The sequence below is a fragment of the Leptotrichia massiliensis genome (assembly GCF_900104625.1).
Lineage (GTDB): Bacteria > Fusobacteriota > Fusobacteriia > Fusobacteriales > Leptotrichiaceae > Leptotrichia > Leptotrichia massiliensis.
The window spans coordinates 519,045-576,715 of record NZ_FNVZ01000004.1 but is presented as its reverse complement, the minus strand read 5'-3'; the positions used below and the strand labels follow the sequence as shown (position 1 = coordinate 576,715).

Sequence of the window (57,671 nt, the reverse complement as noted above, 5' to 3'; positions counted from 1 at the left end):
TGCTACCAAATTTTTACTTACAATTTTTCCTTCCTGATAATCAACAACTTCAGCAAGATTAAAAGCACTTGCACTTTCCAGCATTTTTAATGTCTTATTTTCCATATTTCCTTCTCCTATCTTTTCTCCAATTTCAATTAACTTCAATTTATCCCTTGCTTCAATAGAGTAATTATGATTTGCTGTGATTTCAAGAAAATCTCCATTGGAAATTGTTTTTTTATTATTTTCAATAAAAATTTCTCCATTACCATTAAAGCAGTAATAATAACGGTTTCCAAGCATAGCTTCTGCGGTTATTTCCTCATCTTTTGCTAAAGAGAATAAAGAAATATAGCTATTTGGCTGATTTAAGATTCTCATGCTTACAACTTCGGCTTCCTTAGATGTGATAAGCTCATTAAAATTTATCGGTTTTGCAACTTCTATTTTAACCATAAATCTCTCCTTAATTTATAATATTTTTTCCAGCTTTTTCATAAACATTTCTTGAATAAACTGATATTCTCCCATTCCTACTAATTCTGTTTCCACAATATATCCATTTTTTTCAAAAATTGTTTTCCATGAATTTTCAGTATCTGACATAATGTCTTTTTTTGCATGTTTTCCAGCAACTATTAAAAAAGGTTTTATTAGTATTTTTTTATAATCTGTATTTTGTAATTTCTCTAAAATATCTGAAATTTGAATCTTTCCTTCAATTGTTCCAATAAAAATATTGTTTTTTCCAGCTTTTTCATATTTTTTCTGTAACTTTTCATAACTTTTATCCGAAATATCTTCTGAACCGTGTCCTACAAAAATAATTGCATAATTGTCTTTTGTATCATTAAATTCCTCATTTTCAACAATTTTTTCATAATCTTCTTCCGCAAACAATAACGGTTCTGAAATTTTTCCATATTTATTATTCAATTTTTTGTACTCAACTCCATCCAAAATATGAAGTGACATTGTTACAATATTATTAAAACCTTTATTTTTTAAAGCATTTAGAGCTTCTTCATGATTAAAGACTAAATAATTTTTTTCAGTTTTCAGTTTATGGCATACTCTTTTAGATGTAAATGCACGTTCAAAATTCTTTTCTCCATATTTTTTCTTTACGTTATTTTCTATAACTTCAATTGTTTTTTTTAATGTCTCAGTATGTACAGTTCCATAACTTGCAACAACAATCCCTTTTTCCATAAACTATATTTCCTTTCAGTTTTATAAAGTATGTTTGAACCTCTGTAAATAGCTAAAAATTCAAGAATTAAACAAAATAATCCTAACCTTTGAGTTTGGTTTTAAAATAATTTTATTGTAGTATAACACATATTTAAAAAAAATAGAAATTTAAAAATAAATTTATTAATTTTTTATAATACAAATAATACAAAAAAGAAAACCGACTATTTCTAGCCGATTTTCAAAGTTAATTTTTAAGATTTCTGTTTAAAATCAATTATTTAGCAATTTTGCTTGCGAAGTATCCTAAAGTTCTGATTAATTGAGCTGTATAAGACATTTCGTTGTCATACCAAGATACTGTTTTAACTAATTGAGTATCTCCGTTTTGAACGATTTTTGTTTGTGTTGCATCAAATAATGATCCGAAGTGAATTCCAACGATGTCAGAAGATACTAATTCTTCTTCAGTATATCCGAATGATTCGTTAGCTGCCGCTTTCATAGCTGCATTTACTTCTTCTACAGTTACTTTTTTCTCTAAGATAGATACTAATTCAGTTAATGAACCAGTTGGAACAGGTACTCTTTGAGCAGCTCCATCTAATTTTCCGTTTAATTCAGGTACTACTAATCCGATTGCTTTTGCAGCTCCTGTTGAGTTAGGAACAATGTTTACAGCTGCAGCTCTTGCTCTTCTTAAGTCACCTTTTCTGTGAGGTGCATCTAAAGTATTTTGGTCTCCAGTGTAAGCGTGGATAGTTGTCATTGTACCAGTTACAACACCAAAGTTATCGTTTAATGCTTTAGCCATTGGTGCTAAACAGTTAGTTGTACAAGAAGCTCCTGAAATAACTGTTTCAGATCCATCTAAAATTTCGTGGTTTACATTGTAAACAACTGTTTTAACATCGTTTCCACCAGGTGCAGTAATAACTACTTTTTTAGCTCCTGCTTTAACGTGTAATTCTGCTTTATCTTTTGTAGCAAAGAATCCTGTAGCTTCCAATACTACGTCAACACCTAATTCTCCCCAAGGTAATTCTTCAGGGTTAGCTTTTGCGAAAGTTTTGATTTCTTTACCGTTTACTACGAAAGCTCCTTCTTTAACTTCGATAGTTCCATTGAATCTTCCTTGAGATGAATCATATTTGAATAAGTGCGCTAACATTTTAGCGTCTGTCAAATCATTAATTGCCACCACTTCAAATTTGTCTGTTTGTTCAGCTAATAATCTTAATGCTAATCTTCCGATTCTTCCAAATCCATTAATTGCTACTTTAACTGCCATTTTAATAATACCTCCTAAAAATTTTAATATATTAAAAAATATATTATTCTATACAATTTGAGTATACCATATTTTTGTTTAATTTTCAACAGTCAGAAATTAATAAAATTTTATACTAGAATTACTAAAAATTATATAATTTTTTCGCTTTTTTATAATAAAAAAAACCACTATAAAAATTAGTAGTTATACATCACATATTTTATAATTAAAATGGCTGGGCTGAATGGATTCGAACCATTGCATGCTGGAGTCAAAGTCCAGTGCCTTACCGCTTGGCGACAGCCCAACAATTATTTCCTAAGACAAGAACCATTATACAAAAAAATTTCGATTTTGTCAACACTTTATTTTATAATTTTAAAAATTATTTTTTAAATTATATAAAGAATTGTTTAATAAAGTAATCTTTGGTTTATTGTATTTAGTTTAACTTTTTTTATTATTTTAGAAAAAAACTACACTTGCCATCTTGTTTGCAAAATTTTAAGTGTAGTTCATATTTCTTTATTTAGCACCTTTCAATTTTTTTTCTAAACTTTCAACTTGCCATTTTCCATTTATTTTTTTCAATGTTGCTGGTGCATTTTCAACTAAAATTTCTTCTTCAGTTATTTTTTTTACTTCTGCTTCAAACATTTTTATTCTTTTAGTTATTGCAATACTGTAGTAATTTCGTTTTATTGGCTCATTTCCCTTATTTTTCATAATTTGTTCCAATTCACTTACACTACTAATTTTAGCTTTTTCCATAATTTGTCTTTCTGTTTCTTCATCCAAATCCAACATATCCGAAACATTTTTCAAATTTTTAGATTTTATATCATAAACTACTTCCACTTCATCATCTGAAAGATATTCTATTTGTTTTATGTCAAATCTTAATGGGGTTTCTCTCGCTGTAATTCTTGAAATTGTTCTTATATATTTGTCTACAATTTCATATTTTAATGTATTACTTATGATATAGTCTTTTTTAAATAATCTATTATAAGCTTCTTTTTCGAGTCTTTTCTCATTATCTTGTATTCCAGCATTTACAATTGTGAAAAAAAACGATTGTAATCTACTTGAAAGTACTCTTTTTATTTCCATATCTTCATTTTCTACTGTTTTTACTGGTACATTTTGTTGCACTTGATTATTTTCTGCAAAAGTGTTTCCCATAACTATTAACATAATCAAAAATAATATTTTTTTCATCTTTACTCTCCTTATTTTTTAATTTATTTTTATTAAACTTATTTCTAATTATTTGTATCTTGAACTTGCCATTTCCCATTTATTTTTTTAACCGTAACTGACATATCGTCTATCCAGATTTCTTCCTCTTTTGTCTTTTTTATTTCTTCATTAACAAAATTTACCATTTCATCTAGCATTACATAATAATATTTTTTCTTTAATTCATCATTTCCTTTATTTTTCATAATTTTTTCTGCTTCGTCTATACTTTTGACTCCTATTTTTGTTAAAAATTGTTTTTCCATTTGTTCATCAAAATCTAGTAAATCCCAAACTTTATCTAAATTTTTGACTTTCATCTCATAATTTACTTGAACTTCATTTTGAGAAACATAGTTAATCTTTTTTACAGCAATTTTTGGTTTCATACCATTTATTACAACTTTTATTATTTCATCTGTATATTTTTTCCCAATTTCCTTTTTCAAAGCACTACTCATGACATAATCTTTTGGAAATAAACTGTCTATTGGAATTTTTGAAGACTGTTTATTAATTTCAGTCTCTACAGTATTTTTAACTATATTTATAAACGGCTGCATTGCCATTTCGACAGTATTTTCAATTTCTTTTCTATCATTTTCTGATATTCTGCTTGTTGTTATTCTAGTATTTTTAGTTTTTTGTGATTTTGGTGCTGTGAACGTATTTCCTATTACTGTTAACATTAACACAAATAATATTTTTTTCATAAACTCTCCTCGTTTTAACTTTTATCTTTCTTATAAAAGTATAACATATTTTTTAAAAATATTAAAATTAAAAATTATTTTAAAACACAAAAACTTACGAAAAAATAATTTATGTGATACAATACAAAGAACTTATAATACAGAAAGAGTAATATTAATACATAATAAAAAACATGATTATCAAACTATTGTCAGTTTCTTTAATCATGTTATTTTTTTACTATTTTACATATTTTTTAACTCTTATTTTTCAAATCACACTTTTTCCCAAATTCATCATATTCTTCTCTTGTTACAATCTTATTATTTTTATCAAAAAAAATCCAGTTATAAAACTTTCTCCCATCTCGTATAACACCTTTTATAACTGCCTTTTCTCTCAAATTATTATCTTTTCCCTTACTAAACCATTTATTAAAATAACGAAGAAAATTATTTTTTATTTCCACAAAATCTGTAACTTCTATTTTTGCATTTATTTTTCTCCCGTTTAATCTATAAATCGGAACATCTTTTTCAAAATCTTTTTCTTCAATTTCAATAATATTATTTTCTACTTCCAATTTTTTCCATTTCTTGAGATTATTCCATTCTTCCAAAGTCATTTCTATCATATCAAAATCTTTAATCGGCTTAAAATCACGAAATTCTACAATTGTGTATTCTTTAATATATTTTCTTATTTCTTCCTTTTCTAAAAACTCGCCATTCTCAAAGATAACCCTGTTCAGATTATTTTCTTCAATAAATTTCATTATCTTCTCAAAACCAATTTCCCGTGTTACAACATCATCAAAAATTTCTGTTTTTTCTTTCCAAATTGATTTATACAGCCCAACTTTTTTCAGTTCTATCCGAAATTCCTTCTTGTTTATTTTTTCTCCCGCTTTTATTTTCTCAAGAAGTTCAATTAATTTTTTTGAAAAATCAACCTTATTTTTATGAATTATTTCTTTCAAATATCTAATTGTGCTGTTTCTCAAAATATCATAATTTCCTAAAATTTCATTTTTCAATTTTTCATCATTCGTAACTTCATTTTCATAACATTTCCACGAATAATCCTGCCCATCAAAACAATGAAATATTTTATCTCCCTTTTCTTTCTCAAAATCATAATAAGAACAGCTATACAGCGGATCATCTTCCCTTCTCAAATCAAATGCCACATAATTTTTATCTTCTTTTGCTTCCCCAATATGCAAATAACATTCCGCCTCAAAAAAAGAATCATTTTTCTGATTTTCAACTTTTATAATTTCCATATTTTTTAAATCCCTAGGTAATAAATAGTATTTTATCACTTCATTTTTTTTAACATTTCTTCAAATTTTTCCGCATCCTTAAATTTCCATTCATTCCCGATTTTATTTAATTCATCCGTTACTTTATCTGTCACATAATTCTTAGGATTTCGCATTCCTTCTCTTAACATTTCATTCATTATATCTTTCCATTTTTTTACTTCTGAAAGACTAAAAAAATCTTCATCGTCTTTTATTTCATATCCATATTTTTTAAAAAATCTTTTTTTAATTTCTTTTTCATCTAAAATTTTATCCAAATCAAGAATAACTACTTCATAAGTAACAGAAACCTTTGTATTTGATAAATATTTTACAGTTTTTATATTAAAGTTAAATATTTCAGAAAAAAAACCAAAAAATTCTTTTGATAGCAATTGCATACTCTCTTTTTCTTCTTTGCTCATTTCATTATTTACTTTACTTGCTACAGAAAAATAATATGAAATCATTTCTTTTAACACTTTCTTAGGATATTTACTCACTGTTTCTTCAATTTTCTTATTCTCCAAATCAATCTGCTCTTTTGACAAAGTAACATTTTTTTGCTTTATTACTTGATACTGCCCTGCAAAAATTTGCATGGAAAATATAAATAGAATTATTGTTATCAGTTTTTTCATTATTCTTCAATTCCTTTTCTAAACTCATGCGTAAATGCCTTGTCGTAAAGTTTAGACTTAGAATATTCATTTCCCATAAAGTTTCCTACAAGAATTTGTGCCGTTTTTGTAATTTTTTCCTTTTTCACAAGTTCAGCAATTGTTTCTAATGTTCCCATAACAATTTTCTGATCTTCCCAAGTTGCTCTTTGAACAATTGCAATTGGTGTTGTTTTATCGTAATGTTTTAATAATCTTTTTACAACTTCATCAATCATTTGTACAGATAGGAATATTGCCATCGAACATTTATGTGAAGCAAGGCTTTCAAGACTTTCTGCTTCAGGAACAGGCGTTCTTCCTTCCAGTCTTGTACAAATTATTGTCTGACTTACATCAGGCAGGGTAAATTCTTTTTTTATTGCAGCAGCAGCAGCTACAAATGAACTTACCCCTGGAATTACTTCGTATTCAATCCCATATTCATCCAGAATATCCATTTGTTCCCTTATCGCACCATAAATGCTCGGATCCCCAGTATGCACCCTTGCTACCAGTTTTCCTTTTTTCTGTGCCTTTATCGTAACTTCCATCACTTCATCCAAATTCATTGAAGCGGAATTATAAATTTCAGCTCCATCCTTATGGCAATCAATAACCTCTTTTGGAACCAATGACCCCGCATAAATTATTACATCTGCTTCCTTTACGATTCTTTGCCCTTTTACTGTAATCAATTCAGGATCTCCCGGTCCTGCTCCTATGAAGTATACTTTTTTCATAAAATTACCTCTTTCTTTTTTAATTTTTTTATTTTTATAATATTTCATTTATTTCAAAACTTACTGATATTTCTGTATTCAAATATATTTTTTTATCTTTCTTAAAAAATGCTTCCCAGACTTTCCCATTTTCAAGATAAATGGATATTTTATCAAGTTTTTCAACTTCTTCAATATTTATTTTTTCTATTTTTTGTTTTTCATCAAATTATAAATTATTATTTTTTAACTATTTTTACTTTTCAAATATCAAATATTTACTTCCTACATATTTCATAAGATACAACATTGTTATTTGATAAATAAAATTTAATATAACATTTTCCCCTTCTTAAAGTTACCATCTTGTTACCTTGTAATAAAATTGTGCCTTCTTTACAATTTTTCTATTTTAAATTATAATTAACACAGTTAGCTAACTCGAAATAAATTATATTTGGAGGAAATTGAGATGATTGATTATAATAAAATATTAAAAGAAAACTCTTACGGGATTTTAGCTACACTCGATGATAGCAAACCTAAAACAAGAATTTTTCAGTATCTGTTTTCTGAGAAAAACAAAGTATATCTTGCAACTACAAATAATAAAAACGTTTATAAACAGTTAAAAAAATGTCCTTACGTTTCTTTTCTCTCTCATTCAAAAGATTATTTATCATTTATATCCGTAAATGGAAATATTCATTTTACTGATGATATTGATCTTAAAACAAGAGTTTTAAATGAATATCCAGCAATAAAAGAACTTTTTAAAACTCCTGACAATCCTATTTTTGAACTTTTTTATATTAATGTAGAAGAAATCAGGACTTTTGATTTAAAAACTTATACCAATGAAAATTTTAAAATCGAAAAACCATAATTAATTTGCTACAATCTTAGTTATTCATATTTTGTTTTTTCTCGGTAATTTACACCCCATTTGTCCATACTTTCCAGTATTGGTTTTAAGCTGTACCCTGTTTCAGTAAGAGAATATTCAACTTTTGGAGGAACTTCAGGATAAATTTTTCTTATAAGAAGATTGTCCTCCTCCATTTCTCTCAAATTATATGTCAAAACTTTATTAGAAATTCCATTTATAGATTTTCTCAATTCTCCAAACCTTTTTGTTCCATCAAGTAAATCCCTTATTATAAGTATTTTCCATTTATTAGAAATTAAAGAAAGTGTTATTTCAACAGAACACTTCGGTAATTCTTTTTTATTCATAATTATCATTCTCTATTCTTTTTAATTTTATTTTCTTATTATACTCCCTCAAAACTTTTTCCACTTCATTTTCAAGCACTTTCTTATTAGGAATATACAATGTGTATTTTGAAGCAAAAATCTGATTAGAAAGTCCACCTAGTCAATTCTCTCTCATAAAATGCTCTTTCTTTATCATCAGATATACTCAGAATCTCACAATAATGGGATTAGCTCAATTTTCCAGACAGTGTCTGGCAAATTGGATACTTCAAATAAAATTGCCTCATATTTTGTAAATTAGATCTCGAAAAGCCTTTTTCATACTCTTTTGTCAATTTTTTTGACAATCCTTTTAAAAATTTTTTTCCATATTACTCTCAATTCCTTTTTCAATTTTATTCATTTATTCCCACTGTTTGTATAAAATTTCAAAAATAACTTATCAAATTTTTTTTACTAATAACTAATTTTTTGTTCAACATTAGGATTTTGAACGGCTTTCTTATACAGTTCCTTTAACTCTTCAAAATGATTTCCATTTTTTTCTCTATATTCTTTTTCCTTTTCTGTCAATTCCCTATTATACGGATTATCTCCCAAACTGCTGTGAAGAGCAATTCCAAATTGTGTTATAATATCAAATCTAATGATTTCCTGTGACAAACTTTTATCTGTATAAAATTTATAACCATCGTAATTTGAACCTCTTCCCGCATCATAGTAAATATCGTTATTATATTTTACTTTTACAATATTTTTTATTTCTTTTTTTGTTTTTCTTTCATAAATAACTGCCCTGTTGTTTTCCACTAATTCAGCAATATAATTACGAACATAATCCAATTTTTTATCCTTATCAGAAATATTATCTTTTATATTATTTTCTTTTTTCTCCCTTTTTCTGTTGTATAATTCCAATAAATCACTTTTTCTCACTAAAATATCATAATTTTCAGTTTTATACGTTACTGTACCTTTTTTATCATTTGGCAATACATAACTCAAATTTATTTCCTTTTCAAAAGTTTGACTCAATTCCGTGTATCTTTTTTTCTTTGTATCATAAGTTCCTTTTACAATTGTTTCTGCTAGTCCTTGAATTGCTACTCCAAGTAACAAAATAAATAATATTTTTTTCATAATAATTCCTTCTTTCTTTTAGTTCTTAAATTTTAACTACTTCTTATTAAATATCCCCATCAATCTTGTTTTCAACACAATTTTTCCTTTTATTTTTATTATTTATTTTCAAAGTTCCCAAATAAAATCCCATATTAACAATCATCGCATAAACAAAGTATCTCGACTCTAACGTCTTTATAATCCCAACTTTTTCAATACTAATCTGAGCTTCTTCTAAATACATCAATACTTTATACGGAAAAGTATAAATTATTGCGTGATAGTCTTCTTTATACCAATTAAAGCCCATAAAAATAAATATTCCCATAATTACTAGACAACCTGCTATTGTCAGTATTCTTACAACTTCAATTTCTTCTTTATCAAAATATTTTTTTATAAAAAATCCAAAACAAATATTGATTGCAACAAATGGAATTAAAATACTAAATGGGACTCTATCTTCATGATTTTCCATTGGAATTCCAAAACAAATTGCAAAACTAGGAATCAAAAAATACATTGTAACAAACCACAATATAATTTTAGAAACTTTAGACAGATAACTTCTAATCTTTATTTTACTTCTAAATATTCCTAAAATGAATAATCCGTTGTAAAAACATAATTTTATAACTCCAATAATATCTATTCTAAATAATAATACTACTGATAAAATTATAAAAAATATCGGTAATTTCAAAATTTTGTCATTTTCATAATTTTTACTTTTCCCCATTGAATAAAATATCCATCCAAAAATTATTCCTGTTATTGCTGAAAATATTCCACCAAATAATAACCGAAATGGCAAATCAAAACCATAATCCCAATCATATTTTCCAATCCAAAAATAATACATAAATAATAAAATTTGTAAAACTATAAATATTATTATTTTAGGTTTTAACTTTTTTACGCTTTTAGAAATCTCTTCCATTCTTCTATTCCCTGTTTTTTAAGAATTAATGTAGAAAAATAATGTACACTTTCAACATTTTCAATATCTGTAATAATTTCTTCATTTTCTTTTCCACAGTTTGAAACAATAACTATATTTTCTTTATTTCCTGTTTCAATAATCGCTTTTCTTATTCTCTCAAAATCTCGGCTAATTTTCATTAATACTAAATTTTGATTATTTTCAATTTCTTTATAAACATCAGTCTTTCTATTGACAGAAACTACTTTTAAATCTTCATCTCCGATCATCAGCGGTATATTAAGCCTTGCTGCAATACTGTTAAATGAAGTTATTCCCGCAATAGTTTCAACTTCCACATCATCTGAAATATGTTCCAATACATAAGTATAAGTGCTATAAGTCATTGGATCACCTATTGTTAAAAACGCTACATTTTTACCTTTTTCCAATTCAGCACTTATTACATCCGCATTATTTTTTCTAAAAACTTTTCTCGCTTCCACATCCTTTATCATAGGAAACTCCAAAAATAGCTGCTCTACTTCTGGTTTTACATATTCTTTTACAATATTAAAGGCTGTACTTCCTTCTCCGCTTTTTGCCTCAGGCAGTACTATCACATCTACTTCATGCAGTCTTTTTGCTGCTTTAACTGTTATATTTTCAGGATCTCCTACTCCTACTCCTATTCCATAGAATTTACCTAATTTACTAGCCATTTTTTCTCCTCTAATTTATTTTTTCTACACTATAAATATATTTTATTGCATTTTCAACTTCATCTCTTGAAGCAGAATAAAAATTAATAATTAATAAATAACCTTCAGTCATAATCCCGCAAGAAATAGAATAAGTTTTTTCATTATCTTCATAATAATCATATTCATAGCATTTATGTTTAAAATTCTCTATTTTAAAATTATTCAAATTTAATTTCTTTTCTTCTAATTTTTTATTATTTCCTAGGTCTATATTTTTAATGCTTTTATCAAAAATTTCATATAAATCATCAACTGGTGCAATTATTTTTGAACCATTTTCTAAATCTCTAAAGATATAAAAACTCGATGCTCTAATAATTAAATTGTTACCAGGGGGATAATATACATGATGTCCATCAACCTCATCTCTTTTTTCTAGCCAATTTTTAGGTAATTTTATGCTCCATTCATTTTTAATATTGAAAACTTTTCTATTCTCCATTGAATAAGCTGTAAATGAACCCAAAATTAATATAAATAATGAGAATATTTTTAAATTCATAATAAATCTCCTAATTTTTTTGTATTTCATTCATCCAGTACTTTATCCTACCAGGTAATATCTCTTTATTTTTTATAATAAAATCTAAAATTTCATCTTTTTTTAAACATATTATGTTATTGATGTTTTTTCCTATATATTCAGCTAATGTGAACAAATAAACTTTATTACTATTTTCAATTAAATTTTCATAATCTTTAGGATTTAATTCTTCGTTACCTGTTTTTACTTGTGTATAACATTTTTCTTTTCCATCTCTACTTATCATAACAAATTCATATTTAGCTGTATCTATTTTATTTGTACTAGTATATATCAAATAATTTTTTTCTAATTGAAGATACAAACTCACAATTTCTTCAATATCTTCTGGTAATAAAAAATTTAAAAAATCCTCAATTTTTTTAGTTTCATATAACTTATTATTTGATTTTTTGTTATAAATTTTTTTTGTCATTTCAACAATATTTTCTCCATGAACCCTTTGTAAGGTTGCAGAAGCCCTAAATGAATTTATAACTTTTCCAGGAACTTCTTCTAATGTTCCAACTTTAATATATTCAACAGGAAAATAACTATAAATATCATTTTTTTCGTTATCATCTTTGTAATCATACTGCCATTTTTCTATAACTCTACATATATAAAAGATATTATCTCTATCCCTTGCCCATATTAAATCATCTTTCTCAATTTCAGAATAACAATTTATTGCTTTTTTTAAACCAGTATCTTTACTATATTGTTCTAAGACTAGTTTTTTATAGTTTTCAAAATTACTTTCTTTTTTAAATTTTTCTAGGTTTTCTTTATTCAATGGCCAACCTATACCAACTATACTTTTTTGCTTACAAAATTTAAATGGATTTTCTTTTTTATCATTTTGTGGTTTTAAATGAATTCTATAGATGTACTTTTTCATAGATTTTCCTCCAATATGTTTTACTTTATTCTCCCAACAACCATTCCAGAGCATTTACAACCTTTATTCCGTCATAGTCAGTATTCACCATTACATCATCTAAAGTTATAAGATACTTCGGATAGTTATCCTTAATATTTTTAAAGGCATCCAATTCCCTTTTTAAAGTATTTTCATCTAAGACAGTCAAAGCGACCTGATAATATTCAATTTCATTTGAATTAATAACAACAAAATCAATTTCATTTTTATCAAACTGCCCAACATATACATTGCCTTTTCTTCTAATTAGTTCAAGATAAATTATATTTTCCAGTATATGTTCCATATCTATATTTCTATTACCTAAAATCATCTGTCTGAGTCCTAAATCTGCAACATAATATTTTGATAATGTAGATAGAAATTCTTTCCCTTTTATATTGTATCTGCTAACTTCATGCACAAGTAAACTGTCAGTAAGCCCTCTAATATACTTTTCAATGGTTTTTGCATCCGTTTTTCTTCCCATTGAAGTTAAGGTATTCGCTATTTTTGAAAGCGAAGTCAAATTACCGATATTATCAAATATATATTTAACAACACTTTCAAGTCTCATTACATCTGAAATTTTCAATCTTGCAACTATATCTTTTAAAAGCACAGAGTTATATATCCCACTTAAATATTCATGTATATTTTTTAAATCACTGTCTAACTGTAAAGTATAAGGAAACGAACTGTTTACTATATATTCATTATAATATTGTATAAGTGTTTTTGATATTCTATTTTCCTTTTGCTCCATTTTTTCATATTCTAATTTAGCCTGATAATACTCCTTAAATGATAAAGGTAGCATTTTCAGTTCTATATAACGCCCACTTAAAAGGGTTGCCAGCTCGCTTGACATAAAATAGGCATTAGAGCCTGTTATGTATAAATCTGTATTTTCTTTTATAAAAAGGCTGTCTACAACTTTTTCAAATTTATCCACATGCTGAATTTCATCTAAAAATATGTAATTCCTTTTATCTTCAATCATTTTAGATTTTATATATTCATAGAGTTTTTTGTAATCTGTAAGTTCTTCATAATCTATATCTTCAAAGTTTATAGATATAATCTGATTTTTTGCAACTCCATTTTCAAGCAGAAAATCTTTATATATCTCAAAGAGAGTGGATTTTCCACATCTTCTTACACCAGATACGACCTTTATTATCTGTCTGTCTTTTGATTTTACTAAAAAATCTAAATATTCTTTTCGATCTATTCTTATCATTTTAACACCTCATTTCCTTTTAAATTATACCCCTTTTTTATTTGAAAATCAATTTTTATGGAATATAATCCTTTTTTTTATAAATTTGTATAATTTTAGGAATATATTCCTTGAATTTTGGAATTTTAATTTTTTAAGGAATACAATCCTATAATTTAAAAATTATCAATGAGGTTTTACCAGCTTTTATTTATTCATAAATTTAATTAAACTTGCATTTAGAATTTGATAAAACAAATATTCTGAAACAAGGGGTATTAAAACCCCTTGTGAAAATAAAAAACTTAGGCTGTCTAACAGGTCTACTATACAAATAGCATTTTTTCCAAACATCATAGTATAGTCTAATTTTTTCAATCTGCTAACAACAACCGTAACAACTTCTATATCCTTAAAGCCCTTTTCTTTTAAAATTATCAAAAAAGTTCTTACTGCTTCCCAGCTCTTTTCTTTCAGCAGAAATAATAAGTGTTTCCACTTCCAGATCCCAACCGTTTCTTCGGCAATATTCTTCACATTTCTGTTTGGCTTTTTTTGCCAGAAGATCGTAAACTTCTGTTTTTTCAATGTATTTTGTAGCTTCTTCGGTTGTGTTGGAAGCCATTATCTTTTTCAGGTTTTCCATGCTTTCGCCTACAAGCAATGCATTTGCAGCGAGTATTTCCATTTTTGCGTCAGAAACTCTGCTGTGTGTATGAAATATCCCTCCTGCAACTTTCACAAATTTTCCAAGTTCACCAATAAAGTAAATTTTTCTTGCTTCAAATTCACAAGCCCTATCAAACATATAGCCTACAAAATTACTTATTACAACAGATAATGAAGTATTATCCTCAAAATTGTCAGTTAAATATTTTTTCCCCCTGTTTCCAAATAGAAATATTGCCTCGCCATTTTCAGCATTTTCAAGAGCCATCTTCAATTCAATGGCAAGCGATGCTTTCCATGCGTCTTCCGACATCGGCTTTACTATTCCCGTTGTACCAAGAATTGAAATTCCACCAATAATTCCAAGTTTTGCATTCAATGTTTTTTTTGCAGTTTCTTCGCCTTTTGGCACAAAAATTTCTATATCTGCACCTTTTCCAGTTGGAAGAACACTTTCCACCGCCGCTCTTATCATTTTTAAAGGAGTAGGATTTATTGCAGAATTTCCAGGAGAGATGGGAAGACCCTTTTTGGTAACTTTCCCTACTCCTATCCCACCAAAAATATTTATTTTTGCATCATCACGCAAACTTACCTTTGAAAAAATCTGAAGTCCATGAGTAACGTCGGGATCATCTCCCCCATCCTTTAAAACCGATGCAAGCGCATAGTTATCTGCTTTTTTTAATGAATCTACTTTTATTGTTATAGATTTTCCTGAGGGAAGTCCGATAGTTACTTCTGGTATATCCTGTTCTCCGTCTTGCAGAAGATACATAAGTGCAGCTTTCGTGGCTGCCGTTGCAGAACTTCCCGTTGTATAGCCATATCTTAGTTTTCTACCGTTAAAATATACGTATTCTTCCATTTTTACTTCCTTCCCTTTGTTAGTAGTTTTTTTAATATCTGTCTCTTTCAAACATTTGATACAGTATTCCATGTAATACTGCTACAGCTACTGTACTTCCACCTTTTGTACCATTAGTTCTTATAAATGGCACATCATAATCTGAAAGTGCGGCTTTTGATTCAGGACACCCTACAAATCCTACTGGTACTCCTGCAATAAGTTTAGGCTTTTCTGCCCCTTCCTTGCTTATTTCTTCAAGCAGTTTAAATAATGCTGTTGGAGCATTTCCAATCAAAAATATTTTTGTATCCTTATCTTTCACTGCTCTTTCAATTCCAACCATCGATCTTGTAATTCCTCTTTCCTTAGCTTCTTTTGCCACTTCTTCATCATTTACAAGACAATATGCTGAACATCCAAATTTCGCAAGACCTATTTTATTTAATCCAGTAACAATCATATTTGTATCACAATATATCTTGCACCCTGATTTTATAGCTTCCATAGCCGAATTTACCGCATCATTATGAAACTCTGTAATATCTGCATAACCAAAATCTCCAGTAGTATGCACCAGTCTTTTCACAATTGGCTTCTCATTTTCAGCAAAGTGGTCTACCTTATTCCCCAATCCTTCCGTAATCATTTCAAAACTTCTTACTTCTATCCCTTTCGGATCCTTAATATACGACATAAATTGATTCCCTCCAATATTTTTTTATGTTTTTAAACTAAAAAAAATCAAACAATATTTTAAGTTTAAATTTTAAATACAGCAATTCCAGTTTAAAACTAGAATAAATCTTTATGCTGTATCTATAGTCAATCCATTGCTTTTTTAACAGTTTTACAACAATTTTCAAGTGGATTGACTATAACTTTGATTAGTTCGATTTTTAAATAGTTTTACTATACAATTATATATTATTTTTTAAATTTTAGATAGCTTTTTTTACAATTTTTCAATTAAATATTTGAAAAATTTTATATTTGAATAAAAAGAAATGTGTGGATAACCTGCTAGAAGGCTATTTTTCCTATATCCACAAGTCCAATTTCTTCCATCATTTTTTTCTATTTTATAAAATTTTCCCTTTTCATTATCCACAGAAATTTCTGAATAATGAAATTCGTGTCCTTTTGTGTGAATTCCATTTTCAGTTTTTATATTTATATAGCCAAATCTTCCGATATTCAGCCTATTTTTCATAGAAATTTCCACATCTATCAGTCCACAGAAATCTCCACTATTTCCATCTAGCAAATTCAGTTTATTTGTTAAGTAGATAAATCCGCCACATTCTCCGTAGATTTTTACTCCATTTTCATAAGCCTGCTTTATACTTTCCTTCATAGATACATTTTCAGACAATTCTTTCCAGTAAAGTTCAGGATAACCTCCGCCAAGATAAATCATATCAAGATTTTCTGGTATTTTTTCATCTTTTACAGGGCTAAATTCTACTATTTCTAATCCTGAAAATCTCATCAGTTCCAGATTTGACTCGTAGTAAAATGAAAATGCACCGTCTTTAGCGACTCCAACACGTTTCCCTTTATATTTATTCTTTAAGTCCGTTATTGGTTCAAAACTGTCTATACTGCTTTTTGCTTCAAATTCTTCTGCTATTTCGTAAATTTTTTCTAAATCTAAACAATTTTGTGCAATTTCCTTAAACAGCTGTTTCTTTTCCTCAAGTTCTTTTGAGCCTTTCAATTCAAAAGCCTGTTTTAATCCCAAATGTCTGCTTTCCACCGATAATTTCTCATTTTTCGGCAAATATCCTACGCATTCTATTCCCGTAAATCTTTCTACCGCTTCCTTCAAGTTCAAGTATAGTTTTTCAGAAGAAACATTATTTAAAATAATGCCCTTTATTTTAACATTTTTATCAAACAGCTTGAAACCCAAAACTTCGGCAGCTATGCTTGTGGAGATTCCTTTTGCGTTAACTACAAGAATTACTGGTATATCAAGTATTCTTGATACATGAGCTGTACTAAAATTATCCTTTTCATGCCCAATTCCATCATAAAGCCCCATAACTCCCTCAACTATAGCGATATTGCTTCCTTTCGCTCCTGTTTCAAATATATGCCTTAACGTACTTTCATCAAACATAAAAGCATCTAAATTACGAGATTTATTCCCCGTAAACAACTCGTGATAACCAGGATCGATGTAGTCTGGTCCGACCTTAAAAGGTGCCACATTTTCAAAAGCTGACATCAATATGCTGCTTACTGTAGTTTTTCCGCCACCGCTCATTGCTCCTGATACAAGTATTTTTTTCATAACAAGTTTTTTTCCTCCAAAAATTTATAATAATCATTTTCATCAAGATTTTTATACTTGAGATAACTTTTTATTTTCAGTACATTTGGAATATTCAAATTTAATTTCTTCAAAAATTCAAAATCCTCAAAAACCTCGTCCCTGCTCCCTTGCCGTACAATTTTCCCTTTTTCAAGTACATAAATATAATCAGCAAATTCATAGGCAAAATCTGTATCGTGCGTTGATACTACCATTGTTTTTCCTGCTTTAGAAAAATTATCTAAAATTTCTGATACTCTTTTTGTATTTTTAGAATCAAGCCATGCAGTTGGCTCATCTAGAATAAGAAGTTCTGGCTCCATTGCCGTAATTGCAGCTATTGAGACTCTTTTTTTCTGTCCATAGCTCAGATGATGACAAGGTCTATCTTTTAAATCTGTTATATTGATTTCTTCCATTGCCCTGTTTACATTTTTTTCTACTTCCTCTTTAGAATATCCAAGATTTTCAGGTCCGTAAGCTACTTCCTGAAATACTAAAGGTGCAAAAATCTGTATTTCAGGATCCTGAAAAATTATCCCGACTTTTTTTCTCAATTCTTCGAGATTTTTCTTTTTATGCTCTATTTTTTTCTCTTCAAAATAAATATTTCCCTTTTGTGCTTTCAAAAGTCCATTCATTATTAAAAATAATGTTGATTTTCCTGAGCCATTTTCCCCAAGAAATAATGTTTTTTTCCCTTTTTCAATATTCAAAGTCACATCTTTTAGAGCCTCTGTTTCTTCGTCGTATGAAAAAGTTATATTTTCAAGTCTAAGCATTGTATTTTACCACCAAATATAAATTTATTATAACTATTATTATTACGAATATTATTTCAAACCCAATTTTTTTATATTTTCTATGAGAAAAAATAAATTCCTTTCCCATTCTTGATTCCACAGCCTTTATAGAATTCAGATTATAGTAGTATGTTTTTTTTAATATAGCAACTACTAGCATTGGAAATGATTTCATCCCATTTTTAAAACTGCTGTATCCTAGTCTTACTTCCTGTGCATTATGTAATTTTTCCTTATTTTCAAATAATAAAAATATATATCTGTAAATTAGTAAAAACATTTCCCTAAATATTTTAGGAAATTTCAGCTTTGCAAATATATAGTCCAAATCTATAATTGGAGTAGAACAAATAAGGAAATAAACTACAGCTATCGAGGAAAATGAACGTAGCAAAAATGTCCATATATCCGCTTTTATAAACAGCAAGGAAATTACAGTTGTTAAAATAAATAAAGCCGGAATAAAGTTCAGCTTTAACAAGTCACCTATTTTCACTTTTACGACAAACAAAAGAAGTAAATTAAACAGTATAAAATTAAAAACAAATACTATTTTACTTCCAGTATAAAGTAAAAATACTAATGTCGTCATTGACAATATAAACTTTACTCCGGGGTTTATATTTTTTATGGGATTTGTGTAAGATACCTTATCTATTAGCATTTTTTCTTTCACCTTTGAAATAGCCTAATACATACCCTACAATTCCTGCACCTAATGCCGCCTGTAATGCAAACAGCAGACTTTCAGTTTCATCTCCTGGTAATTCTATTAAATTTTTAGCCCATGGCTCATAATCAGGTTTTATAGTTTTTATTACTTCTTCTCCCTTGTCATCAGATCCTCCAAATTCAGATTTTACGAGAAGCAAAGGAATAACACCTATTAAAATTATTGCAATTATTAAAATAATATTCTTTTTAAATACACTTTTGTTTTTATTTTCCGACATTAAGCTTCCACCTCTTTTACGCTATATTTTTCAAGTATATTCATCACCACGTTTGTAAGTAGCCCTTCGATAACTGCAAGAGGAACCTGAGTTACTGCAAATACCGCTCCAAATTTGATAAATGAAGCAACTACTCCACCTTGTGGAGATGGATATGCAAGTGCAAGCTGAATTGATGTTACCACATAAGTCGCAAGATCTCCTAACGCTGCTGCCAAAAATACCGCTAACGCCTTATTCTTTTTCTCAAATCCTTTATACACTAAATATGATACAATTGGTCCTGCAATTGCCATTGAAACAGCGTTTGCTCCCAAAGTTGTAAATCCTCCGTGTGCAAGCAATCCTGCTTGAAATATTAATACGATTGTTCCAAGAATGGAAGTTACAAAAGGTCCGTATAATATAGCAGATAGCCCTACTCCTGTAGGATGTGACGAACTTCCTGTAACTGATGGAATTTTTAGTGCAGACAATACAAATATAAATGCACCTGCTAATGCAAGCGTCATTTTTTCCCGCACGCTCCCTTTAGAAACAGATTGAAGCTTCTTTATTCCTATTATCCAAAACGGAATACACACTGCAAACCATACTATAACCCAATTTAAAGGTAAAAAACCTTCCATAATGTGCATTGAGTAACCATTTACACCTATTAACAGCATGCTGGTTAAAACCAAAAACAATAATGTTCTCTTTTTCATTTTCTCTCCTCCTCCAAATTTAATTTAACCTTCGGCAAGTTCCAAAAAAAAATCAGCCAAAGCTGAAGCCAATACACGTCAAAACTTCCACAACAATAACTATATCATCATCGCATAGTATATTTATGGAACAAATCACCGTTGATTTATTTTTACATTGATGTATATTAAATCTTCCCTTCCCAGAAAATTTTATATAAAAAATTATTAGGCAAGTCTCCTGACTAACTTCATCCTACTCATACCCTTCCCAAAATATCCAAAATATTTCAGTGGTTTTGTGTACTTTCGTCAGTTTCACAGTAGTGGGGGCTGTATCGGATTCTAACCGATTTCCTTATTAAGTTTGTAAAACACCTATAATTCTTTACTATTAGTATACTCTCTTTTTTATATTTGTCAACCCTAAAAAAGCATATTTTTTTCAAATTTAAATAATTTATTAATATGATATTGGAGTATACAAAAACTTTATTGACAAATATTATAAAATATTTTATAATAAGTATACATATAATAATAAGGAGGAAGTATAATGGAATTTAGTTTTAGTTTAAAAATCAAAGCAAAAAAAGAAGATGCGTGGGAATACTATGCAAATATTGAAAAATGGTATGATTGGGAAAAAGATTTAAAAAATATAACATTAAAAGGTGAATTTAAGACAGGTTCATATGGAACTATGGAACTTGAAGGAATGCCCCCTATGGAATACAAGCTTACCCTTGTAAAACCTTTTGAAGAATTTTGGGATAAAACAGAAACTCCGCTTGGAGATATTCTTTTTGGTCATCAAATAATTGATAACAATGATGGAAGCGTAAATATAAAACATACTGTAATTTTAGATAGTGAAGATGAGAAACATTTAGAATTTTTAAGCCAAGTCTTTTCAGATGTCCCTCAATCTATATTTATTCTAAAAAATTTCTTGGAAAGATAAGGTGATTGGTACTTGTTTACATCAAAATATAAAGATAATTCGGAAAAATCAACAGGATTGTTATTTATGAGAGTATACAATAAATGGCATTCTATTATAAAAAAAGAACTAAAGAAAATGAACTTAACACACCCTCAATTTGTTGTTTTAGCTTCACTTGCTTATTTATCGCAAAACGATAATGAAATCACACAAATTATGATTTCAAAACTCGCAGGAATAGATGTTATGACAATATCTCAAATATTAAGTTTATTAGAAAAAAATGATTTTGTAAAAAGAAAAGAACATTCAAAAGATACAAGGGCAAAAGCAGTTATTTTGAGCAAAAAAGGAGAAGAAGTATTACAAAAAGCTGTTCCGTTAGTTGAGCAAATTGATGAAGTTTTTTTCGGAAAATTGGATAGGGATGAAAAACAATTTAAACATTTTCTTGCTAGATTAAATGAAGAATAAGAAATATTAATTATAGTTAATAGAGATGTTAAAATTATCATCTCTGCTATTATATTTAAAACTCAAAAAATAAAACAGAATTTTATTCAAAAGGATTATTGACACCAAAATGTTATAATCCTTTTTTATAATTTATCAAAATATTCCTCAAAATTTTTTTGTAAATTACATTAAGTTCTTATATAGTTAATTCGCTCATAAATTATACTATTTCATAAATGCTATACTTTTATTTTATAATCCAAGTTGCTCAAAATCCAATTTCTTATTTAAAAAAATTTTAATCTCTTCATCATTTCTAAAAGTTCTAAAATATCTTCATCTATTTTATCGTGTTCAATTTCAATCTTTTTTAAATCAATTACATAAAAATATTTTTCCATAGTAACTACTAAATACTCTGAATCAATATATTCAAAATTAGAATAACTTGGTTTTAATACATAAGATAAAACAAAAGAACCATCTTGATTTTCTAGTTTATTAAAACTTTCTAATGCTTTAAATTTATCATTTATTTCTTTTATCTTTTTTTCTATTTGATTATATACTTCATATTTTATTTCTTTATTTTGAATAAATTTAGTTGTATATAAAGGTTCTTTTTTCATTTGTTGAATATCTAATAGTGAGTATTCTTTTTCCATTTGATTATACAGCCTATTTTTTTGATTCCCAGTAAATATAGTTACATATAATGGTTCTTTTTCAAATTTCTGACTATCTAATAATGGAACATACGCGTATTCTTTTTCTATTTTTGAAGGTAAAACTATAAATCTTTCTACTTTTGTTTCCTTTTTTAGTTCAATATAGTCTAATTCAAAATCTCCAAAAAAGCTAATATCTTTTGAATTTTTACAAATTTTTGAATTAATTTTAGCTATTTCTATTTTTTTCTCAGAATAAGATTTAGGCTTATAAATCCATTCAGGAGTAAGATTCATCGTGCAAGGAAAATCTAAAGAAGTTCCAAATAAATAAATTTGAGTAATAAATAATAACAAAAACTTCATATTTCTCATTAATTCAATCCTCCTATATGTAAATGTATAAATTAAATACACAAATATTATAGCATATTATACTAAATCCCGTTTAAAAATAGGAATAATTTTTTAGATATTTTGATTAATAAATATTTTTTTATTTTTATTTCCGTAGGATTGCTCATTGCCGCAAATCCTACAACCTATGGCTAGTCTACGACATTTTCCTGTACTGACAAAAAACTCGCTATGCTCAAACAGTTTTGCCAGTTCAGAAAAATGCTCCGACAGATTATTTATATTATACTTTATTCAAAAAATGAAAATTATATTTTAATTATTTGAAAATATTAGATTTATATCCTTTATTAAAAAAGTTTGTAATAATTTCGTTATTTAAATGGAGTTTAGTATTATAATAAATAAAAACAAAAAAGAGCAGTATTTTTCTGCTCTTCAAAATTTTTATTTTACATACATTTTTTATATCGCCTTGTTTGCCTCATTACAAGTAGATTCTTTTTATAATTATATCATTAAAATTTACAAAGAATTTTTCACAAAAACCTACTTAACTTCCACCATTTCCCCACGTACAGGAAAAATTGCGCTCAATAACGACTTTGTATATGGATGTTTTGCTTTTTCAGAAATTTGTCCGCCTTCTATTACTTCCACCACATCTCCGTGATACATTACCACGATTTCGTGTGCAAAAGACTCTATTAGTGCAATGTCGTGGCATATAAAAATCATTGTTATGTTCTTTTCTTTTTGCAGCCTTACAAGAAGTTCGACTATATTTTTTTGAATGGAAACATCAAGCGCAGAAGTTGCCTCATCGCATATAAGTATCTCAGGTTCAAGCGAAATTGCTCTTGCGATTCCAAGCCTTTGCCTTTGCCCACCGCTCATATTTTGAGGATACTTTGTTACAAATTCTTCAGGCAAGTCAACCATTTTAAGAAGTTCTATAGCTTTTTGCTTTCTTTCTGATCTTTTTAGTCTTCCGTAGTTCATTAATGGCTCTGTGAGGATTTGCATAACGTTCATTTTTGGATTAAAAGCTGACCATGGATCTTGAAAGACTATCTGGATATTTTGTCTATTTTCCCACACTTCCTGTTTTGTAAACTTGCTTATATCCCTTCCGTGATACAAAATCTCTCCAGAAGTTGGCTTTTCCAAGTCCATAAGCATATTTACAAGTGTTGTTTTTCCTGATCCTGATTCTCCAACTATTCCCAAAGTTTTTCCTTTATGAATTTTTAAATTCACTTTATTACAAGCCACTACTTTTTTATCATTTGATTTTTCATAAATTTTTGTAAGGTTTTTTGTTTCAAGAATTACATCATTAATATTAGACAAGCCTTTCACCTCCAATTTCAGGCACAGCTTCAAGCAATTTTTTAGTATATTCACTTTTTGGATTTTCTATAACTTCGTTTTTATTACCTGCATCAACTATTTTTCCATTCTGCATAACAATTATTTTATCCGAAATATATGCAGCGACTCCCAGATTGTGAGTTACCATTATGATAGAAGTGTCAAATTTTTTTCTGAGGCCCATTATTTCCTTCACTATTTGAGCCTGCGTTATAACATCTAATGCACTTGTAGGCTCATCTGCCAGAATAATTTTTGGATGGAAAGTAAGTGCCATTGCTATTCCTACACGCTGTTTCATTCCACCTGACAGCTGGTGTGGATAGCTTTTCATAATGATTTCAGGATCTGGCAAGTTTACTTTGGAAAACATATCTTTTGCTTTTTCTTCAGCTTCTTTTGCTGACATTCTGGAATGTGTCTGAATGTATTCAACAAACTGTTTTCCTATTTTTCTTATTGGATTAAGAGTTCCTCCTGAATCCTGTGAAATCATAGTTATTTCAGTCCCTCGCAGTTCCCTCCATTGATTAAGGCTTTTATTGAGCATTGATTCCCCATTATAAATTATATCGCCCGAAATTATTTTCCCTCCGTTTGGCAATAATCCCAAAATAGAAGAAAGAACGGTAGATTTTCCACTACCGCTTTCCCCCACAATTGTTATTATTTCACCTTTTTTCAATGAAAGAGAAAAATTTTCAACTACTGGAAGCTTATCTCCATACTGAATTGTCAAATCTTTTATCTCCAACATAAATTCTCCTTAATTAGCTTTTGCTACATCTTTTGTTATCCAGTAGTAATCCATTGGATACATTTTAAGCCCTGTTACCACTTTGTTGCTGTAAAGGAATGTAGTTTCATATCCAAAGAATAATGTCGCCGCATCGTTCATTATTAGCTGCTGTATTTTTACAACAAGATCTTTTCTCTTAGCTTTGTCAAATTCTTTTGATAATTCATCAAGCATTTTATCAACTTCAGGGTTTGAATAACCTGTTTTGTTTGTTTCTGCTTTGCTGTACCAGTTTTCATGCAAGTATTTTTCAGGATCTCCAGTGTTTGCAGCAAGTACATTCCAAATTAACATATCAAAGTTTGAATCGTCTCTCATGCTCAAAACTGTTTCATAGCTTACAGGTTTTAACGTAACTTTTATACCAATTTCTTTCATGTCAGTTTGAAATGCCTGAGCATAAATTTGCAATTCTTCTCTACTTGTATAAATTACAAAGTTCAAGTCAATTTTTGATCCATCAGGACGTTCTACAAACCCATCTCCATCTACATCTTTATATCCTGCATCTGCTAATATTTTCTTAGCACTTTCACGGTTATAGGCATTTTCATCTTTTAATTCATTAAATCCGTAGTCCAATGTTGGAGGAACTGGTGCTTTTCCTGGAGTTGCTCCACCTTGTAGTAAGTTTTGTGTATAGTTTTCTCTATTTGCACCTCTTATTATTGCTTCTCTCAATGCTTTGTCTTTCAATCCTTTTGTTTGATTCATAAACGCATAAGTTGATCTTAATGATTTCAATTCGTTTATTACAATATTTTTATCTCCTTCAAAATCAGCTTTATTAGTAACTTTCAAGTTGTATGCCACATCAATTTCTCCTGATTTTAGAGATAATGCTCTTGTATTTTGATCATTTATATCTTTAAATGTTACTTTTGCCAATTTTGCTTTTCCATTCCAGTAATTTTCATTTCTTACAACAACTGTCTGTTCACCAGGCTTAAATTCTTGTACAACAAACGGTCCTGTTGATATTGGCCCTTTTTGAGCAAATTCATCTGTATTAACTGACGTATCAACTATTAAGAACAACGGATCTGCCAATGATTCAGGCAATATTGCTACAGGCTCTTTTGTTTTTATTTTCAATTCTTGTCCACTAGCTTCTATTGAAGCATATTTAAAGAATGATTCTGCTCTTTTATTTTTAGCAAATACTCTTTCTATTGATTTTTTTACTGCCTCTGCTGTCAATGGATGTCCATTTGAGAAAGTTACTCCATCTCTTATCTTGAAAGTCCATTCTAATTTATCATCACTTAATTTCCAGTTTTCAGCAAGCAATGGCTGCAAGTTACCTTTTTCATCAAAAATTGTCAAGTTCTCTCCAACACCATAACGAGTTACAACCCAGCTAAAATACTGATCTGTAGGCTCAAGCGTATCTGCAAACGAAGTTACTCCAACTACAAGTTCATCTGGATTAGTTTTACTTTTTCCAGAACCACCTTTTCCACCACATGCTACAAGCAGCATCAACACTGCCAAAATTAAAATTAAAAATTTACTTTTACGATTTTTCAACATTCTTTTCTCCCTATTATATTTTATTTTTTGTTACTTTTTTATTTTTTTAAATTATTCACTTTTTACATCAACCAAATCTCTTACTGAATCTCCCAGCATATTGAATATAATTACAACAATTACTATTGCTAGCCCTGGATACATCATCATCCAAGGAGCTCTGCTAAGTGTTGTTCTACCTTCGTTAAGCATTGCTCCCCACTCTGGTGTTGGAGGCTGTGCTCCAAATCCTAAAAATGAAAGTGCTGCTATTTCCAGCATTAATGTTCCCATATCTGAAACTGCTGTTACTATCATCGTTGTAATCATATTTGGAATTATATATTTAAATATTATTGAGTAATCCCTGCTTCCTGTTATTTTTGCCGCTTCTACATACAGTTCCTGTTTTATTTTAAGAACCATACTTCTTGCAAGCCTTGCATATTTTGTCCAAGTAACTGCCGCTATTGCTATAATTGAATTTTTCACGCTCGGATTCAAAAGTCCAGCTATCGCTATGGCAAGAATTAATCCTGGAAATGCAATCATCATATCTCCAAGTCTCATTATTACCGTATCAACAATTCCTCCAAAATATCCTGCAAGCACTCCCAGTATAGTTCCTACAGCAAAAATTATGAACATCAAAGTCAAAGTCATGAATATTGAGTATCTTGAACCATATATAACTCTTGAGAATAAATCCCTTCCAAGCTGATCCGTTCCAAAAATATACTGTTTTGATGGACGTTGCAAACTTGGCGCTAATTGTTTAAAAGGATCATTTGGCACTATAAATGGTGCAAAAATTGCAATTAGTACCACAATAATCGCAAGTACCAGAAATATTTTCAGTTGTGTATTTTTTCCCATAAATTTCAATTTGTTCAAGTTTAAATTACCTCCTCAACTCTTGCATCTAGATATTTATACGAAATATCAACTGCGATATTTACTATCAGGTACAAGAATGCGATTATTAGCACATAAGACTGAATTAGCGGATAATCCTGAGCTGATATTGCTTTTACTGCCATTCTTCCCATTCCTGGCCAGTTATAAACTATCTCTACAACTGCAGTTCCTCCCAGAAGGCTTCCTAATGAAAGTCCTAGAAGCGTTATTATAGGCAACATTGCATTAGGCAATACATGTTTCCACAAAATATCACGTTCTTTTATTCCCCTCATTCTAGCCCCTGTCACATAACTTTTTCCAAGTTCTTCAAGAAATATGTGTCTTATTTGACGTATGTACTTAGCAGACATTGCTATCGCTATTGTTAGTGCAGGTAAGATCATTGAGCCAAAATCAGCATTTCCGCCTGAAACTGATACAAGTCCCAGCTGTACTCCAAATATGCTCAAAAATACTAGTCCTAACCAAAAACTTGGCACAGACATTCCCATGAATGTCAACATTCTTATTAAATAATCCTGCCATTTATTTTCTTTTACAGCCGCAAGTATTCCAGTCGGTATCGAAATTACGCACATTAAAAACAGTGCCATAAATGAAAGGGACAATGTTGGAATAAATGCCTGTGCTATCTTTTGAATTACCGGAATTCTTAACGAATAGGACTTCCCAAAATTACCTTGCAGAACTCCAAACAGCCATTTCCAGTATTGGATATAAAAAGGCTTATCAAGTCCAAGTTCAGCTCTTGTCTGTGCTAAAAGCTCTGGTGTTGGAAGATGTCCGCATTCTGTAAGCATAACTTGAGCAGGATCTCCTGGCGAAATATACATTAGACAGAATGTAAAAAAGCTTATCCCAAAAAGTACAACTAATATCTGTATAACGTATTTTATTATTTTTTTATTCTTTGCCATTATTTTATAAAATTTCCTCCTTTACAAAATTTATATTTTGTACAAATTAAAAAATCCAACTCAGAAAGTTGAATCAAATTTTATATATTAAAACAGATGAAAAGTATCTATGTAAATTTCCAGCAGTCTTTATATATTAAATTTTTCCCTTCCCGAAAAATGTAACTTTATTATATAGGCAAGTCTCCTGACTAACTTCATCCTACTCGTACCCTTCCCAAAATATAATGATATTTCAGTGGTTTTTCAATACTTTCGTCAGTATCACAGTAGAGGTGGCTGTACCAGATTCCAACTGGTTTCCTTATTAAGTTTATGCAACACCTATAAAATTATAAATTTAAAATTATTCTTTTGTTATATTAATAAACTTCTTCTAATTTATCCATAAACATTTTACGTATAAACTCATATTCTCCCATTCCTTTTAATAAAGGCGTTACTTCATATCCTTCATTTTGAAGAATTGTTTTCCAAGAATCTTCCTCATCAGAAGCCATATCATTTTTAGCATGATCTCCAGCTACTATCATAAATGGCTTTAATAATATTTTTTTAAATCCTCTTCCTTTTAATTTTTGAATAACATCTTCAATTGTCACTTGCCCTTCAACAGTAGCTATGAAAATATTATCTTTCCCAGCTTTCAGATATTCCTCTTGAAGCCGTTGATATGTACTGTCTGCTGCACTTTCGGAACCATGTCCCATAAACACAATGGCATCATTGCCTTCTGTACTGTTAAACTCTTCGTCGTTTACAACTTTTTCAAAATCTTCATCATTTACTAAAAGTGGTTTTGAAATTTTTCCATATTTATCATTAAGTTTAGCATACTCAATTCCATCAAGAATATGCAATGACATAGTTATAATTTCATCATAACCTTTATTTTTCAAAGCTTCCAGTCCTTCATTCTGATCAAATATGTGAATTCCTTCCTTTCTTTCCACTATTCGTCTTATAACTCCCGATGTATAGGCTCTTTCCACTTTTTCACTTCCATATTTAGCTCTTACTTCATTTTCAATCAAATCAAGGCATTTTTCTCTCGTATCCTTGTGCGATGTTCCAAAACTCGTTACTAAAACTGCTTTTTCCATAGACACTTCCTTTCATTCTTAAAGTTATAGATTTTTTACCTTCAATTTTCCATTTTATCTAAAACTAAATTTTTACCTCCTTTCTACAATATTATAACAATCCTACTAACCTACTTATGCTTCAATTTCTCAATTCTTCTGAACCCCATTAAGATTGACTAAATCCTAAAACTAATATAGTTGTATTAGTTTAAGTTTGGCAATCAAACTATTTCATCTTCATACCTACATTATAATAATTATTTGTTTTTTTTGCAACTGTTTTTTTACAGTCTTTTAATATTTTTAGATTTAGATATATAAATATAAATTTTTTAAATATCCCCTATTTATCAACAATATTCATTTCGAATCTTTGTTTTTCATATTTTTATAATAAATTTATAATTAATAATTTTAAAATAACAATTATAAACACTATCTTGTAAATAATCTAATAACAAAGTATAATGTAAATATTATTGTATTTCTTAATCTGAAGGGAGAAAAATGGAGAAAAAATATGTAATTTTTTTGAATGGGGAATATAAATATTCGCAGGAATTTATGGATAAACTTGTCTTGGAAAATGCAGTTTGCTTTTGTGCGGATGGTGGAGCAAATTTTGCTTTTAAATATGGGAAAATTCCAGAAGTTATTGTTGGGGATCTGGATTCGATTGAGAAAAAAGTTTTGGAATATTATAAAAGTAAAAATATTTTAGTAAAAAAATTTCCAAAAGACAAGGATTTTACAGATTTTGAGTTGATTTTAAAAGAAATTAATAAAATTTCGGAAAATAAGAATTCTGTTGAGAAAATATTTGTTGTTGGTGGGCTTGGGAAACGGATTGACATGACTTTGAGCAACTTATTCATAATGGAAAAGTATAAAAATCTCGTTTTTTTGGAGGAAAATGAAGAAATTTTTTATGCAGAAAAATCTTTTATCCTAAAAAATAAAAAGGAATATGAATTTTCAATCATTCCAATTAGTGAAAAAGTTGAAAAATTAACCTTAAAGGGCTTTAAATTTGAAACAGATAAAATTGATGTGAAAAGGGAAAGTTCCAGACTTGTGAGCAATGTTATTCTTGAAAATGAGGCTAGCGTAGAATTTGAAAATGGGAAACTGATAATTATTTTGAAAAATAATAATAAAAATCTTTTATACTAACCCCCCCTCATTTAAAAATAGTAATAAAATTTTATAATAATTAGTTTGGTAGTATTGTTAAAAAAATTAAATCTAATTTTTAAGTATCCATCTTAAAGATTTTTATAATAGGGTTGTTTAATAGCTAATTCATAATCATTCAATTAAATTATTTTTTATTATTTTTAAAATATTATAATTAATAAATATTTTTTCATATTATTATGGTTTTTCTTTTTATTCTCGTAGGATTGCTCATTGCCGCAAATCCTACAACCTATGGCTAGTCTACGACATTTTTCTGTACTGACAAAAAACTCGCTATGCTCAGACAGTTTTGCCAGCACAGAAAAATGCTCCGACGAGTTATTTATACTAGAATTTGATCGAAAAATTTAATTATTTAAAAATATTAGATTTATACCCTTTATTAGAAAAGTTTGTAATAATTTCGTTCTTTAAATGGGGTTTAGTAATTAAGTATAATAATCTTTATAATTTAGTATGGAATGTCGTAATTTTTTTGGAATGAAAACAACAAACACATTTATGTGTTTCTTTCGCCAGAACCTTTATATCAAATATATTTTATAGAGTTGTTCTAATCTTTATTCGCGAAAGTGAGCGTTAGCAAGTTTCGTTTTCATAGTACTTCAAGTTTATCCAAATAATAAAGTTCAGACCACTTTCCTAAATAAAATTTGGGAATATTTCAAAAAAATGCTTAGACGAGTCAGGGTTAGTGCGTAGCACTTTCGCCATTCTCTTTAATATATCATTATTTAAATATGTTAGAATAACTATTATTGCGAAATGAAGGGAAATGGCGATTGATTTCCCTTGCTTTATAAAAAAACATTTATTAACAATAAGCAGTTTTTCATAACTCTAAATAAAATCCCTTATATGGATATTTAATGATTAAATTTAATTAAAAGATATTTTATAAGCACCGTAGATTGTAAACAGTAAAATCTTGTAAAAAATCTTTAATTCCGTTAATTTTCTAATCTTTATTATTTAAATGGGAAGATGGTATAATAATAGATTTGTTTAGCAACTTATTTTTAAAACTAAAAGTTTATTAAAAAAACAGATTATCAAATAATAATAAAAAATAAAAAAGGATGTGTATAGATAATGAAAAAATTTAGAATCGAAAAGGAACATCAGAGGATGAAAATCTCGCAGTATTTACGGGAAGTGCAGAATTATTCGGGGAGAAGTTTGAGAAATGTGGAAGTTTTTTTGAATGGAAAGCAGGTAAGACTGACTAAGAAATTGCCGTCACATGGTAATTTGAGAGTTGTAGAGAAGAAAAAGGGGACGGACATTAAGCCGATTAAACTGCCACTTGATATTATTTTTGAAGATGAAGATATTTTGGTTGTGAATAAAGAGCCATTTTTGCTGACACATCCGACACAGAAAAAAGCTGATTTTACACTTGCGAACGGAATTGTAAATCATTTTTTGGAAAAATATGGTGAAGTTCGAGTGCCACGATTTTACAACAGGCTCGATATGAATACATCTGGGCTGATTATTATTGCCAAAAACAGTTTTGCACAGGCATTTTTACAAAATTTTTCGATTTTTGAGAAAAAATATCTGGCGATTGTGAATGGAATTATTGATGATAAGGAAATTGCTAGAATCAATCAAGAACTTGCAAAAGATGTGGAAAAACATAAGATTCAGGATTTGGAAAAGGAAAATTTGAAACCTGAAATTGAAAAAGTTAATTTTGGAGAAATGAAAAAATACGATGAAATGGAAAAAATAGAGAACAATTTAACTTTTGAAAATAAAGATAATAAAATTGAAGAAAATACAGATTTTAACAATAAAAAAGAAAATAATAATTTAAATCTGAAAAATAAAAGTAATTTTGAAAATATAAATTTTACAATAAATGAAAATATAGATTTTAACAGCAAAAATGCAAAAGATAATTTAAATTTGAAAAATAAAAATGATTTTAATAATGAAATTTTGGAAAAAAATGGAATAAATAAAATAGTTATTGAAAGACGGATTTTTCGGGATGGAGATAATTTGGAAAGGATAATTGATGAGCGGGGGCAATACGCAAAAACGGCTGTAAAAGTCTTGAAAACTTATCCTCAAAAAAATGCAACATTAGTAGAATGTGAACTGTTTACTGGGCGGACTCATCAAATTCGAGTTCATCTAAAATCCATCGGACACACAATCGTAGGAGACGAACTTTACGGAAATGGCTTAAATAAAGAACTTGGAATAAATAGACAATTTTTGCACGCTTATAAGGTAAAATTTACACATCCTGCAAGCAAAAAGGAAGTTGAACTGGAAATACCAATTTTTTCGGATATGAAAGAATTTTTGGAAAAATAGAAAAATTATATTTTTTCCAAAAAACTATTTTTAAAATAAGAATAAAAAATTTACGATTTGAAAAACAAAAAGAAAGGACAAAAAATGAAAAAATTTGATTTTTCTGTTGACTTGATAAATTATAATATTTTCAAGTCGCTTCTGATTTTTTCGATACCGATACTTGTGTCGAATATTTTTCAGCAGCTTTACAATATGGCGGATATTGCTATTGTGGGGCATACTTTGGGAGATAGGCTATTGGGGCTTCGGCGGCTATTTTTGAGCTGATTTTTGGATTTGCGTTAGGAATTGGAAATGGGCTTAGTATAGTTATAGCTAGAAATTATGGGGCAAATAACAATAATCTTTTAAAGAAATCGGTGGCTGGCTCGATTGTTATTGGAATTTGGATTACTGTGGGAGTAATGATTTTATCACGATTTATTCTTATGCCGCTGCTAAAAATCTTGCATACGCCTGAAAATATTATAAAAGAAGCATTTGAATATATAAACATAATAACAATGTTTATTGGCGTAACTTTTTCCTACAACCTGTCGTCAGGACTTTTACGTGCAATCGGAAACAGCTTTATGTCGCTTGTATTTTTGGTAATTGCCTCAATTTTAAATATTTTTCTTGACATTTATTTTATAACTTCCCTTAAAATGGGAATTGGCGGAGTTGCGATTGCAACAGTTATTGCACAGGCAATTTCAGTTATCTTAAGTATTATCTACATTTACGTAAAAGAGCCGATTTTAATACCTAGAAAAAAACATTTCAGATTTGATAAAAAATTGTACAAGGAACTGCTTGGACAGGGACTTTCTATGGGATTTATGATTACGATTGTACTTATGGGAACGCTGATTTTACAGTATGCGATAAATGGGTTTGGATATTTGATTATCGCTGGGCATACTTCGGCAAGAAAACTTATGGGATTTTGCAACATTCCCCTAACTACAATAGCGCTCGCACTTGCAACTTTCGTTTCCCAAAATAAAGGTGCAAACAAAGTAGATAGAATCCGAAAGGGCGTATTTTACGCTAATATGATGGATATAGTTTTTGCAATCGGAATCACAATTTTTGTATATTTATTTTCCAAAAACATGATTCACCTGGTGTCAGGCTCTGAATCTGAAATCGTCCTCCACAACGGCTCAACCTACCTAAAAATCGCCTCCCCATTTTTCACAATACTAGGAATCCTCTTTAACTTGCGATACGCTTTACAGGCTCTTGGAGAGAAATTGATTCCTCTTGTTTCCAGCGTAATAGAATTTTTTGGAAAAATAATCTTCGTAATTTTTATCGTTCCGAAATTAGGCTATTTTGGAGTAATGATTTGCGAGCCGCTGATTTGGATTGTGATGGTGGGGCAATTGGGAATTGCGTTTTATGGGAATGAGTATGTGAGGGCAAAAAAATAATGGAAAGAGGTATAAAATATGAATAAAGAACTAAAAAAAATTATTTATTTTGACGAGAATTCAGCTACAGATTTAGTGTATGTAAAATTTGATGGTAAAGTTTTAGAAACACATACTAATAAAAAGGATTCACAACATAAAGTAGGAGTAGAAATAAAACCAGAATTACCGGAAATATTTAAATTAATTGGTAATATATCTAAATGGAAATTACCTTTAAAAGTAGGAAAATTTGGTTATGAGTACAATAGAGAAAGTGAAAAAATAATTAATAAAGTAGTTTCAAATACAGTCTTGACAGATTATTTAAAAATTTCTAAAAATGATAATGATATTAAAAAATTTGAGAATATTAAATTAAGTATTTATCCTAATTCTTTAGCCTTTTTTAAATTAATAACTCCATATATGGCAATGACTGATGGAGAATTTGGAGATGAGAATTTAAAAATAAATATCGCAGATATGGATTTGGTTTTAGAAAAAGCTAAAGGATATTATGAATTAATTTTAGAAGGAAATAAAATAAAAAAAGTTTTAAGATTTAATCTCTCATCTTTTAAAAATAGTTATTCTTTAGCGGATTTATTAAAAATGAATCTAACATATCATGCAATTAAAGTAGGCAAAATAAATTTAGATTTATTAGATATACAAAATGAGTTCCTTCCACAGAATAATGAAATTTCTATAGATAATTTTATAGAACAAGAGCAAGAAAATATAGAATTTATTGCAGAAGTATATGATGTTATTTTAGCGGGGGTATTTCTATGATAACTATATATTTTGGTCCAAAAGTAGCATTTGAAAAAGTTATACCTAATAACTCAAAAAAAATTCATGGATTGATGGAATTAATAAGACAAAGTGATAAAAAAAGAAATATTATTTATTTAAATGAAATAAAGGAAGATAAAGAAAAAAAAGAAAAAATAGAAGTATTGGTAGGAAAATCAGAAGAATACTCAATGATTAAAGAAGAAGCATTGAATGATTTTGTGACTATACTTGAGGAATATAAAATAGAGGATATGTATTTTCAAAATCCTCCAAAATTAATATTTGAAATGTTGAAAAAAAGTTATAAAAAAAAAGAAATAAAAATAGAATATTTTGAATTTAAAGATATAGATGAAAAAATTATATTAGAAATAAATTCTAAATTTGATACAAAAATCATTGGTCAAAATAATGTAAAAGAAAAATTACTAATTAATTTGTATTCAAATATAAAAAAACTTAAAACTAAACCTTTAATTTTAATGTTTTATGGTCCATCAGGAGTAGGAAAAACAGAAACAGCTAAATATTTATCTGAAATTTTAGGGGAAAAACTCTTTCGAAAACAATTTTCAATGTATCAAAATAATTCTTTTTTTGACTATGTTTTTGGAGAAAAACATGGAATTTCCTCTTTGGCTCGAGATTTGTTAAATAGGGAAAGTAATGTTATTTTATTTGATGAATTTGATAAAGCAGAATCAACGTTTTATAGTGCATTTTATCAATTATTTGATGAAGGGATATTAATTGATAAAAATTATGAAGTAAAACTTAAAAATAGTATAATAATATGCACTTCAAATTATAGAAATCTACTAGACATAAAGAAAAAATTAGGCGAAGCGATTTATTCACGATTTGATGATTTTATTGAATTTAAAACAATAAATTATAATGATATGGCTAACATAGCAAAACAAATGTATGAAAAAAATTTAATAAAATTAAATTTAGAAGAACAGAAAATAATTGAAGAAAGTAAAATTTTTAATACAATAATTGATAATATCCAAAAATTTTATAATGTACGACAATTAGAAAAAATAATAATTCAATTGATTGCAAAAGAATTGTTAAAAAACAAATTGAATGATTTTGAAAATATGAATAATTAGAATCAAACTGCTTTTAATATAATAATTAAGCAACGAAAATTACTAAGAAATCGTTGCTTAAAAATTATTGATTATTTTTGTATTTTTGATAATTTAATTTGTTATAAGACTGCAAAGTTTCTTGTTATCTGAAATACGATATAAATCCATTTTAACTCTGTTCTTTTTATCAAATGAATAAGATAGCTTGTAATTAGAAAAGACATTCGTTTTTTCATTTAAATTTGTAAAGTAGATGGTTTTTTCATCTTCTTTTACTTCATAATCTAATTGTGAAAGTTCAAGGGCAACTTTTCCTGTTTTTAGTGCTGCACGATTATCTAATATACTAATTGAAATAGAAGGTTTACCATCTTCATTTAAAAATTTTACATAGGTAAGTCCTTTAAAGGTTTTATCAACAGAATAAGGACATCTCCAAAGTTCTTTGGATATTATATTGATATCAGAATTAGAAAAACTTAAACTAAAAGTCAGTAAAAACAATGCAAATATAATTTTTTTCATAAAATCACTCCTAAATAACAATTTTTGTATATTTTATAATATTTTTTTAGGAAAATCAATAATAAAAACTAATATTTAAAATTTCACATTATTTTTAGAATTAAACGCATTTTGAAAAAATCCATCGGATAAATTAAATTCAAAAGTTTCACGGCTGATGTAACCGACAGTTTTGTCGCTTTCGTAAAGTTGAATGAGAAAATCTGCCATTTCTTCGGATGTATGATAGTTTGGATAAGATTTATCATAATCAAAATTAGTCTTACCAGTTGCGACATTTCCAAAGTTAGTTTTGGTTGCGGCGGGTGCTAGGACTTTTGCTTTTAATTGTGCGTTGTTTTGCTTTAATTCTAGTGCAAGTCCTTCTGTGAAGGCGTTTACGTAGAATTTTGTGGCACAGTAGACAATTGCGTTTGGAACGATTGTGTAGCCTCCTGCTGAGGAGATATTGATTAATTGAGAGCCTTTTTCGTTGTGGTAATCTTGGACGTATAAAGAAGATAGCAAAGTTAATGCCTCTACATTGAGATGAAGCATATCTGAAATTTTATTTAAAGGCTGCTCTTTTACATTGCCATACATTCCAAAACCTGCATTGTTTATTAAAGTTTCAATGTGATAATTTTTTAATTTTGAATATAGTTCAGAAATTTTATCGACATCGGTTAAGTCAAAATCTATTACAAGAACGTCCAAATTAGGATTTTTCTTCAAAATTTCGCTTTTTAGATCCTCTAGTAAATTCTTTCTTCGTGCAATCAGAATAAGATTTTTATTTCTTTCTGCGAATTTTAGAGCCACAGCCTTTCCTATTCCCGAACTTGCTCCTGTTATAACAGTATATTTGGTTTTCATAGTTATTACCTCCATAAATTTGATAAATAAAGGATAGCAGTTAGAGTATAGTATAAGTCAATAACTTTTTTGAAAGGAGAAAATAAAATGAAAAAGAATGAACAAAAAATAATGCAAATAAAGGAATTTTCAGAAAAAACAGGCTTAACTCCATATACAATAAGGTTTTATGAAAAAAAGGAGCTGTTTCGTGTAAAAAGAGACAAAAAGAATAGAAGAATATATGATGAAACTGATATTGAATGGATAAAAATGTTAAAAAGATTAAAAGACATGGGAATGAAATTAAGTGAAATTAAGAAATATTCAGATTTACGATATGAAGGGAACGGAACGATAAAAGAAAGAATGAAAATTTTGACAAATCATAAAAAATATGTAAATATAGAAATTGAAAAGTGGCAAAAATATTTACAAAATCTTGATGATAAACTTGAGATTTATGAGAGTTTTTTAAAAAGTATTTCTGAAAAATAAAAGGGTCATAAATATATAGAAATTTAGGAGTAAATATGCTTACAGATACAAATATAACTTGGGGCTTTGTCTTGTTATCCCCTTTTATAATTCCAATATTAATTTTATTAACTTTCTGGTTTTTTGTTTCAAAACGAAAGTTTAATTTTCTTATCGCATTTACAATTTTATCATTATTATTTGTTAGGTATCTTCGTTTTCCCTATGATACAGTTAACCGTAACAGTGAACTCGAAGTATCACAAAATTTTTTGATAAAAAGAACTTTGAGTTCAGATTCAGAGCATGAAGTTTATAAACTTGTTGATAAGACGAAGCTTGAAGATTTGATTTTGTATTTAAATGGATTAGCTAAAATTAATAATACTTGGGTTGGTTATATAGAAGAAACAGATTCTTACGAAGGAAAATATGGTGTCAAACCAGAAACATATTTTTTCATTAATGACAATAAAATTGAATATAACTTAGATGAGAAAACTTTAGAAAAAAGATTAGGTTTAAAAGAAATAAAATTACAGGATGCTGAGTACTTTGTTGATAAATTTGGGAGTAAAAAAGAAATCTTATATCAATATCAATTAGATAAAACAGGAGATTTAGATGAAAATATTTCTTTAAATTCAGAATTAAGCAAGAAATTGGAAACAAAGTATAAAAAAGACAGAGCGTTCTATTTGATATTTTGGAGTGTAATGTTGCTTATAGAAATTATTTATCTGTTTATAAAAAATAGAAAAATTACAAAAAGTAATAAAGATTAGAAGGAGAAAAAAGGATGGAAAAAAATGAAAATAAATTTATGTCAAAAGCAAAAAGTTTTTTAGTATTAGTTTTATTTACGATAATTTATATTTTTCTTCAAAAAATTATATCAGCAGCTTTTTTTCTATTTTTAATGGCTTTTATGATTTCTTATGGAAATACAATTGAAATATTGATGATTCCCTTGATAATAGCGCTTGCATTTGTGTATTATTTTGGATATTTGAGTAAAGATTTTTTTCAAAAAATAAATAAATTATTTATAAGTGGTGTGATGATTATAATTTTACTTTACTTTATATATAAAATTTTTAATAATAATGAATTTGAGGCGGGACAGACAACAGTATATATTTTTTGTACAATCTCACATATCTCATATACAATTGGAGCATTTCATAGCGATAAAGTCAAGAAAATATTAGACAGAATAAAATTTAAAAGAAAAAAATAAAAGAAGGAGAAGAAAAATGAAAAAAAATACAGACAAACTTATGACGAAACAGAATAATCCTTTAGGATTAATTTTATTTACAATAATTTATTTTTTAGTTCAGTCAGCAATATATCCAGTGTTGGCATATTTGTTTTGGTTTATTTTTACATTATTTTCTACTGGGGTTTTGTTGAAAGCTCCAGAGCAGATTTTGAAGATTTTTATAATTGTGTTTTCGTTGTTTTGCTTGATAATAATATTGGGAATTATGTACTTCTTAGGATATTTGTGCAAAAGATTTCTAAAAAAAATGAATAAAAAAGCATTAATTTTGGTAATGATTGTAATATTTATTTATTTTGTGTTTAGGGCTATTTTTGAAGATGAAAATAGTTCGATAATGTCTAGTTTGACAAATGGGAGAAAATATATATTTTGTATATTATCGCATGTTTCATTTGTAATTGGAGCATTTTATAGCGATAAAGTCAAGAAAATATTGGACAAAATAAAATTCAAAAGAAAATAAAAATTTTTTTACAAATCCAATTTGCTTATGGCATTTTTATCTGTTATAATTATTTTAATGGGAATAAATAAATTTTTTAGATAAATTTAAAATAGGAGCAGTATTTATGGGAAAAGAACATAAAAATATAATGTTGCTGGGGACAGGTTCTAATGTGGGAAAAAGCATAATCAATGCAGGATTTTGCAGAATATTTTATCAGGACGGGTATAGTGTGGTGCCGTTTAAGTCACAGAATATGGCTTTAAATTCGTTTATTACGAAGGATGGAAAAGAGATGGGGAGAGCTCAAGTGGTGCAGGCTGAAGCGGCTAATATCGAGCCTCAGGCATTTATGAATCCAATATTATTAAAGCCTACAACAGACAGAAAATCACAGGTTATTGTGAATGGAAAAGTTTACAAAAATATGGATGCGAGGGAATATTTTGCCTATAAACATAATTTAAAAAAGGATATAATGGCGGCGTACAATCACATAAGGGACAACTTTGATATTTGTGTGCTGGAAGGGGCAGGAAGCCCTGCGGAAATTAATTTGAAGGAAGACGATATTGTAAATACAGGAATGGCTGAAATGGCTGATTCGCCTGTTATTTTAGTTGCTGATATTGACAGAGGCGGTGTTTTTGCGGCAATTTATGGGACAATTATGCTTCTTGAGGAAAGTGAGAAAAAACGTATAAAAGGTGTAATTATAAACAAATTTAGGGGGGATAAGAGCCTTTTGACTCCTGGAATTGAGATGATTGAAGAGTTGACAAATGTGCCTGTTTTGGGAGTAGTACCGTTTGTCCCACTGGGAATCGAGGAAGAGGACAGTCTGGGAATCGATAAGTATAATGTGAAAAAAGAAGGAAAAATTCGGATTTCGGTTATTAAACTAAAACATATATCGAATTTTACAGATATTGACGCACTTAGCCATTATAACGATGTTTCCTTAAAATATGTTACAAAAAGCTCTGAACTTGGAGATGAGGACATTATTATTATTCCTGGCTCTAAAAACACTGTGGAAGACATGAAGGATTTAATTGATAAAAATATAAGCAGGGAAATTATAAGGCTTGCAAAAAGAGGAACAATAGTATTTGGAATTTGTGGTGGTTTTCAAATAATGGGACAAAAAATAATGGATCCTCAAAATATTGAGTCTAATCTAAAAGAAATTTCAGGTTTAGATTTATTAGACATAGAAACAGTTATGGAAACAGCAAAAACAACAACACAGTATGAAAATAAAATAAAAAATGCAGATGGGATACTCGCTGGAATGGATGGCATTGAAATAAAAGGCTATGAAATACATCAAGGCTACAGTTATCCTGTACACGAAGAAAAAACCAAGATAAAATGTATCTTTGACGATGAAAAGCTAAAAGGCGCTGTAAAAGGCAATGTTGTCGGAACCTATATTCACGGAATATTTGACAATTCTGAATTTACAAATCATTTTCTGAACGAAGTAAGAAAACTTAAAGGGCTAGACAAAGTCGATGAAGATTTTAGTTTCAAAGAATATAAAAACAGGGAATACGATAAATTAGCACAAATTTTGCGAGAAAATGTGGATATTGATAAGGTTTATGAAATAATGGGGTAGGACAAGAAATCAAATAGATTAAAATGAAAACGTAATTTAACATTTATAGGAAAAGTTTGTAATGAATTCATTATCAAAATAGAGTTTAGTATAAATTCTCTTAATAAAAAAACTGCACCTCTTATATTATATATAATTTTGGGGGTGCAGTCTAGTCAATCTATGAATTAAATAATATCTTTTTTTATCTTAATTACGATAATATCCTTCTCCATCATATCCCATTACATCTGGCGTTGAACAACTGATTAAAGTCAATCCTAGTAAGCCTATAATTAATATTTTAAATATTTTGTTCATAAAAATCTCTCCTAACTATTATTTGGGGTAATTGTTTAATAATCTTCGTACGTACAGATTCTTCCCATTCCCCACATACCTGTATTTGATCCGCTACAACCTGTAAATCTTTTGTTTTCATAAGGTGTTTTACGGCACTCTTTCTTACGTCCATTGCTATCTAAAAGACAATGAGGTCTCTCAATTGTGGTTTCTCCTGTTCTGGTATCGTAATATCTACCTGTCAGAGTGTCGTCTTTTTTAAGTTCTGCCCACTCTCTTGGATCAAACAATTCACAGCTTGTAACTGTTAATGCTAGTAAAATTAAAGCTAAAATTTTAAATACTACTTTCATAGACATTCAACTCCTTTAATTTAATTTTTTTATTATTGTACTCTATGTTCTAAATATTGTGATTTAATTCTCATTTGTTTTTTCTGTTTTTTTTTTTTTTTTTTTGAACATAGTTTAATTTTAAAATTAAACGAATTGATACTATTTCCCATTAAAACAATGGAGTTTTTATAATTCCGTTTAGCAAGGGGTCAAGACCCCTTGTCAGAAAGTAAATAGGAAATCTCTTTTCTTTTTTTCAAATGGGGTTTAGTATGAGTCAGAATCTATAATCAAACACTTTATATCTTACCTATTAAAAAAATAAAATTACAATAAGTTTTTATATTTTTTAGTTTGTCGCAATATATTAGATGTGTTCGATAACCTAAGTTTTTTTATTTTCACAAGGGGTCAAGACCCCTTGCTTTAGAATATTTGTTTTATTAAATTCTAAATATATATATAATTATCGAACAGGTCTATTATACAATCTATGAACTAAACAAAAAAAATTATAAATATTTAAATATATATTTGATTTTAAAAGATTTTTAATGTAAAATAAGATGAGAGATTGTATAAAGACAATTTTCTTGAAATGGAGGGAGAAATGGATTTTCATGGTGGAAATATTTACAAAATATTTAGGGAAAAAAATATAACAGAAATACTGGATTACAGCTCAAATATCAATCCTTACGGAGTGCCAGAGAGTTTAAAGCAGAAGATTATCGAAAATATTGGGATTCTTGAGAGGTATCCTGACCCTGATTATGTGGAATTGCGTGAAAAATTGGCTCAACTGAATAAAGTTGAGCTGGAAAATATTGTGCTGGGAAATGGTGCGACGGAAGCTATATTTTTGTTCATAAAAGTAATAAAACCCGAAAAAGCGCTGATTGTATCGCCTACTTTTGGGGAATATGAAAGGGCAGTAAGAGCGTGCAAAAATTCTGAAAGTCAGAAAATTGAAATTGAATATTTTGAATTAGAAGAAAAAGATGAGTTTAGACTTAATATTGGGAAATTAAAAAAGGAACTTGAGAAAAAATATGATTTAGTAATAATTTGCAATCCAAATAATCCGACTGGAAAATTTTTGAAAATGGCTGAAACAGAGGAAATTTTGAGAGAATGCAATAGATATGCTACGAAGTTATTTATTGATGAGGCATTTATCGAATTTTTAGAGGATGGATTAAAGGAAAGCGTTGTAAACAGTGGGGAAAATAAGAAAAATTTGTTTGTAACTCGTGCATTTACAAAATTTTTTGCTATTCCAGGATTACGATTGGGATATGGAATTTATTTTGACAAAAATTTGGAAAAGAAAATCGCTGAAAAAAAAGAGCCGTGGAGCGTGAACAATATCGCTGAAATGGCTGGAATAACAGTACTTGATGATACAGGGTATATAGAAAAGACATTAAACTGGATAACAGAAGAAAAAAAATACATGTATGAAAGACTGAATGAAATTTCAAAAATAAAGCCTTATAAGAGTGAAGTGAACTTTATTTGCGTAAAAATAAAAGATGAAATGATTTCTAAAGGGATGAATGTGAAAAAATTGCGGGAAAAAATGATGGAAGAAGGAATTCTGATAAGGGATGCGTCCAATTTCAAATTTTTAGATGAAAGATTTTTTAGGCTGGCAATTAAGGACAGAAAGAGCAATGATAGGGTTATTGAGACTTTGAGAGAAATTTTAGAATAGAAAATAGGCAATTGTAAAAGTAAACTAACTAATATCGCAAGGGGTCAAGACCCCTTGTTAGAGAGCAGAAAAAAGAAGAAAATTAAAGATTTAAAAATACTGTATTTATCGAAATTTTTAAACTTTTACAAATAGTTAGAATAAAAAAGAAAAGAAAAGAAAAGGAAAAGAAAGTAAAGGTGTATTATTTATGAAAAGAGGATTATTATTTATTTTATCAGTATTTTTAATTTGCTCTCTTTTTGCTTTTGGAGAAAGCTTTCCAGATAAGGCAAAAAATGTAAATGGATTCGTTCCGACAGGCTGGAAAATGATTCTTTCGGCTAAAGGGGATTTGAATAACGATAAACTTGAAGATGTTGTTATTGTTATCGAAAAAACTGATAAAGCAAATATTGTAAAAAATGAGAATCTTGGCTCTGAATATTTAAACTTGAATCCAAGAATACTTTTGGTTTTGTTCAAGCAAAAAAATGGAAGTTATATTTTGGCAAGCAAGAATGACAAAGGTTTTATCAAAAGTGCAGGAGATAAGGAAAATCCAGCTCTTATGGATACTTTAGACAACATCAGCATAAAAAATAATATTTTAAAAATTAAATTTAATTATTTTTTAAGTGCAGGAAGCTGGTCAGTAACACAAAATACATACACTTTTAGATTTCAAAACAAAAAATTTGAACTCATAGGGTTTGACAATAATTCATATATGAGAAATTCTGGCAATCAAGAGGAATTTAGCATTAATTTTTCTACTAATAAAGTAAAAATTACTACTGGCGAAAATATGTTTGATGAAAAGGCAAATAAGCCTAAGGAAGAATGGAAAACTGTTAATATTAAGAAAAAATATGTGTTAGACGAAATGACAGACGATATAGTCGATGAGATTGCGAAATATGCTTATTAGTATTTTAAATGGGGATTCTTATGATTTATAAGATATTCCCTATTATTTTATAGTAAAACTGCTTTAAAACTAAACTCAAAAGTTATGACTATTTTACTCGAACCCTAAATATATATAATTTTTAGTAGTTTAATTTTAAATAGGTTTGAATATATTTTGTTATAAATTTACAATTAGAATGTTTGAGAATCTTATTATTAAATTGAATTGACAAAAAATGGAAAAATTAATAGAATATAGATAATCGTCTGTAAGGAGAAAGAGTAAAAATAAAAAAATTAAAATACTAAAATTTATGCATCATTTCATATAACAAATTAAATTTAGTAATATTCATTTTGGAGATAGAAATTAAGAAAAATTATTTTAAAAAATTACAAAATTATATAAAATAAAAATTGGAGAGAAAAAAAATGAAGGAAAATTTAGTAAAAAATTTTTATATTCTAAGTTTTAGTTATAAAAATTTGAGTTTGGAAGAAAGGGAAAAGTTTGTAAAAGAGGGGTATAGACATGTTTTGAGGGGGTATTTGGAAAAAGGGATTATAAAGGGGTATGTGGCTGTCGAAACTTGCCTTAGGATAGAGCTTTATTTGGATGTTAGCAAGGAATTTGAAATTGAGAGTTTAAAGAGGGATTTTAGAATTGATAAGATGAAGGACTATAAAGGTGCTGAAGCTGTGAATTATTTGTTGCGGGTGATTTGTGGGCTGGATTCAATAATAAAGGGAGAGGATCAGATTCTTGTACAGCTTAAAAAAGCATATTTTGACGCTCTTGACAAAAATATTACATCTTCATTTTTGAATATAATGTTTAATCAGGCGATAGAAACTGGAAAAAGATTTAGGGCGGAAAGCAAGATAAATGAAAAAAATATTTCACTTGATTCGATAGCTGTAAAATTTATAAGAACAAAATTTGAGAGCCTTGAAAATAAAAAAATATTTGTAATTGGAGTGGGAGATTTGAGCCAGTCAATTCTTGCACTTCTTCACAAAATGAACAATTGCCATTTGACAATGACAAATAGAAGTTTACGACGATCAATTGAATTGCAGAAAGTGTATCCAGACGTTCAGACAGCAGAATTTAACGAGAAATATAATGTTATAAAAAATATGGATATTGTAATAAGTGCCACTTCTGCACCACATTTGATTCTTGAAACAGCGAAAATTCAAAATATTTTGAATGATGGAAAAAAACGGTTTTTCCTTGATTTAGCCGTTCCTAGAGATATTGAAGCAAGTATAGGGGAGTTTGAAAATGCTTCGCTTTATCATTTGGAGGATATTTGGGATGAATATAATAAAAATGTGGAAAAACGGGATGAAATTGTAGAAAAATATTCTTACATTATTGAGGAGCAGTTAAAAAAAATAGCGGAAAAACTTGAAAAAAGAAGAAAATATACGAATCAGAAAAATATTGAGATGGGTGAAAATAGATGAAATCAAATAAAATAATTATTGGAACGAGAGGAAGCATTTTGGCACTTGCACAAGCGGAAAAAGTGAAAGAAATGCTTATTAAAAAATATGATGAATTAAGAGAAAATGAGAATTTTTGTGAAATTGAAGGATTTGAGAAAAAAAGTCCACTGGAAATAGAACTGAAAGTTATAGTTACAAAGGGAGATAAAGACCTAAGGGACTTTACAAAAATAAAAGGAACTACGCAAAAGGACTTGTTTGTGAAGGAAATTGAAAAGGAAATGCTGGAAAATAAAATAGATTTGGCGGTACATTCGTTAAAGGATATGCCACAGAACACTCCAGAAGGACTTTTAAACGCATGCTTTCCAATGAGGGAAGACAACCGTGATGTGCTTGTTTCAAAAAACGGGAAAAAATTAAAAGAACTTGATGAAAATTCTGTAATTGGGACAGGAAGCATAAGACGGGAAAAGGAGCTTTTGAATTTGCGAAATGATGTAAAGATAAAAGCAATTCGTGGAAATATTCACACAAGGTTAAAAAAACTTGATGATGGGGAATATGATGCGATTGTGCTGGCTGCGGCTGGATTAAAAAGAGTTGGGCTGGAAAACAGAATTACTGAATATTTTGATAAAGATTCATTTATGCCAGCACCAGGACAAGGGATTTTGTGTATTCAATGCAGGGAAAATGATAATAAAATACTAAATCTTCTGAAAATTATAAATGATGATGAAGTTACGATAATGTGTAAAACTGAAAGAGAATTTTCAAAAATTTTTGATGGAGGATGCCATACTCCGATAGGCTGTTCATCGGTTATTGAAGGAAATACATTAAAATTAAAGGGAATGTTTAATAATAACGGAATCAGAATATTTAAAGAAGTTGAAGGAAATAGGGAAAATCCAAAGGAAACTGCACAAAAATTGGCTGAAGAAATAAAAAAAGAGGAGATGAAAAATGAGAAAAGGTAAAGTTTATATCGCAGGAGCAGGCTGTGGAGATGAGGGGCTTATAACTTTAAAATTGAAAAACGTGATAGAAAAAGCTGACTGCATTGTTTATGACAGGCTTGTAAATGAAAATATCTTACAATATGCAAAATCTGATGTAGAAATGATTTATATGGGTAAAGAAAATACTGCTGGAGGAAAATTGCAGGCAGAAATAAATAAGAAATTAGTGGAAAAAGGTAAAGAAGGACTTGAAGTTCTAAGACTAAAAGGAGGAGATCCTTTTGTATTTGGACGAGGAGGAGAGGAAATAGAGGCTTTAGTTGCTGAAAATATAGATTTTGAGGTAATTCCAGGGATAACTTCTTCAATCGCTGTGCCAGCTTATGCTGGAATTCCTGTTACTCACAGAGGAATTAATACTTCCTTTCATGTATTTACTGGACATACGCAATTTAATGGAATAGAACTTGATTTTCCAGTTATTGCAAAATTGGAAGGAACTTTGGTCTTTTTAATGGGATTAAGCAATCTTGAAAAAATAGCAGAAAATTTGATAAATAACGGAAAAAATCCGAAAACACCTGTTGCAATAATAAAAGATGGAACAACGACAAGACAGAAAACTTACACAGGAACATTGAAAACAATAATAAATACAGTAAAAGAACATAATGTAAAATCGCCTGCCATTATTTTGATTGGAGAAGTGGTGAATTTACGGGAAAAAATGAAATGGTTTGAGAATAAGCCATTATTTGGGAAAAATATTCTTGTTACAAGAAATAGGGAAAAACAAGGAAATATATCAAATAAAATAAATGAACTTGGCGGACAGGCTTTGAGCCTTCCATTTATTAATATAGAGTATGTCGATTTTGAAATGCCTGATTTGAAGGAATACAGCACCCTTCTATTTAACAGCATAAATTCTGTTATTGGATTTATGAGAAAAGTAAAGGATATCCGTGCTTTAGGAAATGTTAAGATAGGTGTAGTGGGAGAAAAAACTGCTGAAGAAATTGAAAAATATAAAATAATTCCAGATTTTTATCCAGAAGAATATACGGTAGAAAGACTGGCTAGTGAAAGTGTGAATTTTACTAAAGAAGGAGAAAAAATACTGTTTATAGTATCTGACATTTCTCCAGTAAATGAAAAAAAATATTCAGATTTATACAACAGAAATTATGAAAAACTTGTAGTGTATAAAACTCAGAAAGTTGAAGTGGAAAAGGAAGAAGCTGAAAAATATATAAAAGAAAGCGACATTTTAATGTTCTTAAGCTCATCAACATTTAAAGCCTTTGCTGATAGCATAAACTTGACTGAAAATGAGGAAATAAAAGAAATTCTGAAAAATAAAATTATAGCATCTATTGGTCCTGTTACTACAAAAACTATTGAAAAATATGGATTAAAAGTAGGAATAGAGCCTAAGAAATATACTGAAGATGGATTATTTGATGAAATTTTGAAACAGACAGCAAAAGGATAAGGAACACCTTTTTATACTAGACAAAAGAAATATAAAGATGAAGTTTATCAGGCAATAAAAGAGCTGTGAAATGTTATAAGTATCCTAGTGAAAATGTCTATTGTGAGGATAAGTACGAAAATTGAGTTCATTAATTTGTAAATTTAGTGAAATGAATTGCTGTGTTTGGAAGTGGAATTTTTAAGATTCTGCTTCTTTTTTTGAAAAAATTGAGAAACATTAAAATCCATTGTGTTGTTGTTGTTTTGTTTTGTTTTGGAAAGTAAATAATAAAACCCACTGGCTAGCATATAAACCAGTGGGTATAAGGTAGAAAGGAGATTATCAAGTGCCGACTATCCTTGACGGCTTAAAATCAAAAATAGAACGATTATAACCAGCAAAATAGCCCAGTCTTGATTAATCATCGTTACCACCTCCAATCACGAGGATTTATCAATCAAGGTTGCGAATCTTGATTAACTTTAAAAGTTATATCACAAAAAAAAAGTTCTAGTCAATAAAGATTAGAACTTTCTTCTCGCATTTTTTAAAAACCTCGTGATTGTTTTTTATATGAAACTATTATAGCATTTTTTTCAATTTTATTCAATGCCTATTTTCATTTTGGGAAATTTAAACTTTTTAATATATTTAAAGTGTGATATAATAAAAACATAAATTTTATAGTATAAAATATAGAAAAGTGAAGCAAACAGGAGGAAAAATGTTAGACAAATTGGCACACTTGAAAGAAGAAGTGTTAGCAAAACTTAAAGAAGTGGAAAATCTTGAGGAGCTGAATGACCTAAGAGTTAAGATATTGGGGAAAAAAGGGGAATTTACAGCTATTATGAAGGGAATGGCTGATATTGCGGCTGAAAAGCGGGCTGAATTTGGAAAAGTTACGAATGAAATAAAAAATGTACTGCAAAATAGATTTGAAGAAGTAAATACTGATTTAAAGGAAATTGCAAAACAGCAAAGATTGAAAAATGAAACTATAGATGTGACTTTGCCAGGAAGAAAGGCTAACGTGGGTTCGCTTCATCCGCTTACAAAGACGGTTATGGAAATAAAGGATATCGTTTCTACAATGGGATTTGACATTGTGGATGGACCAGAAGTGGAATATGTGAAATACAATTTTGATGCATTAAACATTCCAAAAACACATCCTTCACGTGAAATTTCAGATACATTTTACATCGAAGAAGAAAATGTTGTGTTAAGAACACAGACTTCTGGTATGCAAATTAGATATATGGAAGATAGAAAACCTCCATTTAGAATGATTTCAATTGGAAAAGTTTACCGTCCAGACTACGATGTGTCACATACGCCAATGTTTCATCAGATGGAAGGGCTTATGGTAGGAGAAGATGTTTCTTTTGCTAATTTTAAGGCGATTTTGGAAAATATCGTGAAAAAAATATTTGGAGAAGACAGAAAAGTAAGATTCCGTCCACATTTTTTCCCATTCACAGAACCATCGGCTGAAATGGATGTAGAATGTGGAGTTTGTAAAGGAGCTGGATGTAGAGTTTGTAAAGGAACTGGATGGCTTGAAATTCTAGGAAGCGGAATGGTAAATCCAAAAGTACTGGAAGGCGTTGGAATCGATCCGAAAAAATATCAAGGTTTCGCATTTGGTCTAGGGCTTGAGAGAATTACAATGCTTAAATATGGAATTGATGATTTGAGGGCATTTTTTGAAAATGATGAGAGATTTTTGAATCAATTTTAGGATCTAATTAGTGTAATTCAGGAGAAAAATATGAAAATACGCAGATTTGAAGAAAAAGACGCTAAAAAAGTATCTGAATTAATTGTGGAAACATTGCGAAAAACAAATATAAAAGATTATTCTGCTGATTCAATAGAAAATTATGTAAATAATTTCCACCCCGAAAATGTTCTTAAAAGAGCCTCGTGGACACATTTTTATGTTGCCGAAGAAAAGGACAATATTATTGGGTGTGGAGCAATTGCACCATATTGGGATAAATTTGATGAAAGTTCTTTATTTACTATTTTTATCTTGCCTGAATATCAGGGAAAGGGAATAGGACGAAAAATTATTGAAACATTGGAAAAAGATGAATATTTTTTAAGAGCTAAAAGAATCAAGGTACCTGCGTCCATTACGGCTGTCCCATTTTATAAGAAAATGGGATATAGCTACAAAAATGGAGTAAACAAAGCAGATGATGAAGGAATTGTAAGAATGGAAAAATTTAGATAATAAATTACTAATTTAATTGGAAGGTTAAAAATGGAAAATGAATTAGAAATAAAAATTGATGATGAATTTGCAAAAAAAGTTTATGATGAAATTTGGGCTGAATATGAAAAAACTGCACAAACAAAGGCTTTTGCAAAAATTATATTGACGGAAAATGAACTAAAAATAACAGATAGCAAAGTTATGGGATTGCCTTATGTCCCTAAAGGAGCAGAAATTCCCCAAACAGCTAATGGCGATAAAATGATGATGATTGCACAGATTAACTGTGACGATTTACAAGGACTTGCAGATTTTCCAGAAAAAGGGATTTTACAATTTTTCGTTCTAAATGATGAGGATGGATTGTTAGGGCTTGATTTTGATAATCAGACTGTTCAAGATAGTTTTCGTGTGATTTATCATAAAAAAATCGAAGAGTTTTATGATGAAAATGAGTTAAAAAGTATTTATAATCCCTATCATTTTGAAGAAAGCTACATTACAAACAATAACGAAAGTTATAAAATGAACTTTGAATTGACAAGTGAAAAAGAAAGATTTGAAGATATGTTTTATCATATATTCACAAAAATCTGCAAGGAAAAAGGATTAAAACAAACACAAGAAGACTGGCTTTATAGAAAATTATTGAACTTTATGCAATATTCAGAAAATTATTATTCACAATGCGATGGATTTGCCTTTTTTACTCAAGATGATCCTAGAGAATATAACGAAGAGTATAAAAAATTTGATACAGTATTATTTCAACTTAATAGCGAATTTGATGAAAATACTCGAAATTGGAAAGTTTGTATCGGAGATGCTGGCGTAATAAACTTTTTTATAAATCGTGAAAATTTGAAAAAGAAAGATTTTTCAGAAATTCTTTATAACTGGGATTGCAGTTAAAAACAAAAATAGGATAATTTGAGAAGATGAAGGAAAAAATATTAGGCAAAACAGTTGGAAAAGCTGGAATTTCACAAGTTCTAATTATAAAAAGTACATTTATTATGGCAATTTGTATTATTTTGGGATTTTTCCTTGTAATTTCGTCGCTTGTAAACTGGGGAAAAAGTTATTTTGATTTTTTATTCTGGATTGGAATATTTATTATATCACTTGCACCAATTCAGTTTTTATGGCTGAAAATGGAAGAGAGTTCGGTTGGGAAATATATTTTTTATGAAACTGGCTTTGAAAATGTCTTGAAAAAGGAAAAAATATTTTTTGAAGATGTGAAAAATTATTTTTATTTAAATTTAAAAAATGGTTCTGATAATGTTGAATTTCTTGTTATTGAAGTGGAAAATAAAGAAAATTTAATAAAAAATCATTTAGAAAAAATTATAATAAATTTGAAATTAAACAAATTGGCTTCAAAATTATTTGTAAAAAATTATGTTGAATTTGTTTTAAAGAATGAATTTAATGAAGATACTAAAAATAAGGATAATTTTAACTTTAAATTCGGAATTATTGAAGAAAATAATTTAATGAAAGACAAAATTTTTAGTTTAAATATGGATAAAAACTTGGAAAAAGTCAAAATATATAAACATATTTTTTTAAATAAAGATGGAATTAGAGTGGAAAATCAAAATGGAAAACTTTTAGAAAATTATTTTTGGAAGGAAATTGGAAAAATTACGGTTTTAGAAAATAAGAATAATAAAAATATACAAATTGTGAAGAAAACTGGAGAAGTAGTTTTTTCAAAAAATATGAAGTATATAGAAAAACCTGAATTATTTATAAAAATAATAAAAAATATTTTTATTTAATTTTATAGTATGAATATTGATTAATATATATCTTTTTATAAATTCTATGTTTTTTCTTTTTTTAAACGCAAGGGAAATCAATCGCCATTTCCCTTGCATCCCTGGCTCGTCTAAGAATTTTTTGAAAACAAAATTGAAACTCGCTATTGCTCAAACAATCAATTTTATTTCCAAAAAATCACGACATTTTAATCTAATTAGAAAAATTTATTTGATAACAACATATAACAAGCAAAATTTCGTTAGAAAAAAATAGCTGTTTGAGCTTTTGGAATAAATTTTAAATTATACAAAGTTATTCATATCAGAATAGTATAAATTCAAAAGCGAGTTCTATTTTTTTCTAAAAGAAAGTTTTGCGTCAAGCGGGAGTGCAGAGGTATGGCGTCTGATACCTCTGCGTTAAAAAAACTAATATAAATAAATAATAGAAAACAATTATTAATAAAATTAATCTAAAATAAAAATTGAAAAAACATAATTACAACTAAAAAATTTTAAATAAGGAGAAAAAAAGAATGCTGATTTCGTTAAACTGGTTAAAGCAGTATATAGATTTAGATGGAATAGAAATAAATGAAATGGAGAATGCCCTTACTATGATTGGGCAGGAAGTGGAAAAAATTGAAGTGCTGGGGGAAAACTTGGAAAATGTTGTAACGGCACATATTGTTGAAAAGGAGATGCATCCTGATTCGGATCATTTGACGATTTGTAAAGTGGATAATGGGAAAGAAATTTTGCAGGTTGTATGTGGTGCATCTAATCATAAGGCTGGGGATAAGGTTGTTTTAGCACAAGTTGGAGCAAAACTAGCTGAAGACTTTGTTATTAAAAAAGGGAAGATAAGAGGTGTGGAATCAAATGGAATGCTTTGTTCAGAAGAAGAACTGAATATTGGTAAGGATTCTGACGGGATTATGATTTTACCTCAAGATACACCTGCCGGAATACCAATGAAGGAATATTTGGGAATTAATGATACTGTGTTTGAGCTGGAAATTACGCCAAATCGTCCTGATTGTCTATCACATATTGGGATTGCAAGAGAACTGGGGGCTTATTACGGGAAGGAAGTTAAATATCCTAGTTTTGTGATAAATACTGAAAGTAGCGAAAAAACGGCTGACAATATTTCGGTTGAAATTTCAGACAGCAATTTGGCAAAAAGATATGTGGCTAGAATTATTAAAAATGTAACGGTTAAGGACAGTCCAAAATGGCTTAAGGAAAGAGTGGAATCTATTGGAATCAGAAGTATTAACAATATTGTAGATGCTTCAAATTTTGTTATGATGGAACTTAATCAGCCTAATCATGCTTTTGACCTTGATAAAATTGAAGGTGGAAAGATTGTTGTGAGAGCAGGGCTTGAAAATGAAAAACTGGTTACGCTTGATGAACAGGAAAGAGAGTTAAATAGTGATGATATTGTAATTTCGGATGGAGTGAAAGCCGTAGCACTTGGTGGTGTAATGGGCGGAGAAAATTCACAAATTACTGAAAATACAAAAAATATCCTTCTGGAAGTGGCAAACTTTAACTCGCAAAATGTGAGAAAAACGTCAAGAAGATTGACTTTATCAAGCGATTCTTCATATAGATTTGAAAGAAGAGTGGACGAGGAAAATGCGATTAATGTGATAAATAGACTTGCGAATTTGATTCAGGAAGTAGCAGGTGGAGAAATTTTGGCTGGAACTGTTGACAATTATCCTGTCCCTTATGAGAAAAAATCTGCTGAACTTAATTTTGAAAGACTGAACCGTTTCGTTGGGAAAGTAATTCCTCGTGAAACTGTTATTGGAATTTTGACTAGACTTGAAATCGAAGTTGTGGATAATGGGGAAACTTTGACATTAACTGCACCAAGTTACCGTGACGATTTGGAAAATGAGCAGGACTACTTTGAAGAAATTATAAGAATGTATGGTTTTGACAATATCGAAAACATTTTACCAAAACTGGATATTAGCGAACAGCCAGTTATTGACACAACAAAACTTTCTACGCAAGTAAAACTTATTGCAGCAAATGCAGGACTTAAGGAAGTTATCAACTACAGCTTTGTGCCAAAAGATGCAATGGAAAAAATAAAATATACAGTTGCACAGGAAAAACTGATTGACGTGCTAAAACCAATAACAGAAGACTTTGTAACACTGCGTCCAACATTGCTTTACAGCCTTATCAAAAACGCAAAGGACAACATTAACAGAAATGTTTCAAATATCAGATTCTTTGAAGTGAGCAGAACTTTTGAAAAAGCTGAAGAATTGGCAAAAGAAGAAGTGAAATTGGGAATAATTCTAGCTGGAGAAAACGACAAGACATTGTGGAATCCAAAACCTGTTCCTTACGATTTTTACGATTTGAAGGGAATTGTAGAAGAAATCTTTACACAGCTTAAATTCAATAACTATATGATAAAACGTTCAGAACAAAGCCAGTTCCATTCTGGACGTTCAGTTGATGTATTTGTGGGACGTGAATTAATTGGAAGTTTTGGAGAAATTCATCCAGATGTGCTGGAAAACTTTGACTTAGGGAAAACATCAGTTCTAGTTGGAGAATTTAACATTGACTTGATTCAGAAATATATCGGTAAAAAGGTAAATTATCAAGGAATTGTAAAATATCCAGCTGTGCCAAGAGATTTTGCATTCGTTATGAAGGAAGAAATCCTAGTTGGAGATGTATTAAAAACAATCCAGAAAGTTGACAAGAAAATAGAAAAAGTGGAACTATTTGATATTTATCAAGGTGTAGGAGTACTGCCAGGAATGAAGAGTGTGGCAATCAGCGTAGTTCTAAGAGATAAGAGCAAAACACTGGAAGAAAAAGAAATTGTAGACATTTCCAATAAAATTGTAGCTAAGGTTGAGAAGGATTATGGTGCGGTTTTAAGACAATAGAAAATTGAATTTAGAGGTGATTGCTATGAAAAATAAAAAGTTTGAAATAACAGTTTTATTAATATTATGCGTTATTTTTACAGCATGTGGTAAATCACAAAATTCAGAAAAAGATATTTATAAATCTAAAACAAAATATGTGGGTGACAATTCTAAAGTAATGAATATTTTATCAAATTTAAAATATCCCAAGGAAACAAGTTATAATTCTGTACAAATTTTGTCGGAAAAAGAGCCTTATGGAGTACTTGTCAAATTAAATATAAATTCTGGAAAAATTCCTGAAAAAAATGAGTTTCTTAAAAATTCGGCTGTGTTATTTGCTTTAATTGAAAATTTATCATTTGTGAAATATGAAGATATTTCAAATAATAAAATTATAGCCGAATTTACTAGAGATGAAATTGATAATTACTTGAAGGCTGAAGTGAATAAAAATACTAAAGAAATTGGGAGCAGCGAAAAAGAATTTGTAAAATATTTGAACAAATAAAACTTATAAAGTTTAAGTAAATAGGGGGGAAATTGAGGTGTTAAAAATAGTAACATTGCCATTTGATGATAAAATGGAGGAATTTGAGCAGGAAAAGCTGGAAAAAGTGTTAAAAGATGTTCAAATCGTGAAATATCAAGCTGAATTGGTGAAAATTGAGGGGAAATATTACTGGACGGCTTTTGTTGAATATGAAAAAGCAGATAAATTTAATAAAAATTCTGGAAAAGATAATTTTTCACAAGATATAAAAGAATTTAAAGATGCTAACCTAAATTATATGGAGTATTTAACAGAAGATGAAATGGAGCTGTACAAGATATTAAAGGAATGGCGGGCAGGAGAAGCACAACTTTTGGGCTATCCACCCTATATTATTGCTTCAAACCAGCTTTTGGCAAATATTGCAAAAACTAATCCTAAAAATATGGAAGAACTTTCGCAGTTAAAGGGAATGGGAAAACGGAAAATCAGGGATTATGGGGAAGAAATTTTACTGATTTTGGAAAATTTTTATGATATGCTTAAACCACTTTGATGATATTTAATAAAATAAAATCTTCTTAATAACAAGGGGGCTTACCCCCTTTGCTAAAAATTTTTAATTTGAATTTTATAATAAATCTTCTATTTAAAATAAATAGTATTAGATACTATACTAATTACAAGTTCCATTATGTAAACAAGCCACATATCTCTCTTCTTTACTTTCAATATTTAAGTTTTCATCTAAAATTACTAAAGTTTTATATTTTGTATCCCATCCAAAATACACAAGACCTCCTACATAATCAGAACCAAGATTTGTATAGTCGATAACCAAAGCACCATTTTTGTAAGGCTTAATTTGTAATAATGGAACATCTATATCCATCGCTGGATCTAGATCTTCTACATACCATTCATTTTTCTTTTTAACAATTTCCCAAAATCTACTATCCCAAGTACCTTTCAACTTTTCTAAATTTGTATTCCCATCACTATGGAACTTTTCTCCAAATACAAAAATGTTTAATAACAACATAACCATAATAACTAGTTTTTTCATTATTTTCTCCTTCTTCTAACTATAATTTAAATTAATTATAACAGTTTTTTTATATTATTTGAATATAAAAATTTAAGAAATTCAAATAAATTCTATTTTATACTCGAACCCGTTTAAAATTAAACTATTAAAAATTATATAAACTCAAGGTTTGAGTAAATAATCATAGTTTTTGAGTTCTGTTTTAAAACGGTTTTACTATAGACTTAATTTTAGATATTTTTTCTTGCTTTCAAAAGTTCATTTTTCAAATCTTCCAATTTTTCTGATAATTTCACTCTCCCAGATTTTAACTTCTCTCCGTATACTTTTCTCACAAGCATCAAATTACTGTCATAATACTCTTTTGCCTTTTTCAAGTCCAGCAATTCATAATTTTCTGCAATTTTTTCACCCTCTGAAATATAATCAATTGTTAATTTTTTAATATTACCTGTATTTTCAAGCTTTTCGTCTTCTAGTGCTACAACATCGTAAAAATCATTATTTTCATAAACCCTATATAAATCCTTATTTTCTGGTAATGATGTTTTGCTACTTTCATCAGAAATTTTCATTACAGCGTTTTCATTTATTTTAGCCATTTTATAAACGGTACTTATTTCCTTTTTGGGTAATGCTATGGCATCTCCTACTCCAAATGTATCGACTTTTGCCTTATTTTTTATTAATGTTTCTATTTTTTCCTCATCAAGTCCGCTGGTTAATATGATTTTTGCCTTATAAAACCCATTTTTATCCAGTACTTTCCTGCATTTTTGGGACAAATCTTCCAAATTGCCTGAATCTATCCTAATCCCATAACTTCCTTCATACTCATCATTTATTTTATTTTCCTTAAATGCTTTAACTGCACTATCTATACCGCTATTAAGCGTATCATAAGTATCTATTAGCATTATTAAAGCCTGTTTTTTATCTCTATAAGTCTTTATAAACATATCAAACGCCTTATATTCAGCATCTTTTTCCATACC

At 28.8% G+C, this 57,671-nt stretch carries 61 protein-coding genes, 1 tRNA gene, 1 pseudogene and 2 riboswitches (2 of these 65 cut by a window edge); of the genes and pseudogenes, 26 read left to right on the top strand and 37 right to left on the bottom strand.

Going from position 1 to position 57,671, the window contains the following annotated elements; all coding sequences use genetic code 11:
* The 9 genes from BQ5344_RS11985 to cobM form a co-directional block, all read right to left on the bottom strand.
* Window positions 1-438 carry the 5' portion of a cupin domain-containing protein gene (locus BQ5344_RS11985; RefSeq protein ID WP_083378184.1) on the bottom strand. 237 nt of this gene lie to the left of the window's left edge, so 438 of the gene's 675 nt are visible here — the first part of the coding sequence; it begins with the start codon at window positions 436-438; its stop codon lies beyond the left edge, outside the window.
* A 15-nt stretch (window positions 439-453) separates the two neighbouring features.
* A complete protein-coding gene (locus tag BQ5344_RS04050; RefSeq protein ID WP_071124247.1) occupies window positions 454-1,194 on the bottom strand; it encodes a sirohydrochlorin cobaltochelatase in 741 nt (246 codons plus the stop codon).
* A 259-nt stretch (window positions 1,195-1,453) separates the two neighbouring features.
* A complete protein-coding gene (gene gap, locus BQ5344_RS04045; protein WP_006805251.1) occupies window positions 1,454-2,467 on the bottom strand; it encodes a type I glyceraldehyde-3-phosphate dehydrogenase in 1,014 nt (337 codons plus the stop codon).
* Between the two features lie 214 nt (window positions 2,468-2,681).
* Window positions 2,682-2,756 (bottom strand) — tRNA-Gln (locus BQ5344_RS04040).
* Window positions 2,757-2,974: 218 nt separating this feature from the next.
* Complete coding sequence (locus BQ5344_RS04035; protein WP_071124246.1) at window positions 2,975-3,670, bottom strand: hypothetical protein; 696 nt, start codon at window positions 3,668-3,670, stop codon at window positions 2,975-2,977.
* Between the two features lie 44 nt (window positions 3,671-3,714).
* The gene (locus BQ5344_RS04030) at window positions 3,715-4,404 is read right to left on the bottom strand and encodes a hypothetical protein (RefSeq protein WP_071124245.1); all 690 of its coding nucleotides are present in this window, start codon (window positions 4,402-4,404) and stop codon (window positions 3,715-3,717) included.
* A 236-nt stretch (window positions 4,405-4,640) separates the two neighbouring features.
* The gene (locus BQ5344_RS04025) at window positions 4,641-5,669 is read right to left on the bottom strand and encodes a hypothetical protein (RefSeq protein ID WP_071124244.1); all 1,029 of its coding nucleotides are present in this window, start codon (window positions 5,667-5,669) and stop codon (window positions 4,641-4,643) included.
* A gap of 35 nt (window positions 5,670-5,704) precedes the next feature.
* The gene (locus BQ5344_RS04020; RefSeq protein ID WP_071124243.1) at window positions 5,705-6,331 is read right to left on the bottom strand and encodes a hypothetical protein; all 627 of its coding nucleotides are present in this window, start codon (window positions 6,329-6,331) and stop codon (window positions 5,705-5,707) included.
* Window positions 6,331-7,092 (bottom strand): precorrin-4 C(11)-methyltransferase, encoded by a 762-nt coding sequence (gene cobM / locus BQ5344_RS04015; protein WP_071124242.1) that lies wholly within the window; start codon window positions 7,090-7,092, stop codon window positions 6,331-6,333. Before cobM ends, BQ5344_RS04020 begins: the two co-directional genes overlap by 1 nt.
* Window positions 7,093-7,543: 451 nt before the next feature.
* Here cobM and BQ5344_RS04010 point away from each other — a divergent pair, with 451 nt between their 5' ends.
* Window positions 7,544-7,957, top strand: a complete 414-nt coding sequence (locus BQ5344_RS04010) for a pyridoxamine 5'-phosphate oxidase family protein (RefSeq protein ID WP_021768528.1) — start codon at window positions 7,544-7,546, stop codon at window positions 7,955-7,957.
* A 20-nt stretch (window positions 7,958-7,977) separates the two neighbouring features.
* Here BQ5344_RS04010 and BQ5344_RS04005 read toward each other — a convergent pair whose 3' ends face one another.
* The 16 genes and pseudogenes from BQ5344_RS04005 to BQ5344_RS03935 all read right to left on the bottom strand — a co-directional run bounded on the left by BQ5344_RS04005 (window position 7,978) and on the right by BQ5344_RS03935 (window position 20,063).
* The gene (locus BQ5344_RS04005; RefSeq protein ID WP_036060499.1) at window positions 7,978-8,307 is read right to left on the bottom strand and encodes a winged helix-turn-helix transcriptional regulator; all 330 of its coding nucleotides are present in this window, start codon (window positions 8,305-8,307) and stop codon (window positions 7,978-7,980) included.
* Window positions 8,308-8,516: 209 nt separating this feature from the next.
* Window positions 8,517-8,648 (bottom strand): annotated as a pseudogene (locus BQ5344_RS12590) (DUF1016 N-terminal domain-containing protein); the annotation flags it as partial.
* Between the two features lie 97 nt (window positions 8,649-8,745).
* Complete coding sequence (locus BQ5344_RS04000) at window positions 8,746-9,429, bottom strand: hypothetical protein (protein ID WP_071124241.1); 684 nt, start codon at window positions 9,427-9,429, stop codon at window positions 8,746-8,748.
* A gap of 46 nt (window positions 9,430-9,475) precedes the next feature.
* Complete coding sequence (locus BQ5344_RS03995) at window positions 9,476-10,351, bottom strand: hypothetical protein (protein ID WP_071124240.1); 876 nt, start codon at window positions 10,349-10,351, stop codon at window positions 9,476-9,478.
* Complete coding sequence (gene cobI / locus BQ5344_RS03990) at window positions 10,327-11,055, bottom strand: precorrin-2 C(20)-methyltransferase (RefSeq protein ID WP_006805266.1); 729 nt, start codon at window positions 11,053-11,055, stop codon at window positions 10,327-10,329. Before cobI ends, BQ5344_RS03995 begins: the two co-directional genes overlap by 25 nt.
* Window positions 11,056-11,065: 10 nt before the next feature.
* Window positions 11,066-11,539 carry a hypothetical protein gene (locus tag BQ5344_RS03985; protein WP_071124275.1) on the bottom strand — a complete coding sequence of 158 codons (474 nt, stop codon included), beginning with the start codon at window positions 11,537-11,539 and terminating at the stop codon, window positions 11,066-11,068.
* Window positions 11,540-11,609: 70 nt separating this feature from the next.
* Window positions 11,610-12,521: a hypothetical protein gene (locus BQ5344_RS03980; RefSeq protein ID WP_071124239.1), complete on the bottom strand. Its 912-nt coding sequence runs from the start codon at window positions 12,519-12,521 to the stop codon at window positions 11,610-11,612.
* A gap of 25 nt (window positions 12,522-12,546) precedes the next feature.
* Window positions 12,547-13,785, bottom strand: a complete 1,239-nt coding sequence (locus tag BQ5344_RS03975; RefSeq protein ID WP_071124238.1) for an ATP-binding protein — start codon at window positions 13,783-13,785, stop codon at window positions 12,547-12,549.
* A gap of 186 nt (window positions 13,786-13,971) precedes the next feature.
* Complete coding sequence (locus BQ5344_RS03970; RefSeq protein WP_071124237.1) at window positions 13,972-14,205, bottom strand: hypothetical protein; 234 nt, start codon at window positions 14,203-14,205, stop codon at window positions 13,972-13,974.
* Complete coding sequence (gene cbiD / locus BQ5344_RS03965) at window positions 14,177-15,301, bottom strand: cobalt-precorrin-5B (C(1))-methyltransferase CbiD (protein WP_006805271.1); 1,125 nt, start codon at window positions 15,299-15,301, stop codon at window positions 14,177-14,179. Before cbiD ends, BQ5344_RS03970 begins: the two co-directional genes overlap by 29 nt.
* Window positions 15,302-15,332: 31 nt before the next feature.
* On the bottom strand, window positions 15,333-15,977 hold the full coding sequence (locus tag BQ5344_RS03960; RefSeq protein WP_012806221.1) for a precorrin-8X methylmutase: 645 nt from the start codon (window positions 15,975-15,977) through the stop codon (window positions 15,333-15,335).
* 258 nt (window positions 15,978-16,235) lie between these two features.
* Complete coding sequence (locus BQ5344_RS03955) at window positions 16,236-17,579, bottom strand: cobyrinic acid a,c-diamide synthase CobB (RefSeq protein WP_071124236.1); 1,344 nt, start codon at window positions 17,577-17,579, stop codon at window positions 16,236-16,238.
* Window positions 17,576-18,382: an energy-coupling factor ABC transporter ATP-binding protein gene (locus BQ5344_RS03950; protein WP_071124235.1), complete on the bottom strand. Its 807-nt coding sequence runs from the start codon at window positions 18,380-18,382 to the stop codon at window positions 17,576-17,578. Before BQ5344_RS03950 ends, BQ5344_RS03955 begins: the two co-directional genes overlap by 4 nt.
* Complete coding sequence (locus BQ5344_RS03945; protein ID WP_012806218.1) at window positions 18,375-19,067, bottom strand: CbiQ family ECF transporter T component; 693 nt, start codon at window positions 19,065-19,067, stop codon at window positions 18,375-18,377. Before BQ5344_RS03945 ends, BQ5344_RS03950 begins: the two co-directional genes overlap by 8 nt.
* A complete protein-coding gene (locus tag BQ5344_RS03940) occupies window positions 19,054-19,356 on the bottom strand; it encodes an energy-coupling factor ABC transporter substrate-binding protein (RefSeq protein ID WP_006805277.1) in 303 nt (100 codons plus the stop codon). Before BQ5344_RS03940 ends, BQ5344_RS03945 begins: the two co-directional genes overlap by 14 nt.
* Window positions 19,356-20,063, bottom strand: a complete 708-nt coding sequence (locus BQ5344_RS03935) for an energy-coupling factor ABC transporter permease (RefSeq protein WP_071124234.1) — start codon at window positions 20,061-20,063, stop codon at window positions 19,356-19,358. Before BQ5344_RS03935 ends, BQ5344_RS03940 begins: the two co-directional genes overlap by 1 nt.
* A 193-nt stretch (window positions 20,064-20,256) precedes the next feature.
* A riboswitch (cobalamin riboswitch) is annotated at window positions 20,257-20,439 on the bottom strand.
* Between the two features lie 159 nt (window positions 20,440-20,598).
* Here BQ5344_RS03935 and BQ5344_RS03930 point away from each other — a divergent pair.
* Together BQ5344_RS03930 and BQ5344_RS03925 are read left to right on the top strand one after the other, a co-directional pair.
* Window positions 20,599-21,006, top strand: coding sequence for an SRPBCC family protein (locus tag BQ5344_RS03930; RefSeq protein WP_071124233.1), 408 nt, complete (start codon window positions 20,599-20,601; stop codon window positions 21,004-21,006).
* Window positions 21,007-21,018: 12 nt separating this feature from the next.
* Window positions 21,019-21,462 (top strand): MarR family winged helix-turn-helix transcriptional regulator, encoded by a 444-nt coding sequence (locus tag BQ5344_RS03925; protein WP_071124232.1) that lies wholly within the window; start codon window positions 21,019-21,021, stop codon window positions 21,460-21,462.
* Between the two features lie 269 nt (window positions 21,463-21,731).
* On the opposite strand, the gene BQ5344_RS03920 is transcribed toward BQ5344_RS03925, so the two are convergent.
* The 7 genes from BQ5344_RS03920 to BQ5344_RS03890 form a co-directional block, all read right to left on the bottom strand.
* Window positions 21,732-22,487 carry a hypothetical protein gene (locus tag BQ5344_RS03920; RefSeq protein WP_071124231.1) on the bottom strand — a complete coding sequence of 252 codons (756 nt, stop codon included), beginning with the start codon at window positions 22,485-22,487 and terminating at the stop codon, window positions 21,732-21,734.
* A 531-nt stretch (window positions 22,488-23,018) separates the two neighbouring features.
* Window positions 23,019-23,822, bottom strand: a complete 804-nt coding sequence (locus tag BQ5344_RS03915; RefSeq protein ID WP_071124230.1) for an ABC transporter ATP-binding protein — start codon at window positions 23,820-23,822, stop codon at window positions 23,019-23,021.
* Window positions 23,815-24,600 carry an ABC transporter ATP-binding protein gene (locus BQ5344_RS03910; RefSeq protein ID WP_071124229.1) on the bottom strand — a complete coding sequence of 262 codons (786 nt, stop codon included), beginning with the start codon at window positions 24,598-24,600 and terminating at the stop codon, window positions 23,815-23,817. Before BQ5344_RS03910 ends, BQ5344_RS03915 begins: the two co-directional genes overlap by 8 nt.
* A gap of 9 nt (window positions 24,601-24,609) precedes the next feature.
* A complete protein-coding gene (locus BQ5344_RS03905; protein WP_021768514.1) occupies window positions 24,610-26,175 on the bottom strand; it encodes an ABC transporter substrate-binding protein in 1,566 nt (521 codons plus the stop codon).
* 51 nt (window positions 26,176-26,226) lie between these two features.
* Complete coding sequence (gene nikC, locus BQ5344_RS03900; RefSeq protein ID WP_083378183.1) at window positions 26,227-27,048, bottom strand: nickel transporter permease; 822 nt, start codon at window positions 27,046-27,048, stop codon at window positions 26,227-26,229.
* 2 nt (window positions 27,049-27,050) lie between these two features.
* Entirely contained in the window at window positions 27,051-27,992 is a 942-nt protein-coding gene (nikB, locus tag BQ5344_RS03895) for a nickel ABC transporter permease (RefSeq protein WP_026745896.1), read from the bottom strand.
* Window positions 27,993-28,152: 160 nt separating this feature from the next.
* Window positions 28,153-28,335: riboswitch (cobalamin riboswitch) on the bottom strand.
* Window positions 28,336-28,354: 19 nt separating this feature from the next.
* Window positions 28,355-29,095, bottom strand: a complete 741-nt coding sequence (locus BQ5344_RS03890) for a sirohydrochlorin cobaltochelatase (protein ID WP_071124228.1) — start codon at window positions 29,093-29,095, stop codon at window positions 28,355-28,357.
* Between the two features lie 489 nt (window positions 29,096-29,584).
* Between BQ5344_RS03890 and BQ5344_RS03885 the strand changes: the two genes are divergently transcribed.
* The 6 genes from BQ5344_RS03885 to BQ5344_RS03865 all read left to right on the top strand — a co-directional run bounded on the left by BQ5344_RS03885 (window position 29,585) and on the right by BQ5344_RS03865 (window position 35,930).
* Window positions 29,585-30,250, top strand: coding sequence for a thiamine diphosphokinase (locus BQ5344_RS03885; RefSeq protein ID WP_071124227.1), 666 nt, complete (start codon window positions 29,585-29,587; stop codon window positions 30,248-30,250).
* Window positions 30,251-31,369: 1,119 nt separating this feature from the next.
* A complete protein-coding gene (locus BQ5344_RS03880; protein ID WP_071124226.1) occupies window positions 31,370-32,608 on the top strand; it encodes an RluA family pseudouridine synthase in 1,239 nt (412 codons plus the stop codon).
* Between the two features lie 84 nt (window positions 32,609-32,692).
* Window positions 32,693-32,878, top strand: coding sequence for an oligosaccharide flippase family protein (locus BQ5344_RS12365; RefSeq protein WP_235846104.1), 186 nt, complete (start codon window positions 32,693-32,695; stop codon window positions 32,876-32,878).
* Complete coding sequence (locus tag BQ5344_RS03875; RefSeq protein ID WP_328586164.1) at window positions 32,848-34,029, top strand: MATE family efflux transporter; 1,182 nt, start codon at window positions 32,848-32,850, stop codon at window positions 34,027-34,029. Before BQ5344_RS12365 ends, BQ5344_RS03875 begins: the two co-directional genes overlap by 31 nt.
* Window positions 34,030-34,047: 18 nt before the next feature.
* Window positions 34,048-34,806, top strand: coding sequence for a DUF6414 family protein (locus tag BQ5344_RS03870; protein WP_071124225.1), 759 nt, complete (start codon window positions 34,048-34,050; stop codon window positions 34,804-34,806).
* Window positions 34,803-35,930, top strand: a complete 1,128-nt coding sequence (locus BQ5344_RS03865) for an AAA family ATPase (RefSeq protein ID WP_071124224.1) — start codon at window positions 34,803-34,805, stop codon at window positions 35,928-35,930. The genes BQ5344_RS03870 and BQ5344_RS03865 overlap by 4 nt, the downstream gene beginning before the upstream one ends.
* A 93-nt stretch (window positions 35,931-36,023) precedes the next feature.
* On the opposite strand, the gene BQ5344_RS03860 is transcribed toward BQ5344_RS03865, so the two are convergent.
* Window positions 36,024-36,437, bottom strand: a complete 414-nt coding sequence (locus BQ5344_RS03860; protein WP_071124223.1) for a hypothetical protein — start codon at window positions 36,435-36,437, stop codon at window positions 36,024-36,026.
* A 75-nt stretch (window positions 36,438-36,512) separates the two neighbouring features.
* A complete protein-coding gene (locus BQ5344_RS03855) occupies window positions 36,513-37,292 on the bottom strand; it encodes an SDR family NAD(P)-dependent oxidoreductase (RefSeq protein WP_071124222.1) in 780 nt (259 codons plus the stop codon).
* A gap of 87 nt (window positions 37,293-37,379) precedes the next feature.
* On the opposite strand from BQ5344_RS03855, the gene BQ5344_RS03850 reads away from it, so the two are divergent.
* The 5 genes from BQ5344_RS03850 to BQ5344_RS03830 all read left to right on the top strand — a co-directional run bounded on the left by BQ5344_RS03850 (window position 37,380) and on the right by BQ5344_RS03830 (window position 41,105).
* The gene (locus tag BQ5344_RS03850; protein ID WP_071124221.1) at window positions 37,380-37,769 is read left to right on the top strand and encodes a MerR family transcriptional regulator; all 390 of its coding nucleotides are present in this window, start codon (window positions 37,380-37,382) and stop codon (window positions 37,767-37,769) included.
* 35 nt (window positions 37,770-37,804) lie between these two features.
* Window positions 37,805-38,533 carry an endonuclease gene (locus tag BQ5344_RS03845; protein WP_071124220.1) on the top strand — a complete coding sequence of 243 codons (729 nt, stop codon included), beginning with the start codon at window positions 37,805-37,807 and terminating at the stop codon, window positions 38,531-38,533.
* A 14-nt stretch (window positions 38,534-38,547) separates the two neighbouring features.
* Window positions 38,548-38,988 carry a hypothetical protein gene (locus tag BQ5344_RS03840; protein ID WP_071124219.1) on the top strand — a complete coding sequence of 147 codons (441 nt, stop codon included), beginning with the start codon at window positions 38,548-38,550 and terminating at the stop codon, window positions 38,986-38,988.
* 16 nt (window positions 38,989-39,004) lie between these two features.
* On the top strand, window positions 39,005-39,499 hold the full coding sequence (locus BQ5344_RS03835; RefSeq protein WP_071124218.1) for a sodium:proton symporter: 495 nt from the start codon (window positions 39,005-39,007) through the stop codon (window positions 39,497-39,499).
* 106 nt (window positions 39,500-39,605) lie between these two features.
* Window positions 39,606-41,105 carry a cobyric acid synthase gene (locus BQ5344_RS03830; RefSeq protein ID WP_071124217.1) on the top strand — a complete coding sequence of 500 codons (1,500 nt, stop codon included), beginning with the start codon at window positions 39,606-39,608 and terminating at the stop codon, window positions 41,103-41,105.
* A gap of 335 nt (window positions 41,106-41,440) precedes the next feature.
* Here BQ5344_RS03830 and BQ5344_RS03825 read toward each other — a convergent pair whose 3' ends face one another.
* Window positions 41,441-41,740: a hypothetical protein gene (locus tag BQ5344_RS03825; protein ID WP_036070666.1), complete on the bottom strand. Its 300-nt coding sequence runs from the start codon at window positions 41,738-41,740 to the stop codon at window positions 41,441-41,443.
* 592 nt (window positions 41,741-42,332) lie between these two features.
* Here BQ5344_RS03825 and BQ5344_RS03820 point away from each other — a divergent pair.
* The 12 genes from BQ5344_RS03820 (at window position 42,333) to BQ5344_RS03765 (ending at window position 56,184) form a co-directional block, all read left to right on the top strand.
* Complete coding sequence (locus BQ5344_RS03820; RefSeq protein ID WP_071124216.1) at window positions 42,333-43,439, top strand: pyridoxal phosphate-dependent aminotransferase; 1,107 nt, start codon at window positions 42,333-42,335, stop codon at window positions 43,437-43,439.
* A 190-nt stretch (window positions 43,440-43,629) separates the two neighbouring features.
* Window positions 43,630-44,349, top strand: a complete 720-nt coding sequence (locus BQ5344_RS03815; protein ID WP_071124215.1) for a hypothetical protein — start codon at window positions 43,630-43,632, stop codon at window positions 44,347-44,349.
* Window positions 44,350-44,762: 413 nt separating this feature from the next.
* Window positions 44,763-45,803, top strand: coding sequence for a glutamyl-tRNA reductase (hemA, locus tag BQ5344_RS03810; protein ID WP_071124214.1), 1,041 nt, complete (start codon window positions 44,763-44,765; stop codon window positions 45,801-45,803).
* Window positions 45,800-46,768 (top strand): hydroxymethylbilane synthase, encoded by a 969-nt coding sequence (gene hemC, locus BQ5344_RS03805; RefSeq protein ID WP_071124213.1) that lies wholly within the window; start codon window positions 45,800-45,802, stop codon window positions 46,766-46,768. Before hemA ends, hemC begins: the two co-directional genes overlap by 4 nt.
* A complete protein-coding gene (cobA, locus tag BQ5344_RS03800; protein ID WP_071124212.1) occupies window positions 46,755-48,245 on the top strand; it encodes a uroporphyrinogen-III C-methyltransferase in 1,491 nt (496 codons plus the stop codon). The genes hemC and cobA overlap by 14 nt, the downstream gene beginning before the upstream one ends.
* Before the next feature lie 706 nt (window positions 48,246-48,951).
* Window positions 48,952-49,971, top strand: coding sequence for a phenylalanine--tRNA ligase subunit alpha (pheS, locus tag BQ5344_RS03795; protein ID WP_071124211.1), 1,020 nt, complete (start codon window positions 48,952-48,954; stop codon window positions 49,969-49,971).
* A gap of 30 nt (window positions 49,972-50,001) precedes the next feature.
* Window positions 50,002-50,469, top strand: coding sequence for a GNAT family N-acetyltransferase (locus BQ5344_RS03790; protein WP_071124210.1), 468 nt, complete (start codon window positions 50,002-50,004; stop codon window positions 50,467-50,469).
* A gap of 30 nt (window positions 50,470-50,499) precedes the next feature.
* Window positions 50,500-51,363 (top strand): YwqG family protein, encoded by an 864-nt coding sequence (locus BQ5344_RS03785; RefSeq protein ID WP_071124209.1) that lies wholly within the window; start codon window positions 50,500-50,502, stop codon window positions 51,361-51,363.
* A gap of 26 nt (window positions 51,364-51,389) precedes the next feature.
* Window positions 51,390-52,238, top strand: a complete 849-nt coding sequence (locus tag BQ5344_RS03780; RefSeq protein WP_071124208.1) for a hypothetical protein — start codon at window positions 51,390-51,392, stop codon at window positions 52,236-52,238.
* A gap of 518 nt (window positions 52,239-52,756) precedes the next feature.
* Window positions 52,757-55,153 (top strand): phenylalanine--tRNA ligase subunit beta, encoded by a 2,397-nt coding sequence (gene pheT / locus BQ5344_RS03775; protein ID WP_071124207.1) that lies wholly within the window; start codon window positions 52,757-52,759, stop codon window positions 55,151-55,153.
* Between the two features lie 25 nt (window positions 55,154-55,178).
* Window positions 55,179-55,646 carry a DUF4825 domain-containing protein gene (locus BQ5344_RS03770; RefSeq protein ID WP_006805355.1) on the top strand — a complete coding sequence of 156 codons (468 nt, stop codon included), beginning with the start codon at window positions 55,179-55,181 and terminating at the stop codon, window positions 55,644-55,646.
* A gap of 37 nt (window positions 55,647-55,683) precedes the next feature.
* Complete coding sequence (locus BQ5344_RS03765) at window positions 55,684-56,184, top strand: HRDC domain-containing protein (protein ID WP_071124206.1); 501 nt, start codon at window positions 55,684-55,686, stop codon at window positions 56,182-56,184.
* A 120-nt stretch (window positions 56,185-56,304) separates the two neighbouring features.
* On the opposite strand, the gene BQ5344_RS03760 is transcribed toward BQ5344_RS03765, so the two are convergent.
* Window positions 56,305-56,694: a hypothetical protein gene (locus BQ5344_RS03760; protein WP_021769745.1), complete on the bottom strand. Its 390-nt coding sequence runs from the start codon at window positions 56,692-56,694 to the stop codon at window positions 56,305-56,307.
* Window positions 56,695-56,906: 212 nt separating this feature from the next.
* Window positions 56,907-57,671: the 3' portion of a nicotinate phosphoribosyltransferase gene (gene pncB / locus BQ5344_RS03755; protein WP_071124205.1), read on the bottom strand. Its footprint extends 621 nt past the window's final position; 765 of the gene's 1,386 nt are visible here — the last part of the coding sequence; its start codon lies beyond the right edge, outside the window — the gene reads right to left on this strand; its stop codon occupies window positions 56,907-56,909.

What these genes read in the sequence shown, in the direction of transcription:
- BQ5344_RS04050 (WP_071124247.1), bottom strand. Translation starts at nt 1,194, where the DNA reads ATGGAAAAAGGGATTGTTGTTGCAAGTTATGGAACTGTACATACTGAG.
- gap (WP_006805251.1), bottom strand. Translation starts at nt 2,467, where the DNA reads ATGGCAGTTAAAGTAGCAATTAATGGATTTGGAAGAATCGGAAGATTA.
- BQ5344_RS04035 (WP_071124246.1), bottom strand. Translation starts at nt 3,670, where the DNA reads ATGAAAAAAATATTATTTTTGATTATGTTAATAGTTATGGGAAACACT.
- BQ5344_RS04030 (WP_071124245.1), bottom strand. Translation starts at nt 4,404, where the DNA reads ATGAAAAAAATATTATTTGTGTTAATGTTAACAGTAATAGGAAATACG.
- BQ5344_RS04025 (WP_071124244.1), bottom strand. Translation starts at nt 5,669, where the DNA reads ATGGAAATTATAAAAGTTGAAAATCAGAAAAATGATTCTTTTTTTGAG.
- BQ5344_RS04020 (WP_071124243.1), bottom strand. Translation starts at nt 6,331, where the DNA reads ATGAAAAAACTGATAACAATAATTCTATTTATATTTTCCATGCAAATT.
- cobM (WP_071124242.1), bottom strand. Translation starts at nt 7,092, where the DNA reads ATGAAAAAAGTATACTTCATAGGAGCAGGACCGGGAGATCCTGAATTG.
- BQ5344_RS04010 (WP_021768528.1), top strand. Translation starts at nt 7,544, where the DNA reads ATGATTGATTATAATAAAATATTAAAAGAAAACTCTTACGGGATTTTA.
- BQ5344_RS04005 (WP_036060499.1), bottom strand. Translation starts at nt 8,307, where the DNA reads ATGAATAAAAAAGAATTACCGAAGTGTTCTGTTGAAATAACACTTTCT.
- BQ5344_RS04000 (WP_071124241.1), bottom strand. Translation starts at nt 9,429, where the DNA reads ATGAAAAAAATATTATTTATTTTGTTACTTGGAGTAGCAATTCAAGGA.
- BQ5344_RS03995 (WP_071124240.1), bottom strand. Translation starts at nt 10,351, where the DNA reads ATGGAAGAGATTTCTAAAAGCGTAAAAAAGTTAAAACCTAAAATAATA.
- cobI (WP_006805266.1), bottom strand. Translation starts at nt 11,055, where the DNA reads ATGGCTAGTAAATTAGGTAAATTCTATGGAATAGGAGTAGGAGTAGGA.
- BQ5344_RS03985 (WP_071124275.1), bottom strand. Translation starts at nt 11,539, where the DNA reads ATGGAGAATAGAAAAGTTTTCAATATTAAAAATGAATGGAGCATAAAA.
- BQ5344_RS03980 (WP_071124239.1), bottom strand. Translation starts at nt 12,521, where the DNA reads ATGAAAAAGTACATCTATAGAATTCATTTAAAACCACAAAATGATAAA.
- BQ5344_RS03975 (WP_071124238.1), bottom strand. Translation starts at nt 13,785, where the DNA reads ATGATAAGAATAGATCGAAAAGAATATTTAGATTTTTTAGTAAAATCA.
- cbiD (WP_006805271.1), bottom strand. Translation starts at nt 15,301, where the DNA reads ATGGAAGAATACGTATATTTTAACGGTAGAAAACTAAGATATGGCTAT.
- BQ5344_RS03960 (WP_012806221.1), bottom strand. Translation starts at nt 15,977, where the DNA reads ATGTCGTATATTAAGGATCCGAAAGGGATAGAAGTAAGAAGTTTTGAA.
- BQ5344_RS03955 (WP_071124236.1), bottom strand. Translation starts at nt 17,579, where the DNA reads ATGAAAAAAATACTTGTATCAGGAGCAATGAGCGGTGGCGGAAAAACT.
- BQ5344_RS03950 (WP_071124235.1), bottom strand. Translation starts at nt 18,382, where the DNA reads ATGCTTAGACTTGAAAATATAACTTTTTCATACGACGAAGAAACAGAG.
- BQ5344_RS03945 (WP_012806218.1), bottom strand. Translation starts at nt 19,067, where the DNA reads ATGCTAATAGATAAGGTATCTTACACAAATCCCATAAAAAATATAAAC.
- BQ5344_RS03940 (WP_006805277.1), bottom strand. Translation starts at nt 19,356, where the DNA reads ATGTCGGAAAATAAAAACAAAAGTGTATTTAAAAAGAATATTATTTTA.
- BQ5344_RS03935 (WP_071124234.1), bottom strand. Translation starts at nt 20,063, where the DNA reads ATGAAAAAGAGAACATTATTGTTTTTGGTTTTAACCAGCATGCTGTTA.
- BQ5344_RS03930 (WP_071124233.1), top strand. Translation starts at nt 20,599, where the DNA reads ATGGAATTTAGTTTTAGTTTAAAAATCAAAGCAAAAAAAGAAGATGCG.
- BQ5344_RS03920 (WP_071124231.1), bottom strand. Translation starts at nt 22,487, where the DNA reads ATGAGAAATATGAAGTTTTTGTTATTATTTATTACTCAAATTTATTTA.
- BQ5344_RS03910 (WP_071124229.1), bottom strand. Translation starts at nt 24,600, where the DNA reads ATGTTGGAGATAAAAGATTTGACAATTCAGTATGGAGATAAGCTTCCA.
- BQ5344_RS03905 (WP_021768514.1), bottom strand. Translation starts at nt 26,175, where the DNA reads ATGTTGAAAAATCGTAAAAGTAAATTTTTAATTTTAATTTTGGCAGTG.
- nikB (WP_026745896.1), bottom strand. Translation starts at nt 27,992, where the DNA reads ATGGCAAAGAATAAAAAAATAATAAAATACGTTATACAGATATTAGTT.
- BQ5344_RS03890 (WP_071124228.1), bottom strand. Translation starts at nt 29,095, where the DNA reads ATGGAAAAAGCAGTTTTAGTAACGAGTTTTGGAACATCGCACAAGGAT.
- BQ5344_RS03885 (WP_071124227.1), top strand. Translation starts at nt 29,585, where the DNA reads ATGGAGAAAAAATATGTAATTTTTTTGAATGGGGAATATAAATATTCG.
- BQ5344_RS03880 (WP_071124226.1), top strand. Translation starts at nt 31,370, where the DNA reads ATGAAAAAATTTAGAATCGAAAAGGAACATCAGAGGATGAAAATCTCG.
- BQ5344_RS12365 (WP_235846104.1), top strand. Translation starts at nt 32,693, where the DNA reads ATGAAAAAATTTGATTTTTCTGTTGACTTGATAAATTATAATATTTTC.
- BQ5344_RS03870 (WP_071124225.1), top strand. Translation starts at nt 34,048, where the DNA reads ATGAATAAAGAACTAAAAAAAATTATTTATTTTGACGAGAATTCAGCT.
- BQ5344_RS03865 (WP_071124224.1), top strand. Translation starts at nt 34,803, where the DNA reads ATGATAACTATATATTTTGGTCCAAAAGTAGCATTTGAAAAAGTTATA.
- BQ5344_RS03860 (WP_071124223.1), bottom strand. Translation starts at nt 36,437, where the DNA reads ATGAAAAAAATTATATTTGCATTGTTTTTACTGACTTTTAGTTTAAGT.
- BQ5344_RS03855 (WP_071124222.1), bottom strand. Translation starts at nt 37,292, where the DNA reads ATGAAAACCAAATATACTGTTATAACAGGAGCAAGTTCGGGAATAGGA.
- BQ5344_RS03850 (WP_071124221.1), top strand. Translation starts at nt 37,380, where the DNA reads ATGAAAAAGAATGAACAAAAAATAATGCAAATAAAGGAATTTTCAGAA.
- BQ5344_RS03845 (WP_071124220.1), top strand. Translation starts at nt 37,805, where the DNA reads ATGCTTACAGATACAAATATAACTTGGGGCTTTGTCTTGTTATCCCCT.
- BQ5344_RS03840 (WP_071124219.1), top strand. Translation starts at nt 38,548, where the DNA reads ATGGAAAAAAATGAAAATAAATTTATGTCAAAAGCAAAAAGTTTTTTA.
- BQ5344_RS03835 (WP_071124218.1), top strand. Translation starts at nt 39,005, where the DNA reads ATGAAAAAAAATACAGACAAACTTATGACGAAACAGAATAATCCTTTA.
- BQ5344_RS03830 (WP_071124217.1), top strand. Translation starts at nt 39,606, where the DNA reads ATGGGAAAAGAACATAAAAATATAATGTTGCTGGGGACAGGTTCTAAT.
- BQ5344_RS03825 (WP_036070666.1), bottom strand. Translation starts at nt 41,740, where the DNA reads ATGAAAGTAGTATTTAAAATTTTAGCTTTAATTTTACTAGCATTAACA.
- BQ5344_RS03820 (WP_071124216.1), top strand. Translation starts at nt 42,333, where the DNA reads ATGGATTTTCATGGTGGAAATATTTACAAAATATTTAGGGAAAAAAAT.
- BQ5344_RS03815 (WP_071124215.1), top strand. Translation starts at nt 43,630, where the DNA reads ATGAAAAGAGGATTATTATTTATTTTATCAGTATTTTTAATTTGCTCT.
- hemA (WP_071124214.1), top strand. Translation starts at nt 44,763, where the DNA reads ATGAAGGAAAATTTAGTAAAAAATTTTTATATTCTAAGTTTTAGTTAT.
- hemC (WP_071124213.1), top strand. Translation starts at nt 45,800, where the DNA reads ATGAAATCAAATAAAATAATTATTGGAACGAGAGGAAGCATTTTGGCA.
- cobA (WP_071124212.1), top strand. Translation starts at nt 46,755, where the DNA reads ATGAGAAAAGGTAAAGTTTATATCGCAGGAGCAGGCTGTGGAGATGAG.
- pheS (WP_071124211.1), top strand. Translation starts at nt 48,952, where the DNA reads ATGTTAGACAAATTGGCACACTTGAAAGAAGAAGTGTTAGCAAAACTT.
- BQ5344_RS03790 (WP_071124210.1), top strand. Translation starts at nt 50,002, where the DNA reads ATGAAAATACGCAGATTTGAAGAAAAAGACGCTAAAAAAGTATCTGAA.
- BQ5344_RS03785 (WP_071124209.1), top strand. Translation starts at nt 50,500, where the DNA reads ATGGAAAATGAATTAGAAATAAAAATTGATGATGAATTTGCAAAAAAA.
- BQ5344_RS03780 (WP_071124208.1), top strand. Translation starts at nt 51,390, where the DNA reads ATGAAGGAAAAAATATTAGGCAAAACAGTTGGAAAAGCTGGAATTTCA.
- pheT (WP_071124207.1), top strand. Translation starts at nt 52,757, where the DNA reads ATGCTGATTTCGTTAAACTGGTTAAAGCAGTATATAGATTTAGATGGA.
- BQ5344_RS03770 (WP_006805355.1), top strand. Translation starts at nt 55,179, where the DNA reads ATGAAAAATAAAAAGTTTGAAATAACAGTTTTATTAATATTATGCGTT.
- BQ5344_RS03760 (WP_021769745.1), bottom strand. Translation starts at nt 56,694, where the DNA reads ATGAAAAAACTAGTTATTATGGTTATGTTGTTATTAAACATTTTTGTA.